Source organism: Kitasatospora fiedleri, assembly GCF_948472415.1.
Classification (GTDB): domain Bacteria; phylum Actinomycetota; class Actinomycetes; order Streptomycetales; family Streptomycetaceae; genus Kitasatospora; species Kitasatospora fiedleri.
Genome location: NZ_OX419519.1, coordinates 6174690 through 6231463 on the forward strand (window position 1 = coordinate 6174690; position 56774 = coordinate 6231463).

Below are 56774 nucleotides of genomic sequence, written 5' to 3' on the forward strand. Positions count from 1 at the left end.
GCGGCGAGCGGCTCGAACTGCGGGTGCTCGACCACGGCGGGGGCCCCGGCGCCGCGTGGGGCCGCACCGCGCGGCCCGGCGACCGGGTGCACCTCGGCAAGCCGGAGGGCAGGTTCGTCACCCGCCCCTCCTCGTACCACCTGTTCGCCGGGGAGGAGACCGCCTCCGCCGCGTTCGGCCCGATGCTGGCCGCGCTGGGGCCCGGGGCCGAGACGCACGCCGTGGTCGAGGTCGACACCGAGGACGACCAACTGCCCATCCCGGGCGTCCGGTGGGTCCGGCGCGACGGGCGGTCCGCGGCCCGCTCGGCCGAACTCGTCGCGGCGGTCGCGGCGCTCGACCTGCCGGCCGCGCCCGGCACCGCCTACCTGGCGGGCGAGGCCGGGACCATCCAGCTCATCCGCGACCACCTGGTGCGCGAGCGGGGCTGGGACCGGCGCGACGTCCTCACCAAGCCCTTCTGGACGCCCGGCCGCACCGGCCTGGAGTAGCGGGCGACCGGACGGGCGGCCGGGCACCTGGCTGGGCACGTGGGCGGGGACGTGCGCGGGGGCTGGCATGATCGGGGGATGGTTGAACGAGTCATCGCCGCCTGCGACGGAGCGGCCAAGGGCAACCCCGGGCCCGCCGGGTGGGCCTTCGTGGTCGCCGACGGGAACGGCGCCCCGCAGCGCTGGGAGGCCGGTCCGCTGGGCCGCAACACCAACAACGTCGGGGAGTTGACCGCCCTGCAACGCCTGCTGGAGGCCACCGACCCGGCGCTGCCGCTGGAGGTCCGGCTGGACAGCACCTACACCCGGGACGCGGTCACCAAGTGGCTGCACGGCTGGAAGCGCAACGGCTGGAAGACCGCCGCGGGCAAGCCCGTCGCCAACCAGGAACTGATCCAGCGGATCGACGCGCTGCTCACCGGCCGGGACGTCGCCTTCGTCTACGTGCCCGCCCACCAGATGGACGGCGACCCGCTGAACGCCATCGCCGACAAGGCCGCCAGCGACGCCGCCCGCACCCAGCAGGCCGCCGCCGGCACCGCCGCCGACCTGCCGGTGCCCGACCCGGTGACCGCCCCCGCCCCGCGCGCCCGCCGCGCCGCCCCGTCCGGATCGTCCGCTTCGTCCGGCTCGGCGTCCGCAGCCTCGAACGGCGGTGCGGCCCGGCGCATTTCCAGCGGCGGCGGCGGCGGTGGCGGCGGCGGTCGGACGCTGGCCGCGAAGTTCCCCGGCCGGTGCCCGTGCGGGCGCCCCTACGGCAAGGGCGAGAAGATCACCAAGGTCGGCGGCAGCTGGGGCCACCCGGAGTGCGCCGCCGCCCACGTCTGACCGGAGGACCCGCCCGGACCGGGCCGGAACGGGCGCCTCCTGCCCGGGCCGGCCCGGTCTGTCAACGGCGTTTGTCCGCGCCGCCGCCGGTGTGTCAGATTGCCACGGAGCGCGTGCTCCCGTACCCGCACTGTCACCCGAGCGAAAAGGACCCCATGAGCACCGAGACGCTGGAGTTCCAGGCCGAGGCGCGGCAACTGCTGCAGCTGATGGTCCACTCGATCTACTCGAACAAGGACGTCTTCCTGCGCGAGCTGATCTCCAACGCGTCGGACGCCCTGGACAAGCGGCGCCTGGCCGGCCTCACCGAGGAGCGGCTGCGCGCCGACGACCTGCACATCGCCGTCGACACCGACCCGGATGCCCGCACCCTGACCGTCCGCGACAACGGCATCGGCATGACCCGCGACGAGGTCGTCGCGCTGATCGGCACCATCGCCCGCTCCGGCACCGCCGAGACACTGCGCCGCCTGCGCGAGAGCAAGGAACCGGCCGAGCTGATCGGCCAGTTCGGCGTCGGCTTCTACTCCACCTTCATGGTCGCCGACCGGGTCACCCTGCTGACCCGCAAGGCCGGCGAGCCCACCGGCACCCGCTGGGAGTCGGCCGGCGAGGGCACCTACACCATCGAGACCGTCGAGGACGCCCCCGAGGGCACCTCGGTCACCGTCCACCTGCGCCCCGAGGACGGCGAGGACGGCCTGCACGACTACACCGACCCGTCGACCGTCCGGCGGATCGTCAAGCGCTACTCCGACTTCATCGCCTTCCCGATCCGCACCACCGGACCGGACGGCACCGAGCAGACCCTCAACTCGATGAAGGCGCTCTGGGCCCGGCCGCGCGCCGAGGTCGCGGACGAGGAGTACCGGGAGTTCTACCGGCACGTCGCGCACGACTGGACCGACCCGCTGGAGACGATCCGGATGCGGGCCGAGGGCACCTTCGAGTACGAGGCACTGCTGTTCATCCCGGCCCGCCGCCCGCACGATCTGTTCCAGCGCGACGGCCGCCACGGCGTCCAGCTCTACGTGAAGCGGGTGTTCATCATGGAGGACAGCCGCGAGCTGCTCCCCGACCACCTGCGCTTCGTCAAGGGCGTGGTGGACGCCGCCGACCTCTCGCTCAACATCTCCCGCGAGATCCTCCAGCAGGACCGGCACATCCAGCTGATCCGGCGCCGGCTGGCCAAGAAGGTGATGGCCACCGTCAAGGAGATGATGACGGCCGACGCCGACAAGTACCGCACGTTCTGGCGCGAGTTCGGCCCCGCCGTCAAGGAGGGCCTGCTCGACCCGGCCGAGGACCGCAAGGCCATCCTCGACGTCGCCTCCTTCCCGAGCACCGCCGGCGAGGAGCCCACCACGCTCGCCGACTACCTGGCCCGGATGAAGGACGGCCAGGACAGGATCTACTACATGACCGGCGAGAGCCGCGCCCAGGTCGAGAACTCCCCGCACCTGGAGGCGTTCCGGGCCCAGGGCTACGAGGTCCTGCTGCTCACCGACCCGGTGGACGAGATCTGGATCGAGGGCGTCCCCGACCACGAGGGCAAGGAGTTCAGCTCGGTCGCCCGCGGCGCCGTCGACCTCCCCGCCGAGGACGTCCCCGAGGAGCGCACCGGCTCCTACGCGCCGCTGCTCGGCTGGCTCGGCGAGACGCTCGCCGACGTCAAGGACGTCCGCCTCACCACCCGCCTCACCAACTCGCCCGCCTGCCTGGTCAGCGACGCCGACGGGCTCACCCCCACCCTGGAGAAGATGTACCGGGCCATGGGCCAGGACGTCCCGCCCGCCCGCCGCATCCTCGAACTCAACCCCGACCACCCCCTGGTCGCCGCCCTGCGCACCGCCCACGAGGAGCGCCCCGAGGACCCGGCCCTCCCCGAGACCGCCGAACTCCTCTACGGCACCGCCCTGCTGGCCGAGGGCGGCGACCTCGCCGACCCCGCCCGGTTCGCCAAGCTGCTCGCCGACCGCCTCACCCGGACGGTCTGACCGCCGCGCCGCACCGCGCCGTCCCCGCCGGTGCCGACGCCGCCGGTGCCGCCCCCGCCGGTGCCGACGCCGTTCAGGCGGTCTCCTCCTGGCGGCGTCGGCGGCGGGGGCGGCGGGGGCGGAAGCGTTCGCCGCGGGCGAGGCGGCGCAGGCCCGCGAAGCGGGAGAAGCGGTCGCGGTTGGCGACGGAGGCGCGGTCGAGTTCCTCCATCAGGCGGCGGCCGCGGTGTTCGAGGTCGAGCTCGTCCAGGATGCGGTCGACCTCGGCGAGCAGGGAGCCGTGCAGCTGCCACGCCTCGGGGCTCTCCTGGACGCGGCGCAGCAGCAGTTGGGCGACGTTCTCCCGGACGGACCAGGCGGCGGCGAGTTCGGCGGCCAGCCGCTGCTCGGCCTCCTCGGCGTTGCGGCTGACCTGGGTGGTGACCAGCACCGCGAAGCTCACCAGCGCCCCGCCGACGTGTTCGAACAGCTCCTCCAGGGCCACCGCGACGTCCGCCGGGAAGAGCCGTTCGCCCGGGGCGCGGCGCTTGGCCAGGTCGGTCAGCGAACGGGCGATCACCCGGATGACGACCACGCAGATCTCCAGCGTGTCCAGCCCGGTGCGCAGCACCAGCCGGGACAGCAGGCCCTCGCTGATCCGCGGGTTCAGCCGCAGGCTGTCCTCGGCCTGCCGCAGCGCCCCGTCGACCTCGGCGATCGCCTGGTCCAGCTGCCGGGCCTCGTGCAGCCGTTCGGCGGCCCGCTCGACCGGGACGGGGCGGCCCAGCTCCTCGGACAGGCCGAGCAGCAGGTGGCGGGCCCGGCGGGCCAGGTCCTCGATCGACTCGCCGGCCTTGTCGACCCAGACCGGTGGCGCTATCACCAGGTTGAACACCAGGCCGACGGTCGCGCCGATCACCGTCTCCAGCACCCGGTCCCACGCCTGCGTGGTGACCTGCGAGACGCCCAGGATCAGCATCGCGCTGATCGCGACCTCCTGGACGAACTCGTCGACCCGGACGAACCGTCCCACCACCAGCGAGGCCATGATGATCAGCCCCAGGCTCCACCAGGACAGCCCCACCACGGCCGAGAACCCGATCGCGATCAGCACCCCGACCACCACCGAGTTGACCCGCCGGATGCTGGTGGTCAGCGTCGAGTAGACCGTCACCTGCACCACCAGCAGCGCCGTCAGCGGCGCGGTCAGCGGCACCGGTTCCCTGCTCAGCCAGGTCGCCACCACGTACGACAGCGTCGCCGCGACGGTGGCCCGCACCGTCTGCACGACGAACGCATCCCTGGCACCGCGGCGCACCACCGCGGCCACCGACTCCGGAACAAAGCGCATGGAGTCCCTTCTATCCCCCTGGTGGCCGTGCACACCGCCGCGACCCGCACAAAAGGGGCTGATGGGGACAGTGGGGCCGGTGGGGCTGCTGGTACTCAGGCCGGCGGGCGCGGCGGGCGGGCGGCCAGGTCGCCCATCCGGGCGGTGTCGGCGGCGGTGGCCGGGGTGAACAGCAGGACCAGCGCGGACGGGTCGTCGACGGGGTGGAAGGAGCTGAGGGTGAGGCGGACGGGGCCGACGCCGGGGGCTCCACCAGGACGGTGCGGGCGGTGAGTTCGGCGACCGAGTGGCAGCCCCACCAGTGGCGCAGCTCGGGGGCGTCGGCCTCCAGGCGGCGGTAGACCTGGTCGGTGCGCGGGTCGGCGAGGGCCGGGCCGGCCTGGGCCCGGAAGTGCTGGAAGACGTTCATGGCGAGCGGCTCCCAATCGGGCAGGACGCCGCGCAGCCGCCGGTCGACGGCCATCAGCCACATCAGGTTGCGGCGGTCGGCCGGGACGGCCTCGGGGGCGCCCCAGAGCGCGGCCCAGGCCGCGTTCCAGGCCAGCAGGTCGAAGTGCCGGTCGACCAGGACGGCGGGGCTGGCGGGCCAGGAGTCGAGCACCGGGCGGACCGTCCCGGCGAGCCGCCCGGCGGCGGCGCGGTCGGTGTCGACGGGGACGGGCTCGTGGTGGCCGGCCAGCCGCATCGCGTGCCGCAGACCCGCCGCGTCCAGGCGCAGCGCCCGCCCCACCGCCTCCAGCACCTGCCGGGAGGCGCTGACCCGGCCCTGTTCGAGCCAGGTGTACCAGGCGAGGCCGACGCCGGACAGCGAGGCGACCTCCTCGCGGCGCAGCCCCGGGGTGCGCCGCCTGCCGGTGGCGGCGAGTCCGACGTCGGCGGGCTGTAGCAGGGCGCGGTGGGCGCGCAGGAACGCGCCGAGTTCCTGGCCGGTGGCGGGGGTGGACACGGTGCTCGCTCCTCGTCGCGGACGGTTCTCCGGTGCGGCGGCCCGCCCGGTGCGTCGGCGGGCGGGTACGTCGACATGCCGGTACGTCAGTACATCGGCATGTCAGTACGCCGGTATGCCGGTACGCCGCTCCCAGGCTAGGCCGGGCCGGGCCGGGGGCCGGTTCCGCTCCCCGCAACGGACTCCTCACCTCCCGCCGGTCCTATGACCACCGGTACCAGTACGAACGCCTGCCTGGCTGCCCCGCCCACCGTCCGCGAACCTCGTCCGAACAGCCCCGACGGCCCTCACCGCGCCCGGTGGCCCCGACCGCCCCGGCCGCCCCGGCCGCCCTCACCGCCCGACGGCGCCGCCGTCCGAACCGGAGGACCCGCCCCGTGACCGCCACCGCGACCACCGCCACCGCCCACCAGCCCGCCTGGGGCATCACCCTGCCGCTGCCCGGCCTGACCATCGACCGGCACCGCTTCCTGGTCGAACGGCTCCCCGACCTCGGCTACGGCGACGTCTGGAGCGCCGAGGGCGGCGGCACCGACGCCTTCACCCCGCTGGCCGCCACCGCCGCCTGGTCCCCGCGCCTGCGGATCGCCACCGGCGTCGTCCCGGTCCACACCCGCGGGCCCGCCGTTCTCGCCCAGACCGCCGCCACCCTCGCCCAACTCGCCCCCGGACGCGTCCTGCTGGGCATCGGGGCGTCGGTGCCCGCGCACGTCACCGACATCAACGGCATCCCGTTCGACGAGCCCTTCAAGCGCACCCGCGACGTGCTGCGCTTCCTCACCGCCGCCCTGCGCGGCGAACACGTCGCCGGCGACTTCGACACCTTCTCCATCGCCGGCTACCGCCTGCCCCACCCGCCCGCCGCCCCCGTCAAGGTCATCCTCGGCGCGCTGCGCCCCGGCATGCTCCGGCTGGCCTTCGCCGAGGGCGACGGCGCCATCACCAACCTGCTGCGCGCCCGCGACCTGCCCAGGGTGCTGGACGCCGTCGGCCCGCAGCCGCCCGGCAAGGAACTCGTGGTCAAGGTGTTCGTCTGCCCCACCGAGGACACCGCGTACGCGCGCCGCGCCGCCCGGCCCTTCCTCGCCTGGATTCTCAACCGCGAGCCCTACCGCAAGTTCCACCAGTGGCTCGGCAACGGCGACCTGCTCGCCGAGACGCACCGCCGCTGGGCCGACGGCGACCACGCGGGCGCCCAACGCGCCCTGCCCGACGAACTGGTCGACGCCCTCTTCCTGCACGGCTCCCCGGAACAGTGCCACGAACAGATCCTCCGCTACCGACAGCCCGGCGTCACCGCCATCCAGCTCTACGTCTCCCCGCCCCCCGAGACACCCGCCCACCACCCCCACTTCCTCGACACCCTCGCCCGCCTCGGCCCGGCCGCCCGCTGACCACCTCCGCCAGCCCGCCGGGCCCCACCGAACGCGAGCGGTCAGTACGTCCAGGCGGAACCGGTACCCCGGTACTCCTCGGCGGGACGGGGCGGACGCCGGAGCGCATGCGGTCGGTGTGGAGCAGGCCGTCGAGGTGGTCGATCTCGTGGCGATGCCCCCGCCGGGCCGGGGACGGCCGGCACCTGCTCGCCGACTCCGACGAACTCCGGACCTACCCCCGTTGGGCATCACCGCTGGCGTCGTCCGGGCGGAGGCCGATGCTCGACGGTCTCCTCGTCCTCGCCCTCGGGGACGTCGAACCGCTCGTGGAAGTCGGCCAACGCACCGACCGTCACGGTCAGCGCGTTGGCGTCCTCACGGCGGTTGCGCTCCTCCAACCGTCGCAGCAACTCGTCCTCGGGCACCGGGAAGTACAGCAGCCGCCACCGCCCGCCCGCCGCGACGACCAGCCGCTTCCACTCCTCCCGGTCCTTCCGCAGCCACAGCCCGTGGTCGAGCACCACGTTCCGACCGGCGGCGACCAACTCGGCCAGGCGCGCACGGACTTCCGCGACCACCGGTGCCTCCAGCTCGAAGTACCGGTGCTCGGGTAGTCCACGCCGTACCGGCCGTGCCGGGCGTGCAGCAGCTCGTCCACCGACAGTCGCACCGCACCCGTGGGGGCCAGTACGCGCTGGGCGTACGTCGTCTTTCCCGCGCCGGTGAGCCCCACCAGCAGGAACACCGTAGGTGTGGCGGACTGGGTATCGTTCACACCCTCATTCTCCTTCCCGGCACGCGGCCGTCCGCGCTCGCTCGGCCGGACGGGGAGGCCCGCGCTCCACTGCCCGGAAGGAGCCCGATGGCCGGCAGCGCCGATCCGGTCGTTCCCGTCCGGGTCTGTGTCGTTCTCCTCAACCGCGGCGAACTCTGTCTGATCCGCCGTCGGCGTGCGGAGGGTGAGCAGTACTCGCTGCCCGGCGGGCTCCTCGACCCGGGGGAGGGCGTCGCGGCGGGCCTGGCCCGTGAGTTGGGGGAGGAGCTGGGGCCCGACATCGCCGGTCTGTCCGCCGCGCCGCGGTTGCGGTGGGTGCAGGAGCAGGAGACCAGCAGGCCCGGTGGTGGCGGGCTCTTCCGTCGTCGCCACCTCGTCCACGTCCTGGGCGTGTCCGATCGGGTCCGTGCCCTGGTCGCCGCCACCGAGCGGGATGCCGAGGACGCCAACCAGGTGGTCTGGGTTCCGCTGGCCGAGGCCGCCGGGCTCCACCTGTACCCCGCGGTCGGGCCGGTGCTCGCCGGTCCGTTGCCGCGGGGTGACGCTCCACCGGTCAGGCTTCCCCGGATGGACGACCTGAGCTACCGGTGGCGTTGACCTTCGGGGAAGGAACTGCCGGGTGGGGTCGGGGCGGGTCAGGGGAGGAGGCGGAGTTTGTCGGGGTTGGAGATCGCGTGGATGCCGGAGATCAGGTCGCTGTCCGGGAGCAGGTCCAGGACCAGGACGGCGAACGGGCGGTCGGAGGCGGAGAAGAGGGCGGCGGGGGCGCCGTTGACGTCGCGCCAGGTGAGGGAGAGGGCGGGGCCGGACTTGGGGGCCAGGGCGGTGAGCAGGCGGGCGACCTTGGTGCGGCCGGTGAGGGGGCGACGGCCGCCGGGGGCCTTGCCGCCGCCGTCGCCGACGAGGGTGACGTCGGGGGCGAGGAGCCGGAGGAGGGCGGCCAGGTCGCCGCCGAGGGCCGCGGCCAGGAAGCGTTCGGTGACCTGGCGGCGCAGGCCGGGTTCGGGCTCGTAGCGGGGGCGGCGGGAGCGGACGTGTGCGCGGGCCCGCTTCACCAACTGGCGTACCGCGGCCGGGCTGCGGCCCAGGATCGCGGCGACCTCCGGGCCGCTGTACCCGAACACCTCGTGCAGGACGAACGCCGCGCGTTCCAGCGGGGAGAGCGTCTCCAGCACCACCAGCAGGGCCAGCGACACCGCCTCGGCCCGTTCGGCGGCCAGCGCCGCGTCCCCGGCCGCGCCGTCCGCCCCGGCCAGTGATCCGAGCGGTGATCCGAGCGGTGATCCGGTCAGCGACTCGGTCGGTGACTCCGACGGTGATCCGGTCGGCGGGCCGATGAGCGGTTCCGGCAGCCACGGGCCGACGTACGTCTCGCGCCGCCGGCTGACCGCGGCCTGCTGGGCCAGCGCCCGGTTCACCGCGATCCGCACCAGGTACGCCTTCGGGTGCTCGATCGGCTCGGCGGCCGGGCCGGTGGCCCCGGTGGCCCCGGTGGTCCGGGTCGTCCGGGCGGCCCAGGCCAGCCAGGTGTCCTGGAGGACGTCCTCGGTGTCGGCGATGCTGCCGAGCAGGTCGTAGACCAGGGAGAACAGCAACTCCCGGTGCTCCGCGTACTGGTGCGTCGCCCGTTCCGTCGCTGTCGCCGCTGTCGCCGCCGGGCCCGTTCCGCCCGGCCCGCCCCCGTCGCTCCCGCTCATCCCGGTCGGCCTTCCTCTCGCTCGTGTCCGGAACAGCGAGCCCGACCGGCCCGCCGGATGTCACGCGAAACCCGCGAATGTGGCCCGGATCACAGCGGCGTCCCGGGTTCGAACGGCCGTGCGCGCGGCTCAAGTACGCTGAGCGCGGCCGGAAGTGACGGTGCCGCGACGGACCGGGGAACACCCGGCTCCGCCCGGGCACCCGCCGAGGGGGACGGCCGACGGGGAACGAGCACGGGGGACCGGCACCAGTGGACAGCGACAACCGCACCGGCGTCCGACTCGCGGACCGGGCGGAGGACGGCGCCCCGGGGCGGGGCGCGTCGACGGTCTGGCAGTACCTGCTGGACGACGGCCTCGACCCCGCCGGACGGATACCCGTGCACGCCGTCCGCGGCAGCACCCCGCCCGGCAGCGGCCCCGGTGACAGCGGCCCCGGTGACAGCGGCAGCACCTACCGCCCCAACCCGCGCCACGGCCGCCCGCTGCCCCCGTCCCCGGCCGCGCCCGCCGACGCCCCCGCGCCCGGCCTGCCCCCGCTCGGGGCCGGGCGCCGCCCCGCCGGGCGCGCCCTGCTGTCCTGGCTGGAGGACGGCCGCGCGCCCCGGCTGTGCCGCATCGCCGGTTCCTCCGGCAGCGGCCGCACCCACCTGCTGACCTGGCTCGCCGCCGCCTGCCCGCCCGACCACCCGCGCCCTGGCCGCCGGGTCCACGCCCTGCTGGACGTCGAGGGGCTGACGGTCCGTTCGGCCACCGCCCGGCTCGCCGACCTGCTCGGCCTCACCGCCGGCGAACCCGCCGACCTGCTCGAAGCGCTCCAGGACGGCGTCCCGCGCACCGTCGTGGTCACCGACCTCGACCGGGCCGGCGGCCCCCGGCTGCCCGGCACGCCCGAACGGCTGGCCCGCGAACTCCTCGTCCCGCTGCTGTCCGTCCCCTGGCTGCTGCTGATCGTCGAGGCCGCCCACGGCCCCGCCATCGACGCGCTCGCCGCCGCCGCCCCCACCGGCGCCGTCCTCGACCTCGACCAGCCGCAGTGGACCGACCCCGCCCCGTACGCCGCCTGGTGCGCGGGCCTGACCGGCCACCCCGTCGACCCGGCCGCCACCCACCCCAGCCCCGGCCTCGCCCAACTCGCCGCCCGCACCCCCGGCGCCACCCCCGACCCCGCGCTGCCGCCCGCCGACCGGGCCGCCGCGCTCGCCGCCGCCTGGTGGCGGGCCGTCCCCGCCCCCGAACGCGCCGCCCTCACCGCCCTGGCCGCCGCCGACGGCCCGCTCGGCACCGCCCTGTGGGCCACCCTCCCCGGCACCGACCCGGCCGCCGTCGCCGCCGCCGCGGACCTGCTGCCGCCGCCCCCGATCGCCGACCGCTGGCGGCTGCGCCCCGCCGCCCTCGCCGACCTAGTCGCCGCCGACGGCCCGCCGGTCGACCACGCCGCGATGATGTGGGCGGTGGCCGGCGGCATCCCGGTCCGCGCCGACGGCGGCCCCGACCTCGCCGCCAGCGACCCCGAACGCCTCGCCCTGCTGGTCCGGCACGCCTCCGCGGGCGACCCCGGCAGCCCGATGCTCGCCGAGATCGACCTGCTGCTGCACGCCGAACCCGCCGCCGTCACGGCCGCGTTCCAATACGCCGAGGACGCCGGACTGCCGCCCACCCCGCTCGCCGAAGCCTGGCGCCGGGCCGCCCCCGACCGGGCCGCCACCGCCCGCCCCGCCGACCGCGCCGCCGTCCTGCACGCCCACCTCACCGGCCGCCACGACGCCGCCGCCGCGCACTGCGCCGACCTCGCCCGGCAGGCCGACACCCGCTGGCGCGCCGTCTGGCAGCACGCCCCCGCCGCCGGCCCGTGCGCCACCGCCGCCGGCCCGTGCGCCGCCGCCCTCGGCACCGGCCCGCTCGCCGGACACCTGCTGCTCGCCGACGGCGCCGGACTGCACCTGGCCGACCCCGCCACCGGCCGGCCGCTGGGCCCGCCCGAACCGCTGGTCGAACCCCACCCGCGCGCCCTGGCCGCCACCCCGTTCGGCGGCGCCCTGCTGCTGAACGCCTCCGGCGCGCTGCGCCCGCTCACCGTCCGCGGCGCACCGGCCCTCCCGCCGGCCGGTGCCCCGGCCGCCCCGGTGGCCGTCCCCACGGCGTGCACCGCCGTCGCCGGGCACGAGGGCGTGCTGGTGTTCGGCGGCCCGGACGGGCTGGTCACCTGCACCGGGACCGCCACCGGCGCCGCCCACCGGCCCGAACACCCGCTGCACGAGGGCCCGGTCACCGCCCTGGCCGCGGCCGCGGCCGACGGTGGCACCCTGGTCGCCAGCGGCGGCGAGGACGGCCGGGTCTGGACCTGGATGCCCGGCCGCCCGCCGCTGCCCGCCCCCGTCGACCGGCGCCCGTGGCCGGTCACCGCCGTCGGCCTCGCCGCCACCCCCGGCGGGCTGCTGCTGGCCGCGGCCTGGTCCGACGGCCTGCTGCGGCTGCGCCGCTGGGGCGAGCGCCACCGCGGCGCCGACCTCCGGCTCGGCGCGGCCGTCCGCACCCTCGCGGTCACCCCCGACGGGCTGGTGGTCGCCGCGCTGCCCGGCTCGGTGCTCGCGCTCACCCTGGTCGGCTGAGCGTCGCGGTCCGAGCGTCGCGGTCCGAGCGCCGCCGTCCGAGCGTCGCGGTCCGATCTCCGCTGTCCGGGCGCCGCCGTCCGAGCGGTGACCGGCGGCCGATGTTGAAAGACGTCTAAATCAACGCGATCTTCAACCGAAGACCGCGTAATTCGCCGTTTCCGGGTGGTTCCTGATCGAGTTTGATCACCGGAAGGGCATTCAGCGTCAACGAGGCCGCTGCTCCTTCCCCCTCAACGGATGAATCCCCTGCTGGACCCCCAGAGAACACGCACCGCGCGTCGCGGACCGAGCCCGACCGGAAACGAGGAATCGATGTCTGACCACCGAGACGGGGCCGACCACGTGGAGAGGGAGTGCGCCGCCCTCGCCGGGTTGCCCGCCGCCCAGCGGCTGGCCGAACTGGAGAAGCTCTGCCGCCGCACCGAACGGGCCCTCGGCCGGGCCGTCCTGGACACCGCCGCCGAGGTCTACGAGCAGGGCCACGACACCGCCCTGCACCGCTCCCCGTACGCCTACGGCTACCTGCGCCGCAGCCTGGGCTTCCGCGGCGAACACCGAACGGACGGCTGACCGTTGTACACCTACATGTGCCGCACCCGCTGGGGCGACATGGACGCCTTCGGCCACGTCAACAACCTCAAGGTGCTCCAGTACGTCCAGGAGGCCGTCTACTGCCTGCTGTACGACGACACCGAGGGCCAGGACCTGTTCGAGGACGGGTTCATGATCGCCCGTCACGAGATCGACTACCGCTCCCCGCTCTACCACTGCCCCACCCCGCTGCCCGTGCAGATCTGGGTGGAGCGCCTCGGCCGGTCCTCGATCAGCACCACCTGCGAGGCCCGCCGACGCGGACAGCTGGTGTTCCAGGCCCGGACGGTCACCGTGCCGACCGACGCCGCGACCCGGCGCAGCCGACCGCTGCGCGAGGCCGAGCGCCACCACCTCAACCGCTACCGGGTCCGCCCGGCCGGACCGGTCGCCCCCGTCGCCCCCGTCGGCCGCGTCCCCGTGCGCTCCCCGGCCGGATCAGGGTCCCCGTCCTCGGCGAACGGGCCTCCTGAGCACGGCACGGGAGCACCCTCCCCGCCCCCGGGAGGAGCACCGCCGGCCCCGGCCCGGGCACCCCACCCCGGCCCCGGGGCCGGCCCCGTTCCGCCGGTACGCCGCCGTCCACCGCCGGCGCCCCGGGCGCCCCGGGGACTCCGGGGGCCGGTGCGGGCTCCGGGGACGGTGCCTCCGGCGCCTCCGGGGACGGCGGCCACGGGGGGACGGGTGAGACCAGCGGGTAGTACGAGGGATCGTTCATGCCCCCATTGACCACCCGCCGCCCCGGCCCGCCAAGCAACCGGCCCGCCCGGCTCACCCCGCGGCCGGGCCGGACCTCCGCCTGCCCCCTTCCGGAGAGCCCGGCCACCCGCCCAGCCGGGCGAACCGGTTCTCCAGGCGCGACAGTTGCAGCGTCGTCGCCGGGGAGCGCAGCGCGTCCTGCCGCTCCCGGAAGCTCGTGTACGCCCGCCGGGCCTGGTGGATGTTGCCCGCGTCCAGCTCCAGGTGCGCCAGTTGCAGCAGCGACACCCCGATCGTCCGGTGCTCGCCGGCCGGCCGGGCCCGCAGCGAGGCCCGCAGGTACGACAGCGACAGGTCGGTGGACCGCAGCGAGCGGTGCACCTGCGCGGCCTGGTACAGCAGGGCGGGCTCCGGGTACCGGTGCGGGCCGCCCTCCGCGGTCGCCCGCCCGGCCCACTGCTGCGCCCCCTCCAGGTGCCGGAGCGCCTCCGCCGCCTGGCGCAGCCGGGCCGCCGCCACCGCCCGCTGGGCCAGCACGAAGGCCCGCACGCCCGGTGCCGCGTCCGGCGGCAGGTGCTCGGCCGCCGCGTCCGCCAGCCGGGCCGCGTACGCCTGGTGCCCGAGCGCCCCGGCCTGGGTGCTCTGGTCGCGCAGCGCCATCGCCTGGGCCTGCCCGTCCTGCGCCTCGGCGGCCAGCTGGTACGCCAGCCGGTAGTGCCGCTGGGCCTCGCCGTGCCGGTTGTCGTCGGTGTACGTCCGCCCGACCAGGCGGACCAGCTGGGACGCGGCGACCAGCAGTTCGCGGTGCCGCGCGCCCCCGGAGGGGACTTCGCCCAGGGCAGCACGTGGTCCCGCAGGTAGCCCAGCAGCAGGCTCCGGGCGATCGCCCCGCCGTACCCGTCGTAGTGCCGGGCGCCGAACGCCGTCATCTCCCGCACCGCCTCCACCTGCCGGGCCCCGATCCGCTCCGGGCCGGGGCGGCGGCCGGCCGGGACCAGCGGCGGCCGGGGCGCGGATTCCGCGGCCGGGGCGGATCTCACCGGGGAGCGGGGGGAGGGCAGCATCCGGATCTGGAACAGCGGGGGCTGGGACGCCTCGTCCTGCGGTTCGCCGGAATTCGGCCAGGAATGCAGCAGGCGCAGCCCCGTCAGGGCGTCCGTCGGATCGGTCTCCGGCTCCTCGGCGGCGCTCTGCTCGGTCGGCTGGAGGCCGAGCTCGCTCCGGGAGACCGGGCGGCCCAGCCGCCGGGCGAACGCCTCCTCCAGCAGTTGCGGCCCGGGCGGGCGGGGCTGGGTGCCGGACAGCCAGTGCGCCACCGTCGTCCGGTCGTAGCCCACGCTGAAGCCGCTCTCCCGGGCGACCTTCTGCAACGCGGCCGCCAGCGCGGGGCCGTTCCACCCGGCCTCCGCCATGCAGCCGCGCAGCGCGACGTTCGGACCGCGGGCGTGTGACATCGACGACTCCTCGTGCGGACCACCTCGGGGGCTGGCCTCAGAATAACGGGCGGCGCCGACCGCGAATACCGATTTCCGACAGATGCCGAACGTTCCACGGACGGAGGCGGAAATCGATACCAGGCGGCCGTCTCCGTTCGCTGGCGAAGGAGTTGTGGGCGGTGTGGTGACCGAGTTCTCGGACCCGGGGAATGTGATGACCCGACAGGAATATGATCGGCCCGGCGCTATTCGTATTTCTCCGGGCCCACGGCCTCCGCCAGAATCCGGCGCAGCAGCCCCCCGGCGTCCAGCAGCAGGTGCTCGGTGCCGGCCGGCACCACCCGGTGGGTCAGCTCCAGGAACTCGCCGACCGGCCCGGCCGGGGTGTGCAGCACCGCGGTCTGCCCGGGCGTGCTCAGCGCGATCGCCAGCAGGTCCCCGTCCGCGCTCGACCGCCGGATCGTCACGTCGCCGATCCCGGCCCACCCCTCCAGGCCCTCCACCAGCAGCTCGCGGGCGAACAGCCAGGTGATCGGCTCCTCCAGGTCCACGTGGCAGTCCAGGTGCACGGCGTACGGGTCGGCCCGGTGGTAGCGCAGCCGGGCGGGCACCGAGACCCGCAGCCCCGGGCACGGCGACACCGTCACGTCCAGCAGCAGCACGCAGTCCGGCCCGCCGTTGCGCCGGAGCCACGCGCGCGGGGTGTTCTGGTGGGTCACCGGTCCTCCCTCGGACGGACGACGGACGGGGTGGCGGGGGACGTGCCGGGCGGTGCGGTGGGCGGGGCGGTGGGTGGAGCAGTGGGGGCCGCGACGGGCGGGGCGGTGCGCGGGGCGGCGGGGGCCGGATCGGGCGGGGGGTGCGGGGAGAGGCGTTCCCGTTCGGGGGCCGGGTGGGCGGAGAACCGGGGCGGGGTGACCAGCCGGGACCACTCGTGGTCCCGGCCGCCGGGCACGGTGCGGCCGGACTGGTGCCAGAGGGTCACCAACCGTGCGTAGATGGGAGCTTGCTGAATCGTTTCGTCTCGGACGCCCATAGGGGCCCATGGGTCGGCACTCACGTTCGGGGATAACGACCGAACCCGGGGGCGGTCACGGCACTCGTCACCCCTCGCACCGGACGGGTGCCGTCCCGCCGCCACGGCCCCGCCGCGGTGCCCCCGTAGTGGTGAACCGGCCGTCCCGGACGCCCGTCCGACTCGTCCCGACGACGGGCGCCGAGAGGGGGGAGTGGAGGGGGAGCGGAGGGGGACGGGACGCGGGGCCGGATCAGGCGTGCGCGGCTGTCCGGTCGCCGCCCGTCCCGTCCGCGGCGGCCAGGGACGCGGCCAGCGCGCGGGCCCGGTCGAAGGCCCGGACCGGGTCCGGCCCGGCCGACCACGGGTGGGCGCCGCACCACGGGCCGATCCGCCGGAACTGCTCCAACGCCAGCGCGGGCTGCCGGGACGTCAGGGCGAAGTGCGCCAGCAGGTGCCGCAGCAGCGGCACCTGGTCGTTCGACGCGGGGGTGCCGTCCAGCGCCGCCGCCACCCGGGGCAGCAGCTCCCGGTACCGGCGGCCGCCGGGCAGCCCGCGCGGGCCGTGCCGCGACTCCAGCTCGGTGAGCGCCTGGAGGTACAGCCCGGGCAGCGGCGAACCGGCCGGGGCGGAGTGCACCGCGCGCACCGCGAACCGCAGCATCAGCGCGTCGCTGCCGTGCCACTTGGCGCACCAGTACTGCATCGCCTGCCAGTGCCCGCCGACGTGGTGCGGGGCCCGCGCGACCACCTCCCCCCACAGCTCCCGGAACTCCCGCCGCGGCAGCCGCAACCCGCGCGCCGCCGCGATCATGACCACCCAGGGGCCAGGGTCGCGCCCGTCCGACTCGGCCGCCCGCCGCGCCAGTTCGTACGCCGCGGGCAGCTGCGTCCGGAACGCGGCCAGCCGCTCCGGCGCGACCTGCGCCGGGAGGCCGCTGCCGCGCGCCTCCCAGGCCCGCTGCACCAGCAGCCGGGCCCGGACCGTCGCGGCGGCGCACGGCGCCGTCCCCGCCTCCTCCCAGGCGGTCAGCCAGGCGTCGCGCTCGGCCGCCACCCGGGTCAGGAAGTCCAGCCGGGACCAGCGCTCGTCCCAGTCCGCCCCCGCCGCCGCCACGTACGCCTCGGCGGCCCGCCAGCCGCCCGCCAGGCAGGAGTCCGCCAGCGCCCCCAGTTCCTTGCGGCGCAGCAGCCGCATCGGCGGCCCGGCCCGCCCCGGGTCCAACTCCGCCGAGGGCACCAGCCCGTGCACGGCCGGATCGAACCCCGCCGGGACGGCCCCCGCCCGCTCCGCCGCCCGGCCCGGCCGGGGGGCGCCGGTCCGCCGCCGCGTCCACAGCATGATCATCGCGGCGAGGCCGAACACCAGAACGGGGGTCATACCGAGAATGATCGCCCACCCCCGCCCGGCCTCCGGCCACGCCTGCCCGTGGGCAGGCTCACCCCGCCACCGACCAGTCGAGGTCCCCGTCCGCGCCGACGACGGCGGTGACCGGCGGGGTGGAGCCGCCGAGGGCGCGGTGGCCGAGCAGGGCGGGAGCGCCGGTCGCCAGGGCGCGCGCGGTGTCGTGCAGCATCGCAGTGACGGAGGGCCACAGCGGGGCGTCCGGCCGCCAGGTCTCGTGGTCCCAGAGCCGGACGGCGCCGCGGGCGTCCCCCGGGCCCAGGTCCACGATCAGGGTGTCGCCGCCCGGGCTCTCCGCGATCGGCAGGAACTCCGGCCGGTAGCGGGGCGCGGGACGGCCGTCCGGGCCGACGGATTCGCCCTCGGCCGCGGCCACCTGGAGCTGGATCTCGCGGTGCTCCAGGGCCGCCGGGAGCGCGAGCGGCGCGAAGGCGCCGGGGAGCCAGTGGCCCCCGGCCACGTCCGGCAGCAGCCACCAGCACCGCAGCTCGGCGGGCAGCGACAGCCCGAGCGCCGCCCCGGCGGCGTCCAGCGCGTCGGGACCGGCGGCCGGCCGGAGCGGGCCCGGGCGGGTGCGGTCGTCCAACCAGGCGCGGATCGGGGCCCAGGCGGCCGGGAGCGCGGATGCGGAGGTGTTCACGGCGGGTCAGTCTGCCGTACTCCGCCGACACCTCGCGGGCGGCTCAGGACGGGTCGTGGCAGAGGCGGAACGGGTGCCCGGCCGGGTCGAACAGGACGCGGCCGCGGGGCTGCGGCTGGTGGTCGGTGAGGGCGGCGCCCAGGGCGAGTGCCTCCGCGACGGCGGCTTCCAAGTCGGCGACCTGGAAGCCGAAGTGCATCACCGGGCGCTGCCGGCCCTCCTCCGGGGCCCGGTCGGGGGGCGGTAGCCGTCGGCCTGCCGGAAGACCAGGAACGAGCCCCGCGCTGAGGGTGCGACCACGGCGGTGCCGGGCCCCTCGTGGCCCGGGTGCCAGTCGGGCGGTTCGGCGTCCCCGGGCGGGGTCAGTGCGAAGCGCAGTTCGGGCCGCAGGTGTCGGGCCCGGGCCAGGGTGCCGGGCAGCAGGGCGGGGCAGTCGGCGGTCAGCCGCAGTTCGCGGTGCGGGCGCCCGCCGTCCGGGGTGGCGGCCCGCCCGAGCCGGTCGACCCGGGCGAGCGGCTCGCGGGCGGCGGCCGGCACCTCGGCCCCGAAGGTGGTGGGCACCACCCCGGCGGCCGTCCGGTCGAACACCGCAGCGCCCAAGTGCCGTTCGATCCGCCGCAGTTGGGTGCTGGTGGCGGGCTGGGACGCGCCGATCGCCGCCGCCGCCCGGCCCACGCTGCCGCTGTCGGCGATCGCGCAGAGCACTCGCAGGTGTCGCAGTTCCAGATCCACGGCCGACCCTCCTCGCGCGCGGGCGGCCCCGCCTCGGCGGTGAGATCGGGCACTCCATGCAAGGTGACACGCAACATGTCAGTTGATTTCGCTCACCTTCGCCTCCCGGAACTGGCCCGTGAAGCCCCCGGACGCCGGGGGCGCGCCCGGCAGCGGCTGGTGCTGGTACCACTCGGTGCCCGCCATCCGGGCCCGGTCCGCCGGGGTCGCGGCGGCCAGCCGCCCCGGGAGGGCGCCGCGCTCCACCTCCGAACGGTGCGCGAACACCGCCGCGAGCTTGCGGTCCAGCCAGGGGGAGACGTCCAGCGCCGTCACCTCCGCGTCCGGCACGGTGTACGCCGTCCGGCCGGGGCGCAGCAGCAGCGGGGCCAACTCGCGGGCCGCGCCGTCCGGGTGGGTGGCGAGCAGCAGGCGCTCCACCCGCCAGGGGTCGCCGAGCTCCGGGTACAGGGCGGGCAGCGCGGCGGCCTGGACGGCGAGCAGCGTCAGCCGGTGGGTCTGCCGGTGGTCCGGGTGCCCGGTCATCCCCCCGTACGCGTCGTGCGTCACCACCCAGCCCGGCCGGAACTCGCGCAGCTGCGCGACCAGTTGCCGCACCGCCGGTTCCACCGGCACGTCCACCAGCCGGTCCGCGCCCGGGGCCGACTCCGGCACCTTCGCGTCCGCGTACCCCAGCAGCCGCGGCGCACCCGCGCCCAACTCGGCCAGTGAGCCTCTTTCATCCTGAGTTTTCGCTGTTCGCGGGGCTGTGGATCATGAGGGTGTGGACGGCGGCGATCAGGCGGCTGATGCGGTTGGTCGAGCAGCGGGCTCTGCTGAAGACCTTCCATGCCTTCAGCCGGGCGAAGGCGCGTTCGCCTGGTGCTCGGAGTCGGGCGTAGTCGCGGTTGTGCTGCTGGTAGTGGTCCGGGAGTTCGTGGTGGTTGTAGTAGGGGGTGCGGGAGGTTGCGCCGGCACCTCGGTAGGCCCGGTCCGCCAGGACGAGGACCTCGCGGGTCAGGCAGGCCTGGACGATTCCGTGGGCGCGGGCGGCGGTCAGGTCGTGGGTGCGGCCCGGCAGGGCGCGGGAGAACCACAGGGGTGTGCCGTTAGGTGCGGCGACGGCCTGCACGTTCATCCCGTGCTTGCGGTGCTTTTGCGAGTAGTACGGCTCGTCGGCGGCGATCCGGTCGGTCGGGATCAGCGTGCCGTCGACGATCACGAAGTCGCCCTCGCCCAGTCCCAGCAGGGCCTTGCGCAGGCCCGGTGTCCACGCGGCCAGGACCTCCAAGGTCTCGTCGACGTACCGCCAGGCCGCCGCCTCCGACACCCCGAACCCTGCGGCGACCCGGGCGAACGTCTCGTTCTTCCGCAGATGGGCCAGACCGGCAGGGCCTGCTTGAAGCAGCTCAACTTCCGCCAACGCGATCCCAGTTCACACCTTCGGGTATGGATCAACCACGAGACGTGCTCGACCAGCTCGTGCGGGACGTCAAGCATGGCAGGATACAAGACCAACAGGGCCCCTCGGCGGCGACGTGATGAGTGAGATCACCACGGCAACGACGAGGGGCCCTGTTGCGTCACTGTCGCCTGCTGACGAGGCAGTTCACCCTGCAGGGACAGGATGAAAGAGGTTCAGTGAGGTATCTGACGTCTCAACTCTGTTGCCGGGGAGCCCTGGCGGTTACCTATCCTGCCGCACCGGACCTGCCGCACGCGCTCGTCGAGTGGGTCACCATGCTGATCGTCACCCGGGAGGTTGACCGCCGGCGTCAAGCTCCGGCCTTCGCAAAGACCACGTTCGTTGAGCAGGTCGCCGGACTGACCGAGCGTTACCAGCGCAGAACCCCGGCGCTGCGACGGATCGTCGAGTCCCTCGCGGTGGCGCTGGCGGGCACCGCCGCCGCGAGGCTGCTGGCGGTGCTGCATCAGCCCCTTTCTTCGGCAACGATGCTGAACCACCTGATGCGCATCCCGCTGCCCGACCGGCCCACGCCTGTGGCGGTCGGGATCGACGAGTTCGCCCTGCTCAAGGGACACAACTACGCCACGATCATCATTGACGCCGACAGTGGGCAGCGCATCGAGGTACTGCCCGACCGCAAGACGGACACGGTCACCCGCTGGTTGCGTGAACACCCCGGCATCCGCATCATGTGCCGGGACGGTTCCGGCGGCTTCGCCCAGGCCACCGCCACCGCCGACCCAGAAATCGTCCAGGTCAGCGACCGCTGGCACCTTTGGCACGGCCTGGCCCAGGCGGTCCTGAAAGAGGTTGGCGCGCACGCCTCATGCTGGGGCAAGTCTCGGTCCACCCCTGACTGAGGGCCAACGCACGACCACCACCCGTCAACGCTGGCAGCAGGCCCACGACCTCCTCGACCAGGGCGTCGGACTCCTCGCCTGCGCCCGACGCCTGGGCATCTCGCTCAACACCGTCAAACGGTACGCCCGTGCCGCCGAGCCCGACCGGATGGTCCGCGCCCCCGTCTACCGCTCCAGTCTCGTCGACCCCTACCGTGGCCACCTGCGAGAACGTCGCGCGCAGGACCTGGCCGTCCTGGTTGCCCACCTGCTCGCGGAGATCCGCGAGCAGGGCTACAGCGGCAGCGCCAACCTCCTGGTCTGCTACATCAACCAAGGCCGCGTCGAGGCCGACCACGCCGCGCTGTCGCCCCGCAAGGTCACCGGCCTGCTCACCTGCCACCCCGACCGCCTTGGTGGCACTCAGCACGCACTGCGCGACCAACTCGCTGCCGCCTGACCCGAGATGATCGCACTGACCGAGCAGATCCGTACCTTCGCCGGCCTCCTTACCCCCTGCCCGGGCAACAACGAAAAGTTGACCGCCTGGATCATCCGGACCCGCGCCGCCGATCTTCCCTTCCTGCGCTCCTTCGCCACCGGCCTGGAACGCGACCGCGCCGCCGTCGACGCCGCGCTCACGCTGCCTCACCACAACGGCCGCACCGAGGGCGTCAACTGCAAGATCAAACTACTCAAGCGCCAACGGTACGGCCGCGCCGGCCACCTCCTCCTGCGCCAGCTCATCCTGCTCAACTGACGAGGCAACGATCAACGCCTACGAAAATCTTGGAAGAGCCAGTCACTGAGCTCTTTCAGAGTGGCCACTGATCGGGTGACGGGCCAGCGTTCCGCAACGCACGAGGCTCCCGTGCCGTTGAGAGAGGTGTTAGACATCTCAACTCATCAACACAGGAGGCTCATTGGTTCCCCGTCCTGCCGCACTCGACCTGCCGCACGCCCTGGTCGAGTGGGTATCCGTGCTCATCGTCACTCGTGAGGGTGACCGACGCTGCAAGCTACCGCCCCACCAGCGCGCCCTCGTCGGCTTGGTCTACCTGCGCCGCCACGACACGCTCGCGCAGATCGCCGCTGGCTTCGGTATATCCATCGGCACCGCCCACGCCTACGTCACGGCCGTCGTCGATCACCTGTCCCGACGGGCGCCCGGTCTGCTGCGGGTTCTGCGCGAGACGGATCCTGATCACGTCCTGCTCGACGGGACGCTCGCCGAGTGCGACCGGGTCGGCGACAGCCGGAGCGACTTCTCGCAGAAGCACCGTCGCCACGGCGTGAACGTGCAGGTCGTGGCCGATCCCACTGGCAAGCTGCTGTGGATCTCACCCGCGCTGCCCGGCCGCACCCACGACCTGACCGCGGCCCGAACCCACCGAATCATCCGGATCTGCGAACGCCAGGGCGTCCCCATCCTCGCCGACCGCGCCTACATCGGAGCCGGCCCCTGGGTGACCACACCGATCAGACGGCTCCCGAACAGGGACCTCACCACGACCCAGCGAACGATCAACCGGGCCCTGTCGGCAGCACGGGCACCGGTCGAACGAAGCATCGCAAGGCTGAAGTCCTGGCAGGTCCTCCGCCGGGCCCGCTGCAGCCCCAACCGCATGACCGTCATCGCCGCAGCCATCCTCACCCTGGAACGTCAACGCTGATGATTCTCATTGCCGTTCCAGGATGAAGACGGATTGGCAATGTCCGTCATCCGGTCGGGAACCGCCTTACGACCAGACAAGCCGACCTTCGGTGAACCGACAGACCGGGTAACTTCCACCGGCGATCCTCGTCAGCGTCTCCGCCACGGAGTCGAAATACTGGGCCATCGATTCGTACTCGCCCGTAACCGTGGGCTCACCCACGAACCAGCGGCCGACGCGGCCGTCCCGCACATCGATGAACTTTCCCATCCAGCCGTCCTGGTCCGACAGGAACGGGATCCACTCGTTACGCCAGAACGGGTAGTCGGGCTGGTCCGGAGGGTCGAATCCACCGGGCATGGAGCGGTTCGCGTAGAGCCTCTCCATCGCCCGGATGCCCAGAAAGAAGCTCCCCTCGTCGGGGAACCCGTCGAAGCCGCAGCATGCCACGTCGTAGTCGACGTCTCCCTCTGGCAGATCCAGATTGTTCTGCAACAGCCACGTCCGCAGATCCCCATGCAGAGAGATCCCCATCCGTTCCTCGGCTGCCGCGAGCATCTGCTCCGTAGCGGGCCCTGGCAGATCTGCGTGATCGGCCGGCGCGTGCTCCCGAAGAAGACTCATCACACGCGACCAACTCTCAGTCACACTCATCGCCCTCTGCCCTCTGTCCTCTACGGGTATGTCTCCGTCCGACTACGCCACTGCGAAGGTTGGGAAGTATCGGCCGGAGAACCTTGCAGGGATGGTACTTCGAGCGTGCGTTCCATCCCTTCCCACGATCAACAACCCACTGTGCCCGGCGAGCAGGCCGGACGGACAGCCGGGACGGCGGGCAGGCCGGGACCGGACGGCAGGCGGACCGGGACGGACAGGACGGACCGGCAGGTGAACGGACCGGCAGGCGGCGACCGTGACCGAACGGCCGGGACGGGCGGCGGAGCGGGCCGGGTGGACCGGCGGGTGGACGGCCGGGTGAACCGGGACGGCGGCAGGCGGCCGGACGGCCGGGGCCGGGACGGACGGGACAACGGACGGGCCGGCAGGCGGAGCCGCGCGGGTCGGACCGGCAGGCGGACCGGACCGGGACGGCGGACGGACCGGCTGCCAGGTGGACCGGCGGACCGGCGGCCGGGTGAACGGACCAGCCGACCAGCCGACCAGCGGAGCGGGCCGGGCGGACCGGCCGGGACGAACGAGCGGCCGGGACGGGTGGACAGCCGATGAACGAACCGGACGGACCGGCAGGCAGGCAGGCCGGACCGGGCCGGGTGGACCGGCGGGTGAACGGCCGGGTGGACCGGCGGACCAACGGGCGGGGACGGCTTCGTAGTCGCGGGCGAGACGGCGGTGGTGCATGAGCCAGCCGAAGGTCCGCTCGACGACCCAGCGGCGAGGCTGGATGACGAATCCCCTGGTCGCGGGGTCGCGGCGGACGATCTCGACGTCGATGCCGAGGATGGCGCCGTGTTCGACGACGGCGTTCTTGTAGCCCATGTCGGTCCAGGCCTTGCGGACGGCGGGGTGCTCGGTGGCGACGGCGGTCAGCAGTTGCCGGCCGGCGGTGCCGTCGGGCACGCTCGCGGCGGTGACCAGGACCATCAGCAGCAGACCGATCGTGTCGGTGACGATGCTGCGCTTCCTGCCCACGATCTTCTTGCCGGCATCGATGCCCTGCGAGGAGGCGGGGACGTTCGTGGAGGTCTTCACGCTCTGGGAGTCGACGATGCAGGCCGTCGGGTCCGGGCCGCGGCCCTCGGCGGTGCGGACCAGATGCCGCAGCAGTCCGTTGAGCTGCTCGAACACCCCCTCCTTCTGCCATCGGGCGAAGTAGGCGTAGACGGTTTCCCAGGGCGGGTAGTCGTGCGGGAGGTAGCGCCAGGGGATGCCGGTGCGGTCGACGTAGAGGATCGCGTCCAGGAGGTCGCGCAGCTCGTGCTCGGGGGGCCGGCCGAACGCGAGGGCCTGCTCGGTGCGGGCCCGGCGCCAGGCGGTGAGGGTGGGTTCGACCAGGGCCCAGCGGGCGTCGGACAGGTCGCTCGGATACGGTCGACGTTCCGTCATGACAACGGCATACTGCGGGATTGCCCCGCTGCCCAGGACTCGCGGCACCCGAGAGACAAAAGCCCGTGGGCTCGACTTCTTGGGACGAGACAGGAGGAACCGCGCAGTTCCGACAGGCATAGGCGCAACAGCGGCACTCCTGCCACCAGAACCCCAACCGTCACCGAACGCCAGCAGCCCGAGCTCCCCGGAAAACGGGATCAACCATCCCAACTACGGCTGAAACGCCCAGTGAGCCTGCGCCAGCGTGAGTTCAGTTCACGCCTTCGGGTGTAGATCAGCCAGGAGACATGCTCGACCAGCTCGTACGGGACATCGAGCATGGCAGGATACGGGACCAAGCGAGGCTCCTCGGTCAGAGCGCGGTGCGTAGAGAACACCAACGCAACGACCAGGAGCCTCGCCTGTCACCCCGCCCCCGCTGACCAGCCATTTCACCCTCTTAGGACAGGATGAAAGAAGCTCAGTAGCGGCCACCCAGCCTCTCGGGTGCTGTCGTTATGCAGCGGGACAGAATTACGGCTGTCGGCTGGAAATTTCTCCTGAGCTAATCGCCGCTACGAGACCTTCGAATGCAGACTTTGCATCGGTGGAGATTCGTCCAGGAGGGGTTTCAGTGTCGTTACGGCTACCGTTCATGTGCCCCGGAGTCCAGTTGATTCGGTTCGGCCTGTCGCCCGTCCCTGTTCGCCAGTACTCTTCGATCACTTCGCGAACGACTGCCAGCGGAATTGCACTCTTGCGGTCGAGAAAAACCGGGCAGTGGATATCCGTAATTACGTCGGGGTCTCCCCCGGGCGGCTCTGGGGCATCAGAGACCCAAACCGAGTCGTAAATCCCCCCTTTCCTTGGAAACCTCGCGTCAACAAACCACACAAAGCCGCCATACCCTGTCGACCTATTCAAGGAGACTATGAGAAAGTTGGTGGAGCGGTCGCCCTCTTTGATCATTTCATCATCGAGGGAGATCCAGGCCTGATCTCCATATTCAAGCTCCGTCACCACCTTCGAGATTATGCGGTCGACCTGACTGTCGGTCCCCCCGCGAAGCTGCTCGTCACCGAGCATGACCTTCATGACCATTTAGTCCTCCAACGATCCCTTGCCTACGATTTTCTTCGCAACCAGCTTGCCGGTGGCAAGGTCTTTCACCCACACCGTGAGCGTGTGACCGGCGGGAAGAATGAGCGCCACCGCATCGGTGCAATTATACACCTTGTTGCAAATTCCATCAGTATTGTTGATCACTATAGAAATGTCAAGCTTCTCTATCCCCTTTTCCTTGATCGCCTTTCGCATTATCCAGGCATACATAGTCTCCACGTGAGTGTCTGTTGGGTACCCGGCATCTTTCCCGTACTTCTTGGAAAGATATTCACTGATCTCGGCCTGGTATTCAGTCTCGCCGCTGGTGATGACCGGCAAATCTACGAAGCCGTCCTTGTCAATGAATATCGGCTGCCCGACCGTCTTGTCTCCCTTTTTCCAAGAGGGGAGCTTATTGAAGACGGCGTCCAGGTCGATGCAGATGACGTTATGGACGAGGAGGGGAGTCTGGCCCGCCAGCACGAAATACGTGTGGAGGTCCGCGACAGTCAGGTTGTAGGCGGGCTGCAGTCCGGTCCAATGCCTGACGGATGCCACCTGAGCAGCGGTTCCGTTTTCGGTGCGAAGGGTTTCACCTGGGCGGATGTCGGCCGCGTCAATCCACTCGGCAGTGTCCAACCGCCAGAAGGGATGGTGATCTGTGGAGGTGACGGATCCCTGCCGCCCCTTGTCGGGGTCGACGACTGTCAGCTCAGTGAATCCGGTGTCGTCCGGGGTATAGATGATTGATTCGACATGGCGCGGTCCGCTCGCGCCTGTCTGGGGATCAGTCGCCTGGACTGTGTCGCCGGTTCTGATCTGTTCGATGGGCCTCGTCGTACCATCGCCCATCAGAACCCGGGTGCCTGTCGGAAAGCTGTTGTTGCAGATTTTTGCGATTTTGGCGGCGACCTTGGTTCCGGTGGCCCACTTCCAAGCGGCTTCGACCCCGTCCAATGCCTTTTTGCCGAACTTCTTGACGAGCTTGGCGCCGGCGCTGGCCCAGCCGGCGATGGGGATCATGCTGAAGCAAGACAGGCCGAAGTCGACGCCGCTGGCGTAGTCGGCGAGGTATTCGCCGCCGGTCCACAGGCAGTTGACGAGGTCGGCGGCTTCTCCGACGCCTGGCACCAGCCCGATGATGTCGAGCTTGGTGTGAATCATGGACGCGAAGGCGTCGTAGCTGGCGTAGTCGTCTGGATTGAGGCTGACGCCGAAGTACTTCTGATAGGTCAGATAGCCGTTGAGCACGTCGGTCCAGGTGAGACCGCTGGCCTCCCCGGAAGCGAGAGCCTTCATGTAGGCGAAGAGGGCTTCCTCCTCCTGTGCTTCGCGCGCTGCCTCCGCTTGAGCCTGGGCGATGGCCTGCGCTTGTGCGGCGTCGCTGATCGCGGCGGCGTTCGCAGCGGATTCCTGTGCGTTCTCAGCCGATTGGCGGGCTGCGGCGACGGCCGCGTAGGCGGTGTCGGCGGAGATCCGAGCGGCGCTGGCGCTGGCGCTGGCGCGCCGAGCGGAGTCCTGGGCGTTTGCAGCGCTGGCCCGGGCCTGGGTGGCGGCTTGCTGGGCGTTGGCGGCGCTGGTGCGGGCCTGGGTGGCGGAGGTGTCGGCCGCGGTGGCGGACTTCTGCGCGTCGTTGGCGTAGCCGGCGGCGGCGTCGGCGTAGCGGTTGGCGTCGGCGGCGGCTTGGTCGGCTTGGGCGCTGGCGTTGTTGGCGTCGGCGGCGGCCTTGGCGGCGAGGGCGGCGTTCTGCTGGGCAAGGGCGGCACTCTGGGCCGCGGTGGCGATGGTGTTGGTGATGGTGGCTTCGTGGGCCCGGGTGAGGTCGTCCTGCTGCTTGGCGCGGTAGCGGCCGCTGGTGAGGAAGTCGGTTTTGGCCGGGCCGGGGCTTTCGATGGCGATGGCCGCGGCGAGTTTGACCTCCTCGCCACCGCCGTCGCCGCCGGTTTCCAGGAGTTGGGAGATTTTGACCTGGTCGTCGGCGGCCTTGGCGGTGTACTGGCCGCGGGTGAGGAAGGTGGTCAGCGCGTCGGCGGTGTTGGCCTCCAGGGCGGCCTGGGCTGCGGCCTTGAGGGCGGGTCCGCCGGTCTCCAGGATCTGGGAGGTCTTGACGCGGTATTCGTTGAGGGCGACCTGGTGGCGGCCGGTGGTCAAGAAGGTGTGGACCTGGGCCGGGTCGTTCGTGGCCAGGGCGTTGGTGGCGGCGGTGCGTACCGCGGTGAACTCGCTGTCCTCGGCGAGTTGTTGGGCCTGGAGGATCTCGTCCTGGTGCAGGGAGGCGGTCCAGCCGGAGCGGACGTAGTCGATGACGGCCTGGTCGGAGCCGGTGAGGGCGTATTCGGCGGCCGCCTTGCTCCAGGGGCCGCGGGTCTTGAGGGCCGCGAGGGCCATCTTGCGGCCGTTGGCGACGATGGTGTTGGTGTCGGCGCCGGCCTGGGCGGCCTGGGCGGCGAGTTGGACGGCGGTCTGGTCGAGGGCCAGGGCCTGGGTCCTGGCCTTGTCGGCTTCGGTGACGCTGAGGTCGAAGGCGGCCTTGAGGTCGCGGGCCTGGTTGATGCCGGTGGCCTTGCGCGCCTCGCGCTCCTCCTTCTCACTGTCCAGGGCCAGCTGGTGAACGGCGGTGGCCTTGTTCACCGCCGCTGTCGCGCTGTTGGCGGCCTCCGTCGCACTGGCGGCGTGCGCGGTGGCGCGCTGAGCGGCGGTGGAGGCGTTGCCGGCGTGCAGGGTGGAGTTGCGGGCGGCCTCGGCGGCGTTGGCGGCGTGGGTGGCGGCGGAGCGGGCCGCGGCCCGGCCTCGCGGGCCGCGGCGGCGGACTGGTCGGCGAGGTCGGCGGCTTTGTTGGCCGAGCGCTGGGCCTCGGCGGCGTGGCGCTGGGAGGAGGCGGCGGCCTGCTTGGCCTCCTCCGAGTAGGCGCCCGCGGCGTTGGCGTAGTCGTTGGCCTGGTTCGCGGCCAGGGTGGTGAAGGCGAGGTCGTTCAGCGCACCGAAGGCGGCCCGGGCCGCGTCGCGGGCCCCGATAGCGGCGCCGGCGGCGCGGTCGGCCGCGTCGGCGGCGTACTGGGCGCGGCCGGCGGCCTGCTCGGCGGCTTTGGCGGCCTGTTCGTCGACCTTGCCCTGCGCGGCCCAGGTCAGCGCGCGGCCGGCCGCCTCATCGGCGCCGGCCGCGGCGGAGGCCGCTTGCTGCGCGGCGGCGGCGGCCAGGCGTGAGGCGGTGTTGGCGGCCTGGGCTGCGGTGATGGCGGCCTTCGCCGCCACTGCGGCCTGGCGCCCTGCTTCGGCCGCGCGCTTGGCCGCGGCGGCGGCCTTGACCGAGTCGCCCTTGGCGGCCTCGGCCTCGTTTCGGGCCTTCTCCGCTGCTTCGCGGGCCAGTCGCGCTCCGGTGACGGCCTGGTCGGCGGCTTCGAGTGCGGCGTCCTTCTCCCGCTCGGCCTGGTCGCTGGTCTCCTTGGCCTGCTGGGCCAGCTGCGCGATGTCGGCGTACTCGCGGTCCCGGGCGGCGGCGATGTGCTGACCGACCGCCAGGAACTCGGTGATGCCGTCGAGCGAGCCCTCCAGGGCCAGCATGCCGGCCTGCTTGGTGGCCGGGCCGCCCGTCTCGACGATCTGCGAGACCCGCACCCGCGCGTCGCTCTCGCGGGTGACGTCCTGGGTGTGGGTCAGGAACTCGCCGACGTCGTCGACCGAGCCGTCCAGCGCCTTGAGGCCGGCGGCCTTGGTCGCCGGGCCGCCGGTCTCGACGATCTGCGAGACCCGTACCCGTTGGTCCTGCGCCAGCGGCGCGCTCCAGCCGTGGTCCAGGAACGCGGCGACGGCCGTCTTGTCGTGGCTGTCGAGCGCGGCCGCGGCCGCCTTGCGCAGGGCCGGACCGCCGGTCACGGCGATCTGCAGGAGCGCCTGCTCGTTGTCCTTGGCTTCGGCATCAGCCCATGTACCGCCCTGGCCGGAGCCGCCGGAGCCGAGGAACGCGGCGATCTTGTCGTCGCCCCCCGCCAGTGCCTCCTCGGCGGCGGCCTGCACCGAGGTGCCGCCGTCCTTCCACGCCTGCAGCACCCGGCCCCGGTCAGTCACTGCCGGACCCGTGGGGGCGGTGTCCGCCGCCACGGGTGTCGCGGACACCAGCGACACCATCAGCGCGAGCGGGAGCACCCCACGGCACAGCCACCGCACCACGGACCCCCTTCCCCTGAATATCTCTCTACGCCTGCGTGAACTCACGAAAACCCCTCTTCGAAAAACCGGAAATTCTGGATTTTGGCAGTGCGAAATCAGCCCGGCTGCGTGCACATTTCCGCCCGCAGCCCCGGGTTTGTTTCAGTATTCGGAAAAACCCTCAGAAACCCCCGGTTGACCGTCTCGACGCAGTTGGTGGGCATACATTAAGGTCAGCGGCTGACGGGGCGCCAGCACGCATCAATCAACGAGATGCCCGATTTGCCCCGGAAGATACGAAAAGAAATATTCACCCCTACGCAAAGCAGAGGTTTTTCGTGAGGCATCGCGCTTCGGGTGCGATAGCGGCGTCAGCCGCTCTCGCCGCCACCTTCTTCACCGGGCTGGCATCCGCCCCACCCGCACTGGCCGACACCACCGCAACCGCCGTCCCGTCCGCGGTCGAGGACGGCGCCTACCCCGGCGCCGCCCAGATCCTGGCCGAGCGGGGCATCACCCTCACCCGCGGCGACGGCGGCATCACCCTCGCCGACTGCACCCAGCCCGGCAGCTACCAGATCAAGGTCCTCGCCCGCACCACGGACGAGGACGACGGCGACACCATCTGCTTCGCCGCCCCCGGCGCCACCGGCTACCTCGCCTTCACCATCCCCGACGCCTACCGCATCACCACCTACAACCGCTCCGTGCGCGCCAGCCTCTCCACCGACCAGAAACCCACCGAGACCACCGACGTCCCCGCCAACGGCACCAAGGGCATCGGCGAAACCCTCGACCCCAACGCCCACGCCGTCCTGCTCGAACTGCGCGTCACCGGCTCCACCGCCACCCCGCCCACCGGCCAGACCGCCGACCCCGCCACCGCCTTCACCACCCACCTCGCCATCGGCGACAACCGCTCCTGCACCGGCGCGCTCATCGCCCCGCAGTGGGTCATGACCGCCAAATCCTGCTTCGCCGACGACCCCGCCAACCCGGGCACCGTCACCGCCGGCGCCCCCAAGAACGCCACCACCGCCACCCTCGGCCGCGCCGACACCCACACCACCGGCGGCCACCAGACCAAGGTCATCGACCTCGTCCCGCACGCCGACCGCGACCTGGTCATGGCCCTGCTGGAGACCCCGGTCTACGACATCACCCCCACCGGCCTGTCCACCGCCACACCCACCAGCGACGGCGCGCTGAGCACCGCGGGCTACGGACGCACCAACACCGCCTGGACCCCGGCACCCTCCACACCCCCGCCACCACCACCAACACGGTCACCACCACCGGATTCGACCTCACCCCCACCGCCCCCGGCCTGATCTGCAAGGGCGACGCCGGCGCACCCCTGTGGCGCACCGAGAACGGCAAGCCCGCCCTCGCCGGCATCATCACCCGCGCCTGGCAAGCAGGCTGCCTCGACGCCCCCGCCACCGAGACCCGCACAGGCGCCCACGCCGAACGCACCGACAACCTCACAAGCTGGGTTACCTCCGCCCAGGCTGTCGGCGACCAGCTGATCAAGCCGGGCACCAAGCTGGCCTCCGGCCAGTCGGTCACCGGCCGGGACCTGAAGCTGACCATGCGCACCGACGGCAACCTGGTGCTCACCCACAAGCAGGCCGACGGCGGCGTGCTGTGGTCGACCGACACCGCCGGCAACAACGGCGCCTGGGCGCAGATGCAGACCGACGGCAACTTCGTCGTCTACAAAGCCGACGGGAACCCGGCGGCCGGCACCGGCGCGATCTGGGGGACCAACACCTGGGGCCAGGGCGGCGCGTTCCTCGACCTGCAGGTCGACGGCAACCTGGTGCTGTACAAGGCCAACGGCACCGAGCCGCTGTGGAACTCCGGCACCCTGCGCCTGGACGCGAAGCTGAACAGCGGCACCCGGATCAGCTCCGGCCGGTGGTTCCAGTCGCAGAGCGCCGTGGTGGAGATGCAGGCCGACGGCAACCTGGTGCGCTACCGCCGCAGCGACGCCGCACCCACCTGGACCACCAACACCGCCGGGAACAAGGGCGCGTGGGCGCAGGTGCAGACGGACGGCAACTTCGTCCTCTACCGGGTCGACGGCAACGCCTCGAACGGCACGGGCGCCCTGTGGGGTTCCAACACCTGGGGCCAGGGCGGCGCGTTCCTCAAGCTCCAGGACGACGGCAGCCTCGTGCTGTACAAGAAGGACGCCGCCGAGACCGCCGCCAACTCCCTCTGGAGCGCGACCACCTTCCGCCCCGAGAGCCGGCTCAGCCCCGGCCAGCAGGTCTACACCAAGACCACCCGCCTGGCCATGCAGTGGGACGGCGACCTGGTCCTGTACCGCCTCAGCGACAACACCGTCCTGTGGCACAGCAACACCGCGGGCAACCCCAACGCGTTCCTGAAGATCCAGAACGACGGCAACGTCCTCGTCTACAAGGCCGACGGCACCACCAGCCTCTGGTCCACCGGCACGTTCTGGTCCGGCGGCGCCTACCTGAAGGCCCAGGACGACGGCAACCTCGTCGTCTACAAGGCCGACGGCGGCGAAGGCATCGGCAACGCCATCTGGGCCACCAACACCCACGCCTGACCGACCAGCGCCTGATCGACCGGAGGCCACCGCCCTGTGGGCGGTGGCCTCCGGCGTTGTGCCGCCTCCCGAATCCGTCAAAGAATACTTGCAGACCCGGCCCAGCCCTCTGAAGGGAACCTGCGGACTCCATGCCAAGAAGCATGGACGCATTGCCAACTCCCGACGCCTGGACGATCACGTGCAAGGCGCGACCGTGCCGGAAACACCGCCTGCGCGTCAGCCGGAAAAATGAAAGTCGAATCGACGAGTTCGCTTTTCCGCTCCCGGTCGAAATGCCGTACGGTTCCACGACGATTCGCCATCGACCAGGAGTACCAATGCGCCACAGCTAGGCCGATACGCCTGCCGGATAGACCCATCCGCACCGCGGCCGAAGTCGGTACCGCTGCGCGAAAGGACATGGACAGCCGTCACTGGCATGTCTTTGACTGCTTCCGGGGGGGTGCATACCAGTGGGCGGACCCGATCATGGATGATCTTGCAGGCCCGTTCACAGAGGCGGGTCGCGCCCGACGGCGGGCCGCGCCCCGGCCAGGGCGCGAAGCGCAGGAATCGATCGGAAGGATGCCGGTGGATCAGAACAACGAGCCAGGGGACTCGGGGCCTTGGGGGCCGGAATGCTTCGAGTACTGGCGCGAGGCGATGGGGCGGACCCGGGCCGCGGAGATGACCAGTGACCACGTCAGCACCTTCACCGCGCAGATGAGGCGGTTCGAACTGGGGCCGGTGTCGCTCATGGGGACGTCCTTCCCCTCGATCCGGGTCAGACGGACCGGACAGATGATCAGGCGCTCCGACGAGGAGCTGTTCCACCTGACGGTGTTGACGGCCGGTCGGGGCCTGTCCACCGCTTCCCGCACGGGCCGGATCGAGCCGATCGAGGTCGGCGACCTCCAGTTGGCACACAGCTCCCACCCTACGACACGCGGTTGTTCGGTACCCCGCGCGCGGCCGGGGGCAGTCGCCGGTGGAGGGCCTGGGCATCGACCTGCCCGCCTCGCTGCTGCCCGTGCCCGCGCACAGGGTGCGCGACCTGCTCGGGCGGCAGCTGTCCGGGCGGGCGGGCACCGGAGCGCTGCTGACGGAGTTCGTGCTCGGCATGGACCGACAGGCCCCCGCCCTCCAGCCCGGCGAGGCCTCCCGCCTCGGAACGGTGGCGGCCGACCTGGTCGCGGCATGGATCACCCACGAACTGGACATGGGAAACACCCAGTCGCCCGAATCCCGCCACCGGGCCCTGATGGAGAGCATCCGCTCGTTCGTCCGGCACAACCTCCACGACCCCGACTGGCACCCCCGGTGGTCGCGGCGGCTCACCACGTCTCCCTCAGCCACCTGCACCGCGTGTTCACCGAGCACATGGACGGCGAGACGCTCGCCTCCTTCATCCGCCGACAGCGCCTCGCCAAGGCCCACCGCGACCTCACCGACCCCACCCTCATGCACCTGCCGATCCACGCCATCGCGGCCCGCTGCGGCATCCCCCGCGCCCCCGAATTCGCCCGTGCCTTCAAAGCAGCCCACGGCCTCTCCCCCGCGAGCACCGCAACCAGACACCCCCCCCCACGACCACGGCGCGCCCGTAGACGGCCGTTGCCTGAGGCCTAGTACGGCAGTCGGACTTCGTGGACTGATGTGAAGTGGCACGGTTGAGCTGCAAGGATTCCTGCCCGGCCGCGAGCTCCAGTACCAGGGCGGCGACCTTTGCGGGGTCGTCCCTCCACCGCTCGGCGACCTCGGCCCCGGCAGCCATCAACTCCATCGCCGCGCCCTGCTCCACCGTCGGCAGCGGCACCCCCTGCACGTTGCCCGGCCCGCTCCGGGCGGGCCGGGCCGGTTTCCGTTGCCTCGATCTGAGCCGACTGCTGGAGGTCCTCCAGGCTGGCCGCGGCGGCCGGAACAGCCTGGAGCATCTTGGCGACGTGCCGGTCCTGGGCGTGCAGCTGGAGTTGGTCGACCCGGTTGTCGAAGCCGACCCGGCCGGTGCCGGTGAGGACCAACAGCAGCCGTGGGAAGCGCACGTACCGGCGCTCCCACAGCGGCACCCGGCCGCCTTTGCTCGGCCGCGATGGTGCCCGCGCGGATTCCGGCCGGGAGCGTCTTCGTCGACCAGTAGCGGGCATAGGTGTTCAGCTTCGACGCCAGCCGCCCGGCACCCATCGTGCCGCGGTCGACCTCCACGAACGCCCGCAGCCGCACCACGTCGCTGTCCGGCTCGCTGACGCCGTAGAACAGCAGGCCGTCCGGGCGCACCGAGCCGTCCCGGCCGGACATCCGGCCCGACCGGCTCACCAACCCAGTCCTCCTGCACGGAAAACAGTCCGGCCCCCGGTCATGTGCGTCTTGCGGCGTCACCGGCGTCACCGGCGGACCGGTCGGTGCGGACGGTGCAGCGCAGGCTGCGGGTGGCCCGCGAGGCTTTACCGGGCGCCGGTGGCGATCTGGCCGTAGTCGATCCAGCCGGGACTGTTCCAGCCGTCGCCGCCGTTGTTCAGGAACGCGGTGACGGTGCCGGTGGTGACCAGGTAGTCGGCGTGGGCGTCGCTGTTGATGTCCGCCAGTGCCACCGCGTTCTTGTCCGTGGTCTGGCCGACCGCCGTCCGGCCGTGGTCGGCTCAGCCGCCGTGGCCGTCGCCGCCCTTGTTAAGGAAGGTGGTGAGGGAGCCGTCGGGGTTGATCACGTTGTAGTCGGTGCGGCCGTCGCCGTCGAAGTCTGCCAGGCGCAGGCGGGTGCGATCGGTGGTGAGGCCGCCGGCCACCTGGCCCAGGTCGTTCCAGCCGCCGTGGCCGTCGCCGCCGCGGTTGAGGAAGACGTTCACGGCGCCGCCGTCGGCGATGGTGGTGTAGTCGGTATGGCCGTCGCCGTCGAAGTCCGCGAACGTCACCTGGGAGGGGTCGGTGGTCAGTCCGGAGGCGATCTGGCCGAGGTCGTTCCAGCCGCCGTGCCCGTCGCCGCCCTTGTTGAGGAACACGCGCACCGAGCCGTCCTGGTTGATCACCAGGTAGTCGGTGCGGCCGTCGCCGTCGAAGTCGGCGAACCGCACCCGCGCACGATCACTGGTCATCCCCGACGCCACCTGACCCAGGTCACTCCAACCCCCGTGCCCGTCGCCGCCCTTGTTCAGGAATACCCGCACCGAGCCGTCGTCGTTCACGGTCACGTAGTCGGCGCGGCCGTCGCCGTCGAAGTCCGCCCACCGCACCCGGCCCGACCCGCCCGACCGCCTCGGCGGCGGCCGCGTAGTCCAGTCCGACCCACACGCACAGCCGGAAGACCTCCCGTTCGCCGCGCCGCAGCCCGGCCAACGCCCGCTGCACCGCCGCGAGTCGGGCGTGGTCGTCGAGCCGGGTCACCAGATCCTCGGCGAAGTCCGGCACCGGTTCGCGCTCCGGTAGCCGGGCCATCGCCGCCCGGTGCCGCCGCCCGGCCCGCGCCGTGTTCCGCAGCACGTTGGTGGCGATGCCGAACAGCCACGGCCGGACCGACTCCCCGTCCTCCCGGAGTTTCCCGCGCAGCCGCCACGCCTCCAGGAAGGTCAGCGACACCACGTCCTCCGCCGCCGCCCAGTCACCCAGCGCCCGCAGCGCGTACCCGTACAGGGCCTGGGCGTGCTCGTCGAAGAGCTCCCCCAGCGCCGTCTGCTCCCCCGCCCGCAGCCGGGCCCGTTGCGACAGTTCCACACCCCTCCCTGTCCGTCCGTCCGCCCGGGTTCCCGTGAGCCGCGTCACACCAGGGGTCGGTGGGGGCCGGTGCCGGGAGAACGCTAGGGGAGCCGGACCACCGTCCTGGCGCCGGTGTGCTTGACGCAGGTCACCCAGCGGTTGGCGGCGAGGGCGTCGTGGGGTTCGGGGCGCAGGCGGGAGGCGGGGGCGTGGTCGAAGGGGGTGCGGACGGTGGTGGTCCAGCCGTGGGCGGTCAGGGTGGCGGCGGTGTTCGGGCGGGGGCCGGGGGCGAACAGGGCCAGCAGGTCGACGCCGAGCCGTTCGCGGGCGTCCGCGTAGACGGGGGCGGCCCGGACGGTGGGGGACTCCAGGCCGGTCTTGATCTCGTAGGCGAGGGTGCTGCCGGGGGCGCTGAGGCCGTCCAGGGCGGTGGCGACGGCGAGTTCGCTCTCGGCGGGGAGGTACAGGAACAGGCCCTCGGCCAGCCAGGCGACCGGCCGGGACGGGTCGAGTCCGGCGGCGGTCAGGGCGCCCGTCCAGTCGTCGCGCAGGTCGACCGGGACGGTGCGGCGGTGGGCGGTGGGGGCCGCGTCCAGGCGGTCCAGGACGCGCTGCTTGAAGCGGAGCACCTCGGGGCGGTCCAGCTCCCACACGGTGGTGCCGGCCGGCCAGGGCAGTCGGTGGGCCCGGCTGTCCAGCCCGGCGCCGAGCAGGACGACCTGCCGGGTGCCGGCGGCGGTCGCGGCGAGCAGGTGGTCGTCCAACACCCGGGTGCGCAGGGCGAAGTAGGTGGCCAGCCGTTCCCAGACCGGGTCGCCCGGGACCACCCGGGCCGGGTCGTCCGGCCAGTCGGCGCAGCCGGGCGAGGCGCGGACGAAGTGGGCGGCGAACGGGTCGACGGCCAGCGCCTCGCTCCGGCGCGCCTCCAGCGCGCGGGCGTTGGCGACCAGCAGAGCGGTCCGGCCGACCCCGGCTTCGACCCCGGGGTCGGGGCGGGCGGAATCGGGGCGGGCGGGGCCGGTGGTGCCGGGGCTGGTGATGCCGAGTGCGGTCACTGCCGGGCCGCCGTGGTGCGGTGGGTCTCGTGGGTCCCGTGGGTTCCGGGCATGGCTCTCTCGCAGAGGGTAGGGGTGAGGGTGTGCGGGTGGTGCGGGGTGCGGTCGGGCGGGGGTGGTCACCGCCGGGCCGCTGCGGCCCCGGTCTGCTCCGACTCGGCCCCGGTCTGCTCCGACTCGGCGCCGGTGGCACCGGCGGGATGGGCGGGCCCGGCGGGAGGGGTGGGCCCGGCGGGCTCGGTGGGATCGGGGAAGGCGGGGAACTCGGTGAGTTCGGTGAAGGGTCGGCGGTCCAGGTCGGTGATCCGCGCGCCGTAGACCCGGCTCATGAAGCGCAGGATGTCGGCGTCCGCCAGGTGCAGGGCGGTGGTGCAGTCGCGCAGTACGGTGAGGTGGAAGCCGCGCTGGAAGGCGGTGCGGGCGGTGGAGTCCACGCAGACGTCGGTGAACAGGCCCGCCAGGACGAGGTGGCGCAGGCCGCGGCGGCGCAGGTGGGGTTCGAAGTCCGGGTCCTGGAAGGTGTCGAAGCAGGCGCGCTTGGTGAACACCGCCTCCTCGGGGCGGGGCCGCACGCCGTGGAACTCGGCGCCCCAGCTGCCCTCCAGGCACTTGGGCCGCTTGCCGAGCCGGGCGTCCCGGCGCTGCCAGGCCGAGCCCTGGTAGGCGGGGTCGCCGAGGAAGCGGACGAACAGCACTTCGACGCCCGCCTCCCGGGCCAGCCGCACCGCGCGGACGCTGCCCTCGACGGCCCGGGCCAGCAGCGCGGGGTCGCCGGGGAAGCGGGCGGCGGCGACCTCGCCCGCGCAGAAGTCGTTCTGGAGGTCGACCACCACCAGCGCCGTCCCGGCGGAGGCGTCCGGGCTCCGGTCGGCCCGGTCGGCCCGGTCGGCCCGGTCGTCCCGGGCCCCGGGCACCGCGGCGGCCACGCCCTCGGTACCCGCCGCGCCCTCGGTACCCGCCGCGTCCTCGGCGCCCGCCGCGTTCCCGGCGCTCTCCGCGCTCATCGGGAGCCCGCCGGCGCGGCAGCGGTGTCGGCCGTGGCACCGTCGGCGGTTCCGGCCGGGCTCGGCACGAACGTTCCTGCAAGGGCGGAGAGGACCGCGTCCACGACCGCGGTGGTGCCGGCCGTCCCGCCGAGGTCGGGGGTGCGGGCTCCGGCGGCCTGGGCGGCGGTGATCGCGGCTTCGACGGCGGCCTCCGCGCCCGGGCAGTCGGCGTGCCGTTCGGCGATCCGGGCGGCGGCCCGGACGGTGGCGACGGGGTTGACCAGGTCGCGGCCCGCGAGGTCGTCGGCGGAGCCGTGCACGGTCTGGTACTCGGTGAGTCCGGCCAGCTCCGGGTGCAGGTGGACGTTCTCGGTGCAGCGGTTCTCCTGCCGTTCGGAGCCGTAGCGGTCGAGCAGGACGACGTGCATGATGTCGGCCCACTCGTTGCCGGCGACCAGCAGGGTGCGGTCCTCGGGGCCGTGCGCGATCAGGTTGCGGTTCACCGTGTCGGGCTGGAACAGGGCGACGTCCAGGCCGAGTTCGGCGGACAGGCCCTCCGCCCAGTCGTCCAGCGCCCCGTCCAGCAGGTGGTACTTGTAGGCGAGTTGCACCCGGGCGGGGCCCTCGGCCCACAGTTCGCGGGCGCGGCGCACCGCGTAGCGCACCACCTGTTCGGTGACGTCGCGGCTGAACTCCATGGTGCGTACCACCTTGCCGGGGGTGTGCAGGTTCTCGCCGGTGTAGAAGCCCTGGGCCTGGTCGCGGACCAGCAGCAGCCGGGCCGTCCCGGCGGTGAGCGGTTCGACCTTGACGGCGGCCAGCCGCTGCCGGACCAGGTACAGCGACTGGGCGTTGATCGCGGTGCGGAAGACCGCCCGGGCCCCGGCGGCGGCCTGGTCGCGGCAGAACCGCTCGTAGTGCGCGGCGTCCTGCTCGGTGAGCGCGGCGATCTCCGCGGTGCCGGCGGCCTCGGCGCGCAGGGACACGTACGAGTGGTAGGTGCGCGGTGACCGCTCCACCCGGACCTGTCGGCCGTGCAGCCGGGTGATCCGGTCGAGCACCCGCTCGAAGACGGGGGCGAGGTCCGGGCCGGTGCCGCGGCCGACGGCGAGGGCGATGAGGGGTGCGGTCACTGCGGGGCTCCTTGGGAGGTGGTGCGGGAGGCGTCGGCGGCCGGGTGGTTCCGGCCGCCGTCCGGCCGGGCACTCGGGGGTGCCGAGTACCCGGCTGGACGGCGGCGTGGCTGGGGCCGGCGTCGGCGGGGCCGGCGTCGGTGCGGACGTTCCGGGGTCGGAGGGGACGCCGGTGCCGGGGCGGCGGGTCGGGTCAGAAGGTCTCCGGGACCAGCTGGTCGCCCGGGATGCCGATCTTCTCGGGCGAGTAGTAGTCGCGGATGCCCTCGGCCCACACGCCGACGGTGATCCGGTCCTCGGCGTCCGGTCCGAAGGCGTCGAACAGCGACTCGATGTTGGGCTTCTCGAAGCCGATCGCGGTCATCAGGGAGAGGAACCGGGGCCGTTCGATCAGGCCGTCCCCGTCCGGGTCGCCGAGGACGGCCAGCGCGTCGGCGAAGGCCGCGGCGGTGGCGCCGAACAGCTCGGTGTTGAGCACGAAGCCCCGGAACTCCTCCGGGCTGATCAGTCCGTCCCGGTTGGTGTCCAGCGTCTCCGCCAGCACCTGCCAGTAGCGGCTGAGGCTGTCGGCGAGCGCCTGCCGGTCGGCGGCCGGCGAGTCGTCGGCCACGGTCAGCAGCCGTTCCGTCATCAGGTCGAAGTCCTCGACGTCGAGCACTCCGTTCCCGTTGGTGTCGAACAGGGTGAACACCAGTGCGGCCCGCTGGAAGGCCTCATGTCCCATGGGTAGTCGTCCCGTCGCTCGCGGCGGGCCCGACCTGCGCGGCCTGGCCTCGGCCGGGAACTCCTACTCTGCCGGTAAACCGGGCCCGTTGTCCCGAGAACTGACCGCTCGTCACTCACGGGAGTGACTAATGTTACCCAAGTGATTATTGTCACGTCCTGTGACCGTCCGGGCGGCACCTGACGGACCGTCATGTCCGGTGGTCCGTCCGGCCCGACCGGCCGCCGCCGGAGAGTGCTGTGGCGGTCGTCACGCCCGGTGGGCCGCCCGGGGGCGGACGGGCACGGGCGGCCGGGGGAACCGGCACCGGGCGGGCGCGGAGGCCGAAGCTAGCATGGGGGCCGCCTTAGCTCGGCCAACCCTCAGAACCGGCCGACCCTCAGCTCGGCCCACCCCCGAAAGTTGAATTGTGACTGTCAACGACGACGTGTTCACGGACTGGAAGAACCGCGAGGAGCTCGCGGAGACGATGATCCCGATCATCGGACGGCTCCACCGCGAGTGGGACGTCACCGTCCTGCTGCACAGCCGCTCCCTGGTGAACAAGTCGGTGGTCAGCATCCTGAAGACGCACCGCTTCGCCCGCCAGATATCCGGCGAGGAACTCTCGATCACCGAGACCTTCCCCTTCCTCCGGGCCCTCTCCTCGCTCGACCTCGGCCCGTCCCAGATCGACCTCGGCCTGCTCGTCGCCGCCCACCGCGCCGACGACCGCGGCCTGTCCGTGGCGGAGTTCACCGCCGAGGCGGTGTCGGGTGCGACCGGCGCCCACAAGATCGAGCGGCAGGCCCCGCGCGACGTGGTGCTGTACGGCTTCGGCCGGATCGGCCGCCTGCTGGCCCGCCTGCTGGTCGAGAAGGCCGGCGGCCTGCGGCTGCGCGCCATCGTGGTGCGCGACGGCGGCGGCGACGACCTGGTCAAGCGCGCCTCGCTGCTGCGCCGCGACTCCATCCACGGCCAGTTCCAGGGCACCATCACCGTGGACGAGGCGACCAACACCATCGTCGCCAACGGCAACGCGATCCAGGTGATCTACTCGAACGACCCGAGCGAGGTGGACTACACCGCGTACGGGATCGACGACGCCATCCTGATCGACAACACCGGCCGCTGGCGCGACCGCGAGGGCCTGTCCAAGCACCTGCGCCCCGGCATCGCCAAGGTCGTGCTGACCGCCCCGGGCAAGGGCGACGTCCCGAACGTCGTGCACGGCGTCAACCACGACACCGTCAAGCCGGACGAGCGGATCATCTCCTGCGCGTCCTGCACCACCAACGCGATCGTGCCGCCGCTCAAGGCGATGGACGAGGCGTACGGCGTGCTGCGCGGCCACGTGGAGACCGTCCACTCGTTCACCAACGACCAGAACCTGCTGGACAACTACCACAAGGCCGACCGCCGGGGCCGCTCCGCGCCGCTCAACATGGTGATCACCGAGACCGGCGCCGCCTCCGCCGTCGCCAAGGCGCTCCCGGACCTCAAGGCGAAGATCACCGGCAGCTCGATCCGCGTCCCCGTGCCGGACGTCTCGATCGCCATCCTCAACCTCCAACTGGCCCGCGAGACCACCCGCGAGGAGGTCCTCGACCACCTGCGGGACGTCTCGCTGACCTCCCCGCTCAAGCGGCAGATCGACTTCATCGACTCGCCCGACGCGGTCTCCAGCGACTTCATCGGCTCCCGGCACGCCTCGATCGTGGACGCGGGCGCGACCAAGGTCGAGGGCGACAACGCGATCCTGTACCTGTGGTACGACAACGAGTTCGGCTACTCCTGCCAGGTCGTCCGGGTCGTCCAGCACGTCTCCGGCGTCGAGTACCCGACCTTCCCGGTCGCGCACTGACGCGACGGCGGACGGCGGGAGCGGACCCCGGTCGGCCTGCGGGCCGGCCGGGGTCCCCGCATTTCCCTGACGACTCGTCAGTTCCGTTCCGCCGCGCGCTTCCTGGCGTAGGCGCGGGCCGCCCGGACGCGGTCGCCGCAGCGGGTCGAGCACCAGTGCCGGGCGGCGTGGGTGCGGACGTAGAACCGGGTGCACGGGGCGCCGCCGCAGCGGGCCAGCCGGGCCGCGTCCGGGCCGGTGAGCAGCTCGGCGGCGTCGGCGGCGAGCCGGGCCATCGCCCCGTCGGCGATCCGGTCGGCCGGGTGCGGCGGGCTGCGGTGCAGGCCCCGCTCGGCGTCCCAGCGCAGCAGCGGCACCGCCGGGGCCGCGGTCAGCGCCCCGTTCACCGCCGCCAGCGCCCCGGGCGGGGCGGGCCGCCCGGCGACCGCGGCGTCCAGCAGCGCGCGCACCGCGTCCCGGAACGTCCGCAGCCGGACGGTGCACGGTTCCAGCACCCGCCCGCCCTCCGGCGCCAGCCCGTGCTCCACCAGCCACGCGGAGGCCGGTCCGGGCGCCGCCAGCAGGTCCAGCGGCCCGGCCGGGAGGACCAGCAGCGAGTTGGCGAAGTCCAGCGCCGGGTACTGCTCGGCCCCGGGCGCGGGCGGCGGCGCTGCGGGGGTGGCGGGGGCGGTCGGGCTCATGTCCCTCATGGTAAAGGCCGGTATTGGCCGTGAGGAGGGGGTGGAGGTTGATATATCGACTGATCGATTCACGGGGAAGGTGGCCGCTCCCTCTCTCAATCTCACGGGAAATCTTGCCGTTCGCCGTGAGGTGTCGCTAGATTCTCCTCACGGAGAAAAGCCAGTTTTCCCGTGAGGGAACTGACGTCGCGTGAGGTGCGCCATGACCGCTGTCCCCGCTCTGCCCCCTGTTCCCGTCCGGGTCCTCGGCGGCCCCACCGCCCTGATCGAGTACGGCGGCCTGCGCCTGCTCACCGACCCGACCTTCGACGCCCCCGGCGACTACCCGCGCGGCGACGGCCGGTTCCTCACCAAGACCCTCCCGGGCACCGTCGACCCCGCCGCCCTCGGGCCGGTCGACGCCGTCCTGCTCTCGCACGACGAGCACCCCGACAACCTCGACCACGGCGGGCGCGCCCTACTCGCCGACGTCCCGCTCACCCTCACCACCCGCGGCGGAGCCGAACGCCTCGGCGGCACCGCCCGCGGCCTCGCCCCTTGGGAGCGCGTCGAGTCGGGGCCCGTCACCATCACGGCCGTGCCCGCCCAGCACGGCCCCGACGGCAGCGAACCACTGGTCGGCGAGGTGATCGGCTTCGTCCTCACCGGCGACGGCCTGCCCGTCGTCTACGTCAGCGGCGACAACGCCTCGCTCGACGTCGTCCAGCGGATCGCCGACCGGGTCGGCCCCGTCGACACCGCCGTCCTGTTCGCGGGCGCCGCCCGCGTCGGCATCCTCGACAACGCCCTGCTCACCCTCGACAGCGCCCGCGCCGCCCGGGCCGCCCGCATCCTCGGCACCCGCCGCGTCGTCCCCGTCCACTACGACAGCTGGGCCCACTTCACCGAGGGCCGCGAGCCGCTGCTCGCCGCCTTCACCGCGGCCGGGCTCGCCGACGTCCTCGAACTGCCCTGACCCCGCCCGCCCCCACGAACAGCCCGCACACGGCCCCGGCCCGGCACCCGAACGTCACCAGCCGTCATCGGGGAGGTGCGTGCGGGAGGTGGCCCTCGGCTGCCCCGGGGGACAACGGCTGGTTGTGGAGCGGGCGCGTGGTGGTTGTTTGACCTGCGGTTGTCCCGCTTGCTTGGCTCTCCCCGGTCAACGGTGGTGTGTGCGACGGGGAGCGGCCGGGTGGGCAGGAGAGCGCTGGGGCGGCGGTTCGGCCGGCTGTGGGCGGCGTACGCGGTCAGTGCGTACGGGTCCGGGCTGGGGTTCGGGGCGCTGCCGTTGATCGCGGTGCTGGTGCTGCGCGCCGGGCCCGCCGAGGTGTCGGTGCTGTCGGCGGTGGGGCCGGCGGTGGGGGCGCTGGTCGCGGTGCCGTTGGCGCCCCGGGTGGAGTTCCGGCGCAAGCGGCCGGTCATGGTGGCGGCGGACCTGGCGCGGTGCGCGGCGATGGCGAGCGTTCCGGTGGCGTACGCGCTCGGCCTGCTCGGGTTCGGCCAGTTGCTGCTGGTCTCGGTGGTGGTCGCCGCCGCGAAGATCGCGTTCAACGCGGCCAGTGGCGCCCATCTCAAGGCGCTGGTCCGGCCGGAGGACCTGCTGGTGGCCAACTCCCGCCTGGAGTCGACCAACTGGAGCTCGATCGCGATCGGTCCGCCGCTCGGCGGGGCCGCGATCGGGGTGTTCGGGCCGGTCGTCACCGTGCTGGCCGACGCGGTCAGCTACCTGCTCTCCGCGCTCGGCATCGCCGCGATCGGCGGCCGGGAGGAGCCGCCGCCGCCCCGGCCCGGCGGCCCCGGACCGGCCAGGACGGGCGGGGTGCTCGACGGCTGGCGGCACCTGCTGGGCGACCCCGAACTGCGGGCGCTGTACCTCAACAACCTGCTGGTCTCCGGCCTGATCATGGCCACCGAGCCGCTGCTCGCCGTCCTGCTGCTGCGCCAACTCGCCTTCCCCCTTGGCAGTACGCCCTCGCCTTCGCCGCTCCCTGCCTCGGCGGCCTGCTCGGCTCCCGGCTGGCCCACCGGGTGGTGGCCCGCTACGGCCGCCCGGCGGTCTTCCGGACCGTCGGCACCCTGCGCGCCGTCTGGCTGATCGGCCTGGTCCTCGTCCGCCCGGGCCTGCCCGGACTGCTCACCGTGATCGCCGTCGAGCTGGCGATCATCGTCCACATGAGCCTCTACACCCCCGTGCTCGCCACCCACCGCCTGGAACGGACCCCCGCCCACCTGCTGGCCCGCACCCTGACCGCCTGGTCGGTCGGCCAGCAGGCCGCCACCGCCGCGCTCACCGCCCTCGGCGGCCTGCTCGCGCACGCCACCGGCCCGCGCACCGCCCTCGCCACGGCGGGTCTGCTCATGCTCGGGACCCCGTTCCTGCTGCCCCGCCGCCGCCGCGCCCCGGGCCCCGCCCCGGCCCCCGCGCCCGGCCGCCCGTGACCCCCGCCCGGCCCCGGGACCCCCGCCGCCGCTCCGGGCGACGGTGGCGGGTGCCAGGATGGGCGGCCGGGCGAGCGGTGAGCACGGAGGAGGGACGGGTGGCGGGACGGAACGGGCGGTGGGCCAGGGAGGTCCTCGCGGTGGCCGGACGGCAGCGGGCGGCGGCGCGGGCGCTGGTCGCGGACCACGCGGCGGCGGTCGCGGAGGTGGCGCGGGCCCACGGGCTGATCTTCGAGCGGCTGGTGCGGGCCGAGCTGGCGGCGATCCCGGTCGAGCGGCTCAAGGACGTCACCGAGGGCCGGTTGCAGACCGGCGCCCTGCGCGCCGCCGGCTACCCCACGGTCGCGGCGGTGCACGACGCCACCCGGCAGGACCTGCTGCGCGTCCCCGGCATCGGCGGCCCCACCGCCGCCCACCTGCTGGGCGCCGCCGGGCAGATCGCCGCCGCCGTCCAGGAGGGCACCGCCGTCCGCCTCGACCCGGCGCACCCCGACGCGGCGGCCACCGCGCTGGTCACCGCCCTGCACCGGCTGGTGCTGGCCGGGCCCGCCGCCCGGCGGGCCGCCGCGGAGGCCGCCGACCTGGACGACCGCTACCGGGCCCCGCTGGCCGAGGCCACCTACGCCCGGGGGCGGCTGCGCGGGCTGCTGGTCGGCGCGGAGAAGCGCGAACGGGCCTGGCGGGCCGTCGAGTCGCTGGCGGGGGAGGGGGAGCGGGCGGAGGCGGACGGGGTGGCGCTGCGGTTCGCCCAGGCGTCCGCGGACCTGCTGCGCCCGCCCGCGGGGGAGGTCGAGGTCTGGGTCGAGTTCGAGCACCGGGCCGCCGAGTTCTACGCCGAGCTGGCGCTGCTCGCCGAGGAGGGCCGACTGGCCGGTCCGACCGCCACCGACGGCCGGGCCGCCGCCGAGGGCCACCTGCCCGACGGCCTGGCCGAGCAGGTCCGCGCCCAGCCCTTCGACGACCGGGGCTGCACCGTCTCGCTCCGCGGCTACCAGGCGTTCGGCGCCCGGTTCGCGCTGGCCCGCCGGAAGGTGGTGATCGGCGACGAGATGGGCCTGGGCAAGACCGTGCAGGCGCTGGCGGTGCTCGCCCACCTGGCCGCCGACGGGGCGCCGCGCCGCTTCCTGGTGGTCTGCCCCGCCTCGGTGCTGGTCAACTGGCAGCGGGAGACCGCCGAGCGGACGGTGCTCACCCCGCACCGCTACCACGGCCCCGGCCGGGAGGCCGCCCGGGAGCGCTGGCTGGCGGGCGGCGGCGTGCTGGTGGCCACCTACGAGTCACTGCGCACCCTGGCCGCCGACCCGGTGGACGCGCTGGTCGTCGACGAGGCGCACTTCGTGAAGAACCCGGCCGCCCGCCGCACCCGACTGGTCGCCGAGTGGGCCGCCCGCACCGAGCGCGTGCTGTTCCTGACCGGCACCCCGATGGAGAACCGGGTCGAGGAGTTCCGCACCCTGATCGGCCACCTCCAGCCCGACCTGCTCGCCGACCTCCCGGCCGGTCTCGGCGCGCTCGGCCCGCTGGCCTTCCGGCGCGCCGTCGCCCCCGCCTACCTGCGCCGCAACCAGCAGGACGTGCTCACCGAACTCCCGGACGTGGTGCGGGTCGACGAGTGGGACGAGCTCTCCGGGCCGGACCGGGCCGCGTACGCCGCCGCCGTCGCCGAGGGCAACTTCATGGCGATGCGCCGGGCCGCGTACGCCGCGCCCGCGCACTCGGCGAAACTCCGGCGGCTGCGCGAACTCGTCGCCGAGGCCGCCGAGTCGGGGCACAAGGTGGTGGTGTTCTCGTACTTCCGGGAGGTGCTCGCCGCCGTCCACGGGGCGCTCGGCGCGGCCGTCGCCGGCACCGTCGCCGGATCGCTGCCCGCCGAGGCGCGGCAGGAGCTGGTCGACGCGTTCACCGCCGCGGACGGGCACGCCGTGCTGCTCTGCCAGATCCAGGCCGGCGGGCTCGGCCTCAACCTCCAGGCCGCCAACGTGGTGATCCTCTGCGAGCCGCAGCTCAAGCCCACCCTGGAGGACCAGGCGGTGGCCCGCGCCCAGCGGATGGGCCAGATCCGCCGGGTCCGGGTGCACCGGCTGCTCGCCACCGACAGCCTGGACCGGCGGCTGGTCGAACTGCTCAGGGGCAAGGCCGAGTTGTTCGACCGCTACGCCCGCCGCAGCGACCTCGCCGAGGCCGCCCCCGAGGCGGTCGACATCTCCGACCGGGCGCTCGCGGTGCGGATCGTCGAGGACGAGCAGCTGCGGCTGGCCGGCCCGGCGAACTGACGGGCCGGCGAACTGGCGGGTCGGCGAACTGGCGGGCCGACGAACTGGCGGGTCGGTTAACTGACGGGCCGTCAGATCCGCACCAGCATCTTGCCGGTGTTCGTGCCCGCCAGCACGCCGAGGAACGCCTCGACGGTGCGGTCGAAGCCGTCCAGCACCGTCTCCGCGGCGAGCACCCGGCCGGAGCGCAGCTGCGGGCCCAGCAGGGCGTACAACTCCTCCTGGGCGTCCAGGTGGTGGCGGACCAGGAAGCCCTCCAGCCGGATGCTACGGGCCACCAGGTCGAACAGGTTGTGCGGGGCGGCGGGCGCGGCGGCCGCCCCGTACTGGGCGATCGCCCCGCACCAGGCGATCCGGCCGAACTCGCGCAGCGCGCCGATCGCCGCCGCCAGGTGCTCGCCGCCGACGTTGTCCAGGTACACGTCGATGCCGTCCGGGGCGGCCCCGGCCAGCAGCTCGGCTACCGGGCCGGCGTGGTGGTCGAAGGCCGCGTCGAAGCCCAACTCCCCGGTCAGGAAAGCGGTCTTGGCCGGGCTCCCGGCCGAGCCGACCACCCGCCGGGCCCCCAGCAGCCGGGCCAGCTGCCCGGCCGCCGTGCCCACCCCGCCGGCCGCCGCCGATACGAACAGGTCCTCGCCCGGCTTCAGCCGCGCGATCCGGGTCAGCCCCACGTACGCGGACAGACCGGTGCCGCCCAGCACGCCCAGGTGCGCGCTCAGCGCCACGCCCGGCAGCTCGGGCAGCACCCGCACCTGCTCGGGCGCCAGCACCGCGTGGGTGCGCCAGCCCTGCCGGTGCAGCACCGGCGTGCCCACCGGCAGCGCCGCCGAACGGGACTCCACCACCCGCCCCACCGCCCGCCCCTCCAGCGGGGCGTGCAGCGGGTAGCCGCCCTCGCCGCCGCCCATCAGGCCGAGCATGTACGGGTCGACGGACAGGTAGGCGTTCTCCACCAGCACCTGTCCCGCGGCGGGCGCGGGCAGCGTGCCGTCGACGAAGGCGAACAGGTCGGCGGTCGGCCGGCCGCTCGGGCGGGCGATCTGGTGGACGGCGCGGAAGGGCACGGACATGGCGGAACGCTCCGGAGGGGGAGGGGGAGTTGACGTGCCAGGACGCTACGGCGCGCACGACTCCCCCCGGCAGGGGGCGGCGTCGATGGCCGCCCCCGATCCATGAGCGGTGTTCATGCCTGGGTGCTCGGGTGCTCGGGTGCTCGGGTGCTCGGGTGCTCGGGTGCTCGGGCCCGGGGCACCGGCCCGTGGTCGGCTCGTGCCGCGGTCAGCTCGTGCCGTGGCAGAGGACGAAGTCGGCGAACGGGAACCGGCCGTGCCGCCCGGCCACCTCGGTCAGCGCCTTCCTGATGTCCAGGAGCCGCTCGACCGGCAGCTGGAGCGGGAGTTCGGACGGCTGGTGGACGGTGCGGATCGGGTAGTCCACCCCCGGCTCGTCGGTCATCTCGACGTGGCAGCCCAGCAGGTGGCTGACCGGACGGGTCCGGGCGAAGTCGATCAGCCGGTCCACCGTCGCGGTGTAGGCGTCCCAGTCCTGGATGTACAGCCGCCCCGGGTAGACTGTGTCGCCGGTGAGCAGGAACCCCGTGTACGGGTCGTAGTAGGTGACCGCGGCCGGGTGGTGCCCGGGACTGGCCAGGCACTCCAGCACCCGCCCGCCCAGGTCCAGCGGCACCGGCCGGTCCGGGTCCGGCCCGAGCCCCAGGTACCGGGTGACGCTCTCCAGCCCGGCGTCGACCAGCACGGTGTCCGGCCGGTCGGCGAACTGCGGGTCGCCCGCGACGTGGTCGCCGTGCCCGTGGGTGTGCAGCACCACCAGCTCGTACGGTTCCCGCCCCGGCCCGGCCGTCCGGCCGTGCCGCGCGCACCACGCCGCGACCAGTTCGTCCACCACCCGGCGCAGCGGGAAGTACGCGGGTTCGGCGGTGGCGCCGGTGTCGAGGAGCACCGCCCGGTCGCTCCCGAAGAGCAGGAACAGGAACGGCGCCTCGTAGTTGACCGCCATGTTCTGGCGCAGGAGCACGGTGTGGGCGTCGTAGTGGTGGACCTGGATCTCGGGATCGGTGTCGTGCTTCGCCGAGACCGAGCCGTGAATCCACCGGACGTCGAGCGAGCGCCCTTCGACCGGGGCGGTGAAATCGACCGGCCGGCGGCCGGGGGCTTCGACGGTCATGGCTCTCCTTCGGGCAGGTGAGGTGAGGTGAGGGGACGGTCGGACGACTGACCGGCCGGCCGGACGGACCCGAACGTACACCCACCGGAGACGGCCGACCGGGCCCCAGCCACCTTACCGACGAGCCGAGTTGGCCCCTGCCCGCCCGCCCGCCGGCCCGCCGGCCCGCCTGCCCGGTCCGGCCGAGCCCGGACGTCCGCCATCCGCCGCCCGGCCCGTACCGGGCCGCCAGGTCGCCGCCCGACCGGGCAACTAGGCTGCGCGGGTGGCAGACGATCTCCTCCCGCAGGAACTGCGGATTCTGGTCGCGGTCGCCGACAGCGGCGGCTTCACGGCCGCCGCCGAACGGCTCGGGCTGACCCAGTCCGCGGTGTCGCACGCCGTCCGGGGCTGCGAGCGCAAACTCGGCGCGGTGCTGTTCGAGCGCGGGCGGCGCGGCGCCCGGCCCACCCCGGCCGGGGAGCGGGCGGCCGGGCACGCCCGGCGGGTGCTGCGGCTGCTGGCCGCGCTCCCCGGCGAGGTCCGGCAGGCCGCCGCCGGGGCCGGGGCCGGGCCGAGCGGGCCGCTGCGGATCGCCGCGTTCCGCAGCGCCGCCGTCCAGGTGCTGCCGCCGGTGCTGGCGGTGCTCGCGGCCCGCTGCCCCGAGTTGGTGCCCGAGGTGCGGATCGTGCGCGACCTCGGCCGCGGCACCGCGGGCGAGGTCGCCGACGGCCGGGCCGACCTCGCCCTGGCCACCCTCGACGCGCGCGGCACCACCGCCACCCTGCCCGGGCTGCTCGCCGCGCCGCTCTACCGCGAGGAGTACGCGCTCGTCCACCGCCGGGGCCACCCCGACCCGCGCGGCCTGCCGCTGGTCGACTGGGACGAGAACTGCGGCTCGTACACGGCGGACTGGTGGCGGCGTCAGGACTGGCTGCCGACCGCCACCATCAACGTCTCCGACGACACCGTGGTGCTCTCGCTCGCCGCCCAGGGGCTCGGCATGGCCGTCATGCCCCGGCTCAGCCTGGACCGCCCGCCCGCCGGACTGGCCGTCACCGACCTCGGCCCGGACCGCCCCGCGCGCCGGGTGGGCTACGTCACCACCCCCGAACTCGCCCGCACCGCCGCCGTCCGCGCCCTGGTCCGGGCGCTGCGCGAGGCGCCGCTGCCCGCCGGGGCGAGCGCGCTGGAGGGGTGAAGCCGGAGGGGCGATGGGTCCCGCCGCCCGTGCGGGGGCGCCCGGCCCGGGAGAGCGGAGTGGGCCGGGTGGGCGGCGGGACGTGGAGTGACGAACCCCGCCACCGAGTCTCCGCGACTCCGCTCACGTTCCGCTAACGTCCCGCTGACGTGCGGAAACACCCGGCGGCTGTGGTTGACTTGACGGCGGGTCGAACGGCGGGGGAGGGTACGCCGGGCGGCCCCGGCGGGCGGTCCGCAGAGGTGGTCGGGGACGGCGGGACGGGGGGAGCGATGCTGGCGCTCGCCGAAGTGCGGGACGAACCGATGGCGGCCGACGGGTTGGTGCTGCGCAGACCGCGCCCCACCGACGCCGCCCTGGTGCACCGCGGCACCCACGACCCGCTGGTGCGGGAGTTCCTGCAGGCCGTCGTCCCGCACCGGGACACCGCCGCCGCCGAACAGTGGCTGACCGACATCCCGCCGATGCTCTGGGAGACCGGCCGGGCCGCCTACTTCGCCGTCGAGTCGGCGGACACCGGCGAGGCCCTCGGCTGGGCCGAACTGGTCAACCTCGACCCGGAGCTGGAGCGCGCCGAGGTCGCCGTCTGGCTGCTGCCCGAGCACCGCCGGCTGCGCACCGCCAAGGCCGCGCTCCGGCTGGTGTGCCGCTTCGGCTTCGAGCGGATCGGCCTTCGCCGGATCGACGCCTTCGCCGCCGCCGACAACATGCCCAGCCAGCTCACCGGCGCCGCCATCGGCTTCCGCCGGGCCGGCTACCGCCCCGCGCTGTTCCGCAGCTCCCGCACCCACCGGCTGCACGACGCGGTGCACGCGACACTCGTACCGGAAGACCTCTGCTGACCCACGGGGCTCCCAAACTCCCCGCACCGAACCAGGAGTGACGACATGTCAGGAAGCGTACGGCTGGAAGACGGCAGCCTCGGCGAACTGGTGATCACCGCCGACGGCGCCTTCCGGGCCACCCGCGCCGACCACGAGCGCACCGGCCGGATCGACCCCGCGCTGATCCGCCGGGTGCTCGCCGGAGCCGGCCAGGCCCCCGCCCCCGCCCCGGACGGCACCCCGGCCGCCGCCCGGCGGCTCACCATCCAGGGCCAGCCCGGCCAGCCCGACCGGCAGTGGACCGACGGCACCGACGCGGCCCTCCCGGCCGCCGCCGCCACCCTCGTCGCGCTGCTCGACCAGGCCCTCGGCGAGCCCGCCGCCCCGGCCGCGCTGCCCCCCGTGCTGGCCCGCACCGAGCCCGCCGTCGGCGCCGCCCGCAGCGCCGCCGCCGTCGGCACCGTGGCCGGCCGCGCCGCGTACGCCCTGGTCGAGGAGGGCGGCGCGTTCGGCCTCACCGCGCTGGACGACGCCGCCCCGCTCGGCGGCTCCGACGCCGACGCCGGGCTGGCCCCCACCGCCGTCGCGCTCGGCGAGGCCGGCGGGCGCTCGCTGTTCGCGGTCGGCAGCACCGACGGCTCGGTCCAGGTGTGGGACGCCGCCACCGGCCGGGTCGCGCACGGCACCACCGGCGGTGAGGGCGCGCAGGCCGTCGCCGCGCTGGTCTGCCGCGACATCCCGGTGGCCTTCTCGGCCGGGCAGTCCGGCGACCTGCGGGCCGTCCGGGCCGACGACGGCCGGGTGCTGGGCACCCTGCCCACCGGCGGCCAGGGCGCGACCGCGCTGCGCGCCGCGCACTGCGCCGGGGTCGACCTGCTGGCCGCGGCCTCCCCCGACGGCACCGTCCGGGTCTGGGACGCGGGCACCGGCGAGCTGATGCACCTGCTGGTCGGCCACCGCGGCGAGGTGGCGGCGCTGGCCGTGCTCACCGTCGGGAACCAGGCCGTGCTGGCCTCCGCCGGGCAGGACCGCCGAATCCGGCTGTGGGACCTGGCCACCGGCCAGTCGGTGGCCGAACTCGACGGCCACACCGGCACCGTGACCGGCCTCGCCTTCACCACCCTCGACGACCGCCCGGTGCTGGCCTCCTGCGCGCTGGACGGCACCGTCCGCACCTGGGACGTGTACGACGGCCGCCCGCTGCACGGCTGGCCGGCCGGCGAGTGGCTCACCGGCCTGGCCGCCGTCGAGGACCTGCTCTACACCGGCGACGAGACCGGCCGGATCACCGTCTGGGAGGCCGCCACCGGCCGCCCCGCCGCCGCGGCCGCGGTGCCCGCCGGACGCCCCGGCAGCCCGCTGGCCGCGCTGGCCGCCGGCACCCTGCACGGCCGCCCGGTGCTGGCCGCCGGGTTCGGCGACGGCTCGGTCGCGGTCTGGGACGCCCCCACCGGCGGCCAACTCCTCGACCTGCCGGGCGAGGGCGGGCCGGTGCACACCCTCGACCTCACCGCCGACCTGCTGCTGTGCGGCACCGTCGCGGGCGCCGTCCGCAGCCACCGGCTGGCCGACGGCGGCGCGCTGCCGCTGCCCGTCCCGCACGCCGGGCCGGTCGCCGGGATCGCCTTCACCCCCGGCGAGCAGCCGCTGCTGGCCTCCGCCGGGCGGGACGGCGCGCTCTCGGTCCGGGACGCCGCCACCGGTGCCGACAGCCGCCGCTTCGCCACCGGGCGCGGCCCGTTCACCGCGCTGGCCGCCACGGTGGCCGGCGGGCAGCCGATCCTGGCCACCGCCGGGGAGGACCTGACGGTGCGGCTGTGGCACGCGGGCAGCGGCACGGCCGGGCCGGTCTGCGCCGGACTGCCGCGCCCCGCCGAGGCGGTGGCGTTCGCCGAGATCGGCGGCCGTCCGGTGGTGATCGCGGGCGCGGGCGACGGCACGGTGCTGGTCTGGGACGTCCAGGACGGCAGCCGGACCGCCGAACTGACCGGCGGCGGCGCGGCGGTGCGGGCGGTGGTGGGCCGGGAGTTCGACGGCGAGGCGCTGCTCGCGGCGGGGGACGCCGCCGGGACGCTGCGGCTGTGGCACCTCTCCAGCGCGACGCTGCTCAACGAGGCGGCGCTGGACGGCACTCCACTGGCCATCGAGCTGGACGAGGCGGGCCTGCGGATCGTCACCCCGAGCGGGGCCGTCACCCTCTAGCGCCCGATCTCCCCAGGATCTCCACGAAACACCCGGAGTGCGCACTTCCGCTCTTTACTTCCCTGACGGTTTCACGCCGTGAATTTACCTGATGCATGCTTTCCGGCCCCTTGCGGAGCCGGAAAGCTCTGCGAAGCTCGTGTCGGGGTGACGTGACGTCATCCCGGCACGCTGGCTTGGCTGTGCGCGCTCATTGCAGCAGGTTAGGGTTGCCTGGGATCAAAGGGCCGGTGCGGGCATGGCACGGGCACGTCCGGAGCCGTACCCGGCTCCGGTGTTCTTGCATGCCCGACCGGGCCACCGGTGCGGACGCGTACCGACCGGGGGCGGGCGGAGTTCGGGAAGGTGTGCGGTGGCGGACGAGAAGACGGTGTGGATCGACCTCGACGAGGTCGAGGCGGCATCCAAGAAGATCATGGGGCTGCTGGACGAACTGAACGGACCGGCCAACAAGTTGGAGGCCGCGGTCAAGCAGGTGCAGGAGTCCGTCTACGGAACCGACCTGCTCGGCAAGGCGCTGCTGGGGGGCAGTTCCTCGGTGGGCGGCCTCGCCCAGCACCAGGAACAGGTCCTCGCGGGCATCCGCACCCTGATGCAGAACGCCACCGCGGTGGGCGAGAACCTGCAGAGCATGGTCGCCCGGCACCGCGCCAACGACGACGAACAGGCCGCCGTGATCGGCCGGATCACCGACACCGGCGCCATGCCGACCGACCCGCAGCTGCCCGGCGCGCTCTCCTCGACCGTCGGCACCACACCGGTCGGCACCGTTCCGGCCTCGCTGCCCGACGGCCCCCGGCTGCCGCTGCTCGAACCGGACGGCGTCCAGGCGGTACCCGCCTCGCTGCCCGACGCGCCCCTGCGGCCGCTGCTCGAACCGGACGGCGTGCAGCACCCGACGCCGCCCCCGCCGCCGACCCCGATCACCCCGATCGGCGACACCAACCCCGGCGTCGGCTACCACGACCCGGACGCGCCCGAGCTCGACTACAACCACCCCAACCCGCTGATGCGGCCGGGCTACGCCGGCGGCGCCGGACCGAGAGTCATCTGACGGACCGCCGGGCGGCGGCACCGGGCCACCGCCCGGCACCGCCCGTCCGCGCCGTCCGCGCCGTCCGCGCCGTCCCGCCGCCGCAGGGCGGCGCGCACCGCGCACCGCGCACCAACCACCGCGCACCGTCCGCCGCTGCCGCCGACCGCGCCGCACCGGCCCCGGGCCACCGGCCACCCGCTCCGCACCCGACCTCCCCTCTCCGGAGACCTGCCGCCATGATCGAGCTGCCCGCCGACCTCGCCGAAGTCCTCAAGACCGTCCAGAGCAACGAGAACGGCGCGGACATCGCCTTCCCCGACGGGGACGAGGACCTGCTCGCCACCCTCGCCGACGCCTGGAAAGCCTGGAACGAGGTGGCCGACACCCACGTCCGGGCGATCACCGAGGCCGCCCAGCGGGCCATGTCCAGCATGTCCGGCCCCGCGGCCGACAGCTTCGCGCAGTACCTCCAGAAGTTCGCCGCCGGGGACGGCTCGCACGTCGCCACCACCCTCCAGTCCGGCCTGGCGATGGCCGACTCGCTCCAGGGCGCCGCACAGGCGGTGAGCGGCACCAAGTCCGAGATGGTGCGCGAACTCCAGTACGCCAAGGAGTACATGGAGGCCCACCCGGCCGGCAAGCACGACGACATCGCCCAGTCCGAGGGCGTCAAGCAGGCCGCCGCCGTCTACCACCAGTACATCGGGCAGGTCGGCAACAACGTCGACGGCATGCTCCGGCAGAGCGCCGGCCACATCACCGACATGACCGGTATGGGCCAGACCTGCGCCCTCAACGGGACGTCCGCGGGCGGCGGTTCGGGCCCGGGCGGGGCCGGCGGAACGGGCGCCGACGGCGGCATGACCGCGATGAGCGGACGGGCCGGCACCCTGCCCGGCGACCCGTACGCCCCGAGCACGACCGGCCTCGACGGGCTCGGCGGCACCGGCACCCCGGGCGCGCCGGGCAGCACGGACGGCTTCGGCGGCGCGGGCGCGCTGGGCGGCGTCGGAAACCCGGGCGGCCTGGGCGGCGCGGCCGGAGCGGGCGGCACGGGCGGCTTCGACGGACTCGGCGGCACCGGCGGGGGCGCGGGCGGCGGGGTCGGCGGTGCGGGCTCGTACAGCGGCATGGCCGGAGTCGGCGGCGCGGGCGGCTTCGGCGGCGGCAGCGGCGGCGGGGCCGGCGGCGGCTCGGGCTCCGGACTGGCCCCCTTCACCCCGCTCACCCCCAACCTGCCCAGCTTCGGCGGCGGTTCGAGCTCCGGCGGCGGCGGCTCCGCCCCGGTGTTCACCCCGCTCTCCACCGGCGGCGCCGGCTCCCTCGGCCTGGCCGGACTCGGCGACCTCGGCGGCGGCGCGGGCGGCGGCACCGGCGGCAGCGGCTACAGCCCGCTCGGCGGCTACAGCCCCGGCAACCCCGGCAGCCTCGGCATCGGCGGCACCAACACCGGCGGCGGCACCGGCAGCAGCTTCAACCTCGGCGGCGCCCTCGGCGGCACCCTGGGCTCGCTCGGCGGCGCGGGCGGCGTCGGCGGCTCGACCACCGGCCGCGGCCTCACCCCCTTCGGCGGGACGGGCAGCAGCCCGTTCGGCCTCGGCGGCGCCAGCGGTGCGGGCGGCGCGGGCGGGGCGTCCGGACGCGGCGTCGGCGGCGCGGGCGGCACGGCCGGCCGCGGTCTCGGTGGCGCCGGCGGCACGGCCGGACGCGTCGGCGGCGCGGGCGGCTCCGCGCTGCGCCCCGGCGCCGGCGGGGCCGGGAGCCTCGGCGGATCGACCCTGCGCGGCTCGGGCGGCGGCATCGGCGCGGGCACCAGCGCGCTGGCCGGACGCGGCGGCGTCGGCGCCGGCAGCCTCGGCGCGGCCGGCGGGGCCTCCGCGAAGGGCACGGCCGGAGCCGGTTCCGCGGTCGGCCGGGCCGGCGCGGGCGTCCTGGGCGCGGGCGGCACCAGCGGTACCGGTGGCCGCACCGGAGCCACCGGCGCGGCCGGCGCCGGCGGCCACATGCCCGGCACCGGCGGCGGCGGGCGCGGTGGCGGCAAGGACCACAAGGGCGGCAACCGCTTCGTCAGCCCCACCCGGTTCGGCGAGGAGGGCGAGGAGGACGAGGAGCTGTTCGGCGACGCCGGCATCCTCGGCCAGGCCGCCGACGTCGACCCGCGCGACCGCCACTGG

51 protein-coding genes and 6 pseudogenes (2 of these 57 cut by a window edge) are annotated in these 56774 nt (G+C 74.0%); 25 read left to right on the plus strand and 32 right to left on the minus strand.

Features of this window, described 5'->3' with window-relative positions; genetic code table 11:
* The 3 genes from QMQ26_RS27940 to htpG form a co-directional block, all read left to right on the plus strand.
* Window positions 1–491, plus strand: the 3' portion of a protein-coding gene (locus tag QMQ26_RS27940) for a siderophore-interacting protein (RefSeq protein WP_282203123.1). 157 nt of this gene lie to the left of the window's left edge; only the last 491 of its 648 coding nucleotides appear in the window; the start codon falls outside the window, past its left edge; the stop codon is at window positions 489–491.
* Between the two features lie 78 nt (window positions 492–569).
* Window positions 570–1319 (plus strand): ribonuclease H family protein, encoded by a 750-nt coding sequence (locus QMQ26_RS27945; protein WP_282203124.1) that lies wholly within the window; start codon window positions 570–572, stop codon window positions 1317–1319.
* Window positions 1320–1474: 155 nt separating this feature from the next.
* Complete coding sequence (gene htpG / locus QMQ26_RS27950) at window positions 1475–3316, plus strand: molecular chaperone HtpG (protein ID WP_282203125.1); 1842 nt, start codon at window positions 1475–1477, stop codon at window positions 3314–3316.
* A 73-nt stretch (window positions 3317–3389) separates the two neighbouring features.
* Here the strand turns inward: htpG and QMQ26_RS27955 are convergent, their stop codons facing one another.
* On the minus strand, window positions 3390–4646 hold the full coding sequence (locus QMQ26_RS27955) for an FUSC family protein (protein ID WP_100839811.1): 1257 nt from the start codon (window positions 4644–4646) through the stop codon (window positions 3390–3392).
* Between the two features lie 10 nt (window positions 4647–4656).
* Window positions 4657–5592, minus strand: a complete 936-nt coding sequence (locus tag QMQ26_RS27960) for a helix-turn-helix domain-containing protein (RefSeq protein WP_282203126.1) — start codon at window positions 5590–5592, stop codon at window positions 4657–4659.
* 377 nt (window positions 5593–5969) lie between these two features.
* Between QMQ26_RS27960 and QMQ26_RS27965 the strand changes: the two genes are divergently transcribed.
* Window positions 5970–6986, plus strand: a complete 1017-nt coding sequence (locus QMQ26_RS27965) for an LLM class F420-dependent oxidoreductase (protein WP_282203127.1) — start codon at window positions 5970–5972, stop codon at window positions 6984–6986.
* A 230-nt stretch (window positions 6987–7216) separates the two neighbouring features.
* Here the strand turns inward: QMQ26_RS27965 and QMQ26_RS27970 are convergent, their stop codons facing one another.
* Window positions 7217–7546: an AAA family ATPase gene (locus QMQ26_RS27970; RefSeq protein WP_282203128.1), complete on the minus strand. Its 330-nt coding sequence runs from the start codon at window positions 7544–7546 to the stop codon at window positions 7217–7219.
* 95 nt (window positions 7547–7641) lie between these two features.
* A pseudogene (locus QMQ26_RS37545) lies at window positions 7642–7743 on the minus strand (hypothetical protein); the annotation flags it as partial.
* Window positions 7744–7830: 87 nt separating this feature from the next.
* Here QMQ26_RS37545 and QMQ26_RS27980 point away from each other — a divergent pair.
* Complete coding sequence (locus QMQ26_RS27980) at window positions 7831–8340, plus strand: NUDIX hydrolase (RefSeq protein WP_282203129.1); 510 nt, start codon at window positions 7831–7833, stop codon at window positions 8338–8340.
* A 38-nt stretch (window positions 8341–8378) separates the two neighbouring features.
* Here QMQ26_RS27980 and QMQ26_RS27985 read toward each other — a convergent pair whose 3' ends face one another.
* On the minus strand, window positions 8379–9440 hold the full coding sequence (locus QMQ26_RS27985) for a sigma-70 family RNA polymerase sigma factor (RefSeq protein ID WP_282203130.1): 1062 nt from the start codon (window positions 9438–9440) through the stop codon (window positions 8379–8381).
* 251 nt (window positions 9441–9691) lie between these two features.
* Here QMQ26_RS27985 and QMQ26_RS27990 point away from each other — a divergent pair, with 251 nt between their 5' ends.
* The 3 genes from QMQ26_RS27990 (at window position 9692) to QMQ26_RS28000 (ending at window position 13375) form a co-directional block, all read left to right on the plus strand.
* Window positions 9692–12052, plus strand: a complete 2361-nt coding sequence (locus tag QMQ26_RS27990) for a hypothetical protein (RefSeq protein WP_282203131.1) — start codon at window positions 9692–9694, stop codon at window positions 12050–12052.
* Window positions 12053–12367: 315 nt separating this feature from the next.
* A complete protein-coding gene (locus QMQ26_RS27995) occupies window positions 12368–12625 on the plus strand; it encodes a hypothetical protein (protein WP_159073306.1) in 258 nt (85 codons plus the stop codon).
* Between the two features lie 3 nt (window positions 12626–12628).
* Window positions 12629–13375 carry an acyl-CoA thioesterase gene (locus QMQ26_RS28000; protein ID WP_282203132.1) on the plus strand — a complete coding sequence of 249 codons (747 nt, stop codon included), beginning with the start codon at window positions 12629–12631 and terminating at the stop codon, window positions 13373–13375.
* 42 nt (window positions 13376–13417) lie between these two features.
* Here the strand turns inward: QMQ26_RS28000 and QMQ26_RS28005 are convergent, their stop codons facing one another.
* From QMQ26_RS28005 to QMQ26_RS28045, 9 genes and pseudogenes are all read right to left on the minus strand, one after another.
* Window positions 13418–14005 carry a hypothetical protein gene (locus tag QMQ26_RS28005; protein ID WP_282203133.1) on the minus strand — a complete coding sequence of 196 codons (588 nt, stop codon included), beginning with the start codon at window positions 14003–14005 and terminating at the stop codon, window positions 13418–13420.
* A gap of 1021 nt (window positions 14006–15026) precedes the next feature.
* Complete coding sequence (locus QMQ26_RS28010) at window positions 15027–15500, minus strand: SsgA family sporulation/cell division regulator (protein WP_282203134.1); 474 nt, start codon at window positions 15498–15500, stop codon at window positions 15027–15029.
* A complete protein-coding gene (locus QMQ26_RS28015) occupies window positions 15497–15766 on the minus strand; it encodes a hypothetical protein (RefSeq protein ID WP_282203135.1) in 270 nt (89 codons plus the stop codon). Before QMQ26_RS28015 ends, QMQ26_RS28010 begins: the two co-directional genes overlap by 4 nt.
* Window positions 15767–16049: 283 nt before the next feature.
* On the minus strand, window positions 16050–17177 hold the full coding sequence (locus QMQ26_RS28020; RefSeq protein ID WP_282203136.1) for a hypothetical protein: 1128 nt from the start codon (window positions 17175–17177) through the stop codon (window positions 16050–16052).
* Between the two features lie 58 nt (window positions 17178–17235).
* A complete protein-coding gene (locus tag QMQ26_RS28025) occupies window positions 17236–17841 on the minus strand; it encodes an SMI1/KNR4 family protein (protein ID WP_282203137.1) in 606 nt (201 codons plus the stop codon).
* 43 nt (window positions 17842–17884) lie between these two features.
* Window positions 17885–18040, minus strand: a complete 156-nt coding sequence (locus QMQ26_RS38390; RefSeq protein ID WP_404813969.1) for a VOC family protein — start codon at window positions 18038–18040, stop codon at window positions 17885–17887.
* The gene (locus tag QMQ26_RS38395; protein ID WP_404813970.1) at window positions 18040–18573 is read right to left on the minus strand and encodes a LysR family transcriptional regulator; all 534 of its coding nucleotides are present in this window, start codon (window positions 18571–18573) and stop codon (window positions 18040–18042) included. Before QMQ26_RS38395 ends, QMQ26_RS38390 begins: the two co-directional genes overlap by 1 nt.
* A 78-nt stretch (window positions 18574–18651) precedes the next feature.
* Complete coding sequence (locus QMQ26_RS28040; RefSeq protein ID WP_282203138.1) at window positions 18652–19272, minus strand: PIG-L deacetylase family protein; 621 nt, start codon at window positions 19270–19272, stop codon at window positions 18652–18654.
* A 19-nt stretch (window positions 19273–19291) separates the two neighbouring features.
* Window positions 19292–20110 (minus strand): annotated as a pseudogene (locus tag QMQ26_RS28045) (transposase family protein).
* Between the two features lie 122 nt (window positions 20111–20232).
* Here QMQ26_RS28045 and QMQ26_RS28050 point away from each other — a divergent pair.
* The 5 genes and pseudogenes from QMQ26_RS28050 to QMQ26_RS28070 form a co-directional block, all read left to right on the plus strand.
* Window positions 20233–20350, plus strand: a pseudogene (locus QMQ26_RS28050) (IS5/IS1182 family transposase); the annotation flags it as partial.
* 170 nt (window positions 20351–20520) lie between these two features.
* Window positions 20521–20880, plus strand: coding sequence for a transposase (locus QMQ26_RS28055; protein WP_282206631.1), 360 nt, complete (start codon window positions 20521–20523; stop codon window positions 20878–20880).
* A complete protein-coding gene (locus QMQ26_RS38400; RefSeq protein WP_404813971.1) occupies window positions 20831–21319 on the plus strand; it encodes a hypothetical protein in 489 nt (162 codons plus the stop codon). Before QMQ26_RS28055 ends, QMQ26_RS38400 begins: the two co-directional genes overlap by 50 nt.
* Window positions 21320–21325: 6 nt before the next feature.
* Complete coding sequence (locus tag QMQ26_RS28065) at window positions 21326–21619, plus strand: transposase (protein WP_282203140.1); 294 nt, start codon at window positions 21326–21328, stop codon at window positions 21617–21619.
* 163 nt (window positions 21620–21782) lie between these two features.
* Window positions 21783–22532, plus strand: a complete 750-nt coding sequence (locus tag QMQ26_RS28070; protein WP_282203141.1) for a transposase — start codon at window positions 21783–21785, stop codon at window positions 22530–22532.
* 66 nt (window positions 22533–22598) lie between these two features.
* On the opposite strand, the gene QMQ26_RS28075 is transcribed toward QMQ26_RS28070, so the two are convergent.
* The 6 genes and pseudogenes from QMQ26_RS28075 to QMQ26_RS28100 form a co-directional block, all read right to left on the minus strand.
* The gene (locus QMQ26_RS28075) at window positions 22599–23072 is read right to left on the minus strand and encodes an SMI1/KNR4 family protein (protein ID WP_404813972.1); all 474 of its coding nucleotides are present in this window, start codon (window positions 23070–23072) and stop codon (window positions 22599–22601) included.
* Window positions 23073–23828: 756 nt separating this feature from the next.
* Window positions 23829–24578: pseudogene (locus tag QMQ26_RS28080) on the minus strand (IS5 family transposase); the annotation flags it as partial.
* Between the two features lie 233 nt (window positions 24579–24811).
* Window positions 24812–24901, minus strand: a pseudogene (locus QMQ26_RS28085) (IS5/IS1182 family transposase); the annotation flags it as partial.
* A gap of 193 nt (window positions 24902–25094) precedes the next feature.
* Complete coding sequence (locus tag QMQ26_RS28090; protein ID WP_282203143.1) at window positions 25095–25655, minus strand: Imm1 family immunity protein; 561 nt, start codon at window positions 25653–25655, stop codon at window positions 25095–25097.
* Between the two features lie 6 nt (window positions 25656–25661).
* Entirely contained in the window at window positions 25662–28295 is a 2634-nt protein-coding gene (locus tag QMQ26_RS28095) for a polymorphic toxin-type HINT domain-containing protein (protein WP_282203144.1), read from the minus strand.
* Window positions 28292–29728, minus strand: coding sequence for an ALF repeat-containing protein (locus QMQ26_RS28100; protein WP_282203145.1), 1437 nt, complete (start codon window positions 29726–29728; stop codon window positions 28292–28294). The genes QMQ26_RS28095 and QMQ26_RS28100 overlap by 4 nt, the downstream gene beginning before the upstream one ends.
* 419 nt (window positions 29729–30147) lie before the next feature.
* Between QMQ26_RS28100 and QMQ26_RS28105 the strand changes: the two genes are divergently transcribed.
* Window positions 30148–31140 (plus strand): trypsin-like serine protease, encoded by a 993-nt coding sequence (locus QMQ26_RS28105; RefSeq protein WP_282203146.1) that lies wholly within the window; start codon window positions 30148–30150, stop codon window positions 31138–31140.
* Window positions 31141–31400: 260 nt separating this feature from the next.
* Entirely contained in the window at window positions 31401–32393 is a 993-nt protein-coding gene (locus tag QMQ26_RS28110) for a hypothetical protein (protein WP_282203147.1), read from the plus strand.
* A gap of 578 nt (window positions 32394–32971) precedes the next feature.
* On the opposite strand, the gene QMQ26_RS28115 is transcribed toward QMQ26_RS28110, so the two are convergent.
* Window positions 32972–33133 (minus strand): hypothetical protein, encoded by a 162-nt coding sequence (locus QMQ26_RS28115; protein WP_282203148.1) that lies wholly within the window; start codon window positions 33131–33133, stop codon window positions 32972–32974.
* A 622-nt stretch (window positions 33134–33755) separates the two neighbouring features.
* Here QMQ26_RS28115 and QMQ26_RS38405 point away from each other — a divergent pair.
* A complete protein-coding gene (locus tag QMQ26_RS38405) occupies window positions 33756–34004 on the plus strand; it encodes a helix-turn-helix domain-containing protein (RefSeq protein ID WP_404814219.1) in 249 nt (82 codons plus the stop codon).
* 144 nt (window positions 34005–34148) lie between these two features.
* Here QMQ26_RS38405 and QMQ26_RS38410 read toward each other — a convergent pair whose 3' ends face one another.
* From QMQ26_RS38410 to QMQ26_RS28155, 8 genes are all read right to left on the minus strand, one after another.
* Window positions 34149–34670: a replication-relaxation family protein gene (locus QMQ26_RS38410; RefSeq protein WP_404814220.1), complete on the minus strand. Its 522-nt coding sequence runs from the start codon at window positions 34668–34670 to the stop codon at window positions 34149–34151.
* Between the two features lie 146 nt (window positions 34671–34816).
* Window positions 34817–34963 carry a hypothetical protein gene (locus tag QMQ26_RS28125; protein ID WP_282203150.1) on the minus strand — a complete coding sequence of 49 codons (147 nt, stop codon included), beginning with the start codon at window positions 34961–34963 and terminating at the stop codon, window positions 34817–34819.
* 48 nt (window positions 34964–35011) lie between these two features.
* Entirely contained in the window at window positions 35012–35599 is a 588-nt protein-coding gene (locus QMQ26_RS28130; protein ID WP_318552058.1) for an FG-GAP repeat domain-containing protein, read from the minus strand.
* Entirely contained in the window at window positions 35484–36077 is a 594-nt protein-coding gene (locus QMQ26_RS28135; RefSeq protein ID WP_282203152.1) for an RNA polymerase sigma factor, read from the minus strand. Before QMQ26_RS28135 ends, QMQ26_RS28130 begins: the two co-directional genes overlap by 116 nt.
* 83 nt (window positions 36078–36160) lie before the next feature.
* Complete coding sequence (locus QMQ26_RS28140; RefSeq protein ID WP_404813973.1) at window positions 36161–37114, minus strand: SAM-dependent methyltransferase; 954 nt, start codon at window positions 37112–37114, stop codon at window positions 36161–36163.
* A 119-nt stretch (window positions 37115–37233) separates the two neighbouring features.
* The gene (locus tag QMQ26_RS28145) at window positions 37234–38118 is read right to left on the minus strand and encodes a cysteine hydrolase family protein (protein ID WP_404813974.1); all 885 of its coding nucleotides are present in this window, start codon (window positions 38116–38118) and stop codon (window positions 37234–37236) included.
* Entirely contained in the window at window positions 38115–39233 is a 1119-nt protein-coding gene (locus QMQ26_RS28150; RefSeq protein ID WP_282203153.1) for an isocitrate/isopropylmalate family dehydrogenase, read from the minus strand. Before QMQ26_RS28150 ends, QMQ26_RS28145 begins: the two co-directional genes overlap by 4 nt.
* A 193-nt stretch (window positions 39234–39426) precedes the next feature.
* Entirely contained in the window at window positions 39427–39957 is a 531-nt protein-coding gene (locus tag QMQ26_RS28155) for an EF-hand domain-containing protein (protein WP_100839795.1), read from the minus strand.
* Window positions 39958–40366: 409 nt separating this feature from the next.
* On the opposite strand from QMQ26_RS28155, the gene QMQ26_RS28160 reads away from it, so the two are divergent.
* The gene (locus QMQ26_RS28160) at window positions 40367–41800 is read left to right on the plus strand and encodes a glyceraldehyde-3-phosphate dehydrogenase (protein WP_282203154.1); all 1434 of its coding nucleotides are present in this window, start codon (window positions 40367–40369) and stop codon (window positions 41798–41800) included.
* Between the two features lie 77 nt (window positions 41801–41877).
* Here the strand turns inward: QMQ26_RS28160 and QMQ26_RS28165 are convergent, their stop codons facing one another.
* Window positions 41878–42489, minus strand: a complete 612-nt coding sequence (locus QMQ26_RS28165; RefSeq protein WP_282203155.1) for a CGNR zinc finger domain-containing protein — start codon at window positions 42487–42489, stop codon at window positions 41878–41880.
* A gap of 193 nt (window positions 42490–42682) precedes the next feature.
* Here QMQ26_RS28165 and QMQ26_RS28170 point away from each other — a divergent pair, with 193 nt between their 5' ends.
* From QMQ26_RS28170 to QMQ26_RS28180, 3 genes and pseudogenes are all read left to right on the plus strand, one after another.
* On the plus strand, window positions 42683–43435 hold the full coding sequence (locus QMQ26_RS28170; protein WP_282203156.1) for an MBL fold metallo-hydrolase: 753 nt from the start codon (window positions 42683–42685) through the stop codon (window positions 43433–43435).
* A 219-nt stretch (window positions 43436–43654) separates the two neighbouring features.
* Window positions 43655–44901: pseudogene (locus QMQ26_RS28175) on the plus strand (MFS transporter).
* A 98-nt stretch (window positions 44902–44999) separates the two neighbouring features.
* Window positions 45000–47174, plus strand: coding sequence for a DEAD/DEAH box helicase (locus tag QMQ26_RS28180; RefSeq protein WP_282203157.1), 2175 nt, complete (start codon window positions 45000–45002; stop codon window positions 47172–47174).
* 71 nt (window positions 47175–47245) lie between these two features.
* Here QMQ26_RS28180 and QMQ26_RS28185 read toward each other — a convergent pair whose 3' ends face one another.
* Window positions 47246–48244 (minus strand): MDR family NADP-dependent oxidoreductase, encoded by a 999-nt coding sequence (locus QMQ26_RS28185; RefSeq protein ID WP_282203158.1) that lies wholly within the window; start codon window positions 48242–48244, stop codon window positions 47246–47248.
* A 208-nt stretch (window positions 48245–48452) separates the two neighbouring features.
* The gene (locus tag QMQ26_RS28190; protein ID WP_282203159.1) at window positions 48453–49358 is read right to left on the minus strand and encodes an MBL fold metallo-hydrolase; all 906 of its coding nucleotides are present in this window, start codon (window positions 49356–49358) and stop codon (window positions 48453–48455) included.
* Window positions 49359–49623: 265 nt separating this feature from the next.
* On the opposite strand from QMQ26_RS28190, the gene QMQ26_RS28195 reads away from it, so the two are divergent.
* The 5 genes from QMQ26_RS28195 to QMQ26_RS28215 form a co-directional block, all read left to right on the plus strand.
* Window positions 49624–50538, plus strand: coding sequence for a LysR family transcriptional regulator (locus tag QMQ26_RS28195; RefSeq protein WP_282203160.1), 915 nt, complete (start codon window positions 49624–49626; stop codon window positions 50536–50538).
* Window positions 50539–50810: 272 nt separating this feature from the next.
* Window positions 50811–51380 carry a GNAT family N-acetyltransferase gene (locus tag QMQ26_RS28200; RefSeq protein ID WP_100839787.1) on the plus strand — a complete coding sequence of 190 codons (570 nt, stop codon included), beginning with the start codon at window positions 50811–50813 and terminating at the stop codon, window positions 51378–51380.
* Between the two features lie 45 nt (window positions 51381–51425).
* On the plus strand, window positions 51426–53564 hold the full coding sequence (locus tag QMQ26_RS28205) for a WD40 repeat domain-containing protein (RefSeq protein ID WP_282203161.1): 2139 nt from the start codon (window positions 51426–51428) through the stop codon (window positions 53562–53564).
* Between the two features lie 352 nt (window positions 53565–53916).
* The gene (locus QMQ26_RS28210; protein ID WP_282203162.1) at window positions 53917–54618 is read left to right on the plus strand and encodes a hypothetical protein; all 702 of its coding nucleotides are present in this window, start codon (window positions 53917–53919) and stop codon (window positions 54616–54618) included.
* Between the two features lie 218 nt (window positions 54619–54836).
* Window positions 54837–56774 carry the 5' portion of a WXG100-like domain-containing protein gene (locus QMQ26_RS28215; protein WP_282203163.1) on the plus strand. Its footprint extends 114 nt past the window's final position, so only the first 1938 of its 2052 coding nucleotides appear in the window; its start codon is at window positions 54837–54839; its stop codon lies off the right edge, out of view.

Coding starts and splice junctions, on each gene's coding strand:
- QMQ26_RS28110 (WP_282203147.1), top strand. CDS start 31,401: ATGCGCACCGACGGCAACCTGGTGCTCACCCACAAGCAGGCCGACGGC.
- QMQ26_RS28065 (WP_282203140.1), top strand. CDS start 21,326: ATGATCGCACTGACCGAGCAGATCCGTACCTTCGCCGGCCTCCTTACC.
- QMQ26_RS28005 (WP_282203133.1), bottom strand. CDS start 14,005: ATGGCGCTGCGCGACCAGAGCACCCAGGCCGGGGCGCTCGGGCACCAG.
- QMQ26_RS38405 (WP_404814219.1), top strand. CDS start 33,756: ATGGACGGCGAGACGCTCGCCTCCTTCATCCGCCGACAGCGCCTCGCC.
- QMQ26_RS27995 (WP_159073306.1), top strand. CDS start 12,368: ATGTCTGACCACCGAGACGGGGCCGACCACGTGGAGAGGGAGTGCGCC.
- htpG (WP_282203125.1), top strand. CDS start 1,475: ATGAGCACCGAGACGCTGGAGTTCCAGGCCGAGGCGCGGCAACTGCTG.
- QMQ26_RS38390 (WP_404813969.1), bottom strand. CDS start 18,040: ATGCACTTCGGCTTCCAGGTCGCCGACTTGGAAGCCGCCGTCGCGGAG.
- QMQ26_RS28075 (WP_404813972.1), bottom strand. CDS start 23,072: ATGCTCGCGGCAGCCGAGGAACGGATGGGGATCTCTCTGCATGGGGAT.
- QMQ26_RS28200 (WP_100839787.1), top strand. CDS start 50,811: ATGCTGGCGCTCGCCGAAGTGCGGGACGAACCGATGGCGGCCGACGGG.
- QMQ26_RS27980 (WP_282203129.1), top strand. CDS start 7,831: ATGGCCGGCAGCGCCGATCCGGTCGTTCCCGTCCGGGTCTGTGTCGTT.
- QMQ26_RS28115 (WP_282203148.1), bottom strand. CDS start 33,133: ATGAGCGACACCGGCCCCAGTTCGAACCGCCTCATCTGCGCGGTGAAG.
- QMQ26_RS28020 (WP_282203136.1), bottom strand. CDS start 17,177: ATGACCCCCGTTCTGGTGTTCGGCCTCGCCGCGATGATCATGCTGTGG.
- QMQ26_RS28055 (WP_282206631.1), top strand. CDS start 20,521: ATGCGCATCCCGCTGCCCGACCGGCCCACGCCTGTGGCGGTCGGGATC.
- QMQ26_RS27985 (WP_282203130.1), bottom strand. CDS start 9,440: ATGAGCGGGAGCGACGGGGGCGGGCCGGGCGGAACGGGCCCGGCGGCG.
- QMQ26_RS28155 (WP_100839795.1), bottom strand. CDS start 39,957: ATGGGACATGAGGCCTTCCAGCGGGCCGCACTGGTGTTCACCCTGTTC.
- QMQ26_RS28170 (WP_282203156.1), top strand. CDS start 42,683: ATGACCGCTGTCCCCGCTCTGCCCCCTGTTCCCGTCCGGGTCCTCGGC.
- QMQ26_RS28185 (WP_282203158.1), bottom strand. CDS start 48,244: ATGTCCGTGCCCTTCCGCGCCGTCCACCAGATCGCCCGCCCGAGCGGC.
- QMQ26_RS28205 (WP_282203161.1), top strand. CDS start 51,426: ATGTCAGGAAGCGTACGGCTGGAAGACGGCAGCCTCGGCGAACTGGTG.
- QMQ26_RS28090 (WP_282203143.1), bottom strand. CDS start 25,655: ATGAAGGTCATGCTCGGTGACGAGCAGCTTCGCGGGGGGACCGACAGT.
- QMQ26_RS28165 (WP_282203155.1), bottom strand. CDS start 42,489: ATGAGGGACATGAGCCCGACCGCCCCCGCCACCCCCGCAGCGCCGCCG.
- QMQ26_RS27955 (WP_100839811.1), bottom strand. CDS start 4,646: ATGCGCTTTGTTCCGGAGTCGGTGGCCGCGGTGGTGCGCCGCGGTGCC.
- QMQ26_RS28190 (WP_282203159.1), bottom strand. CDS start 49,358: ATGACCGTCGAAGCCCCCGGCCGCCGGCCGGTCGATTTCACCGCCCCG.
- QMQ26_RS38410 (WP_404814220.1), bottom strand. CDS start 34,670: ATGTCCGGCCGGGACGGCTCGGTGCGCCCGGACGGCCTGCTGTTCTAC.
- QMQ26_RS28145 (WP_404813974.1), bottom strand. CDS start 38,118: ATGAGCGCGGAGAGCGCCGGGAACGCGGCGGGCGCCGAGGACGCGGCG.
- QMQ26_RS27945 (WP_282203124.1), top strand. CDS start 570: ATGGTTGAACGAGTCATCGCCGCCTGCGACGGAGCGGCCAAGGGCAAC.